We start from the raw sequence: 57,066 nt of genomic DNA, 5'->3' as shown, positions 1-57,066 counted from the left end.
AGGCAGGTGCGGGCCTCCGGGACCTCGCCCGCCGGCAGGAAACACCGAGGTCGCGTTGTCGGACCGGCGGATGACCTCGGTGGGATAGGCCCCGGCCCCCGTCGCAGCGGCTGCGCCCGCGGTCGAGATGACTTCGGTGGCACCGGCCGGGGGCCGCGGAAGGGCGGTCGTGGTGTCGGCCTGCGGGGCTTCGGTGACACCGGATGCGGAGGGAAACTGCTCTCCGGCGGGGTCGGCACAGCGGAAATCCAGCTGTTCATCGGTGAGGGACGTCCGAATGTGGCGCAGCTCGCCCAGCAGCGCCTTGCCGTCCACGGGACGGTTGTCAGGGTCAGGCGCAGTGCACCACTGCACCAGCTCATCCAGATCGGGGGCCAGGCCGGGGCAGGCGTCGGACGGCGCCGGCACGGTGGAGTGCACATGCTGAAAGGCGATCTGGATGGGCGCCGTGCCGGTGAAAGGCTGGCGGCCGGTCAGCATTTCATACAGCATGATGCCGGCGGAATACACGTCGCTGCGCTCATCGGCACCGGCGCCGGTGACCAGCTCGGGCGCCAGATAGGCAACGGTTCCCACCAGCGTGCCGGTGTTGGTGCTGGTGGACACCGCACGGGCCAGGCCGAAGTCGGCAATCTTGATGCTGCCGCTGTCGGCCAGCAACACATTCTCGGGTTTGACGTCCCGGTGAATCAGTCCGGCGTTGTGGGCTGCGGCCAGGCCGTCGACGACGGCGTCCAGCAGCGCCAGGGCGAGCCGCGGAGTCAGGCGGGTCCGGGATTCCAGCAGTTCACGCAGCGTTTTGCCCGGAACATACTCCATCACCAGATACGCCAGGTTGTTTTCGGCGAGCCCCTGGTCCAAGACTCCGACGACGTGCGGATGGGACAGCCGGGCGGCGGACTTGGCCTCCCGCTCGAAGCGGTCGAGGAAGCCGCGGTCGGCAGCCAGGTGGGGGTAGAGGACCTTGAGGGCGACGTCCCGGTCCAGGCGCAGGTCAGTGGCCAGATAGACCGTGGACATACCGCCGCGGGCAATACGGGAGAGCACCCGGTAGCGCTCGTCCACCACGGTGCCTACTATGGGGTCATTTCCTCTGGGGTCAGTTCCGGAATCATGCACCCTACGATCCTACGTGCGCGAAAGGGCAGGGACCGGATCGACACCCGATCCGGGCCCTGCCCTCCTGCGTCAAGCAGCTGCGCGTCCTAGGAGAAGGACTCGCGGTGCGCCAGCACCGAGGCCACATAGCCGCGGGTGTCCTCGAACATGCCATGGGTCGTCACTGAGTACTGGCCCTGGTAGTAGGAGGCAACGGCGTTTTCCAAGCTGTCGCTGGTCTGCATGAGCGAGCTGATGATCGCAACTCCGGCGGTGGCGTTGTCATAGGGATCCAGCAGGTTCAGCTGGCGTCCCACGAGGTCCGATGCCCAATCTCCGGAACTGGGGATGACCTGCATGGCGCCGATGGCGTTGGCGGGGGAGACTGCCCGCTGGTCAAAGCCGGACTCCTGGAAGGAGAAGGCCATCGCCAGGGCCGGGTCGACACCCATCTGCGCCGCCGTCTGGGCCACGATCTGCTGCATCTCGGCCTGCCCGGGCACTGCCGCGCCGTTCAACGCCTGCTTGTTGACGTTGGCGTCGGCGACCACGTCGTCCGGGTACGTGTAGTGCAGGAAGGTGTTGGGAACCAGGTCCGCGGGGGCGGCTTCGGCCGGAGCCGCGGCAAGGGTGGTGACGCCTGCGCCGCCGGAAAGGACGACGACGTCGCCCGGGAACAGGACGGTGCTCTCATCCATGCCGTTGGCCGACATGAGCGCGGCCACGCTGACGCCGTGGCGGGCGGCGATCCCGGTCAGGGTGTCACCGGCCTCGACGGTGTGGTTCGCTGCGGCTGCAGATGCCGGAGCTGCGGCGGAGGCCGAACCGCCGGACAGGGCGATTTCCTGGCCGGGCATGATCACTGACGTCATGGTCAGGCCATTCACCGCCAGGACGCTCTCCAGGCCGACTCCGTTCGAGGAGGCAATCCCGCTCAGCGTGTCGCCTGCTTCCACGGTGTAAGTGCCGGCAGCTGCGCCGGACGTCGAAGACGCTGCTGACGAGCCGCCGGCAGGCAGGCGCAGTTCCTCGCCGGCGAAGATCAGCGAACTGCTCTGCAGGTTGTTCACCCGAAGTACTTCATCCAGCGACACGCCGTAGCGCACGGCAATGGAACTGGCGGTATCGCCGGCCTCAATGCGGTGAGTGGCGGGCACGCTGGATTCCGTCGCAATGGTAAACGGAATCTGGGCGGCCAGCTGCGAGGGCGCCGCAACGTTCGCGGTTCCGGCGGTCAGGTTCTTGATGGCCTGGAGCGGAACCTGCGGGGAAAGCGCAGCGTTCGGGCCAACGGGAGCTGCCTGAGCCGGTTCGGCAAGCACGAGTGCTGACATCATGACGGCGGGAATGGCCGCGGTGGTAACGGCAACACTGAGTTTGCGGGGCATTCCCCTGAAGCTGGAACGCGGGGAATTGCTTCCCTGAATCGACTGAGCAGTCATAAAGGGTTGTTTCCTCATCTGTAGACGGCGCGGCCTTTACCGCAACTCGTTTTAAACCAGTGGCAATAATGGTGCGGGTGTGACAGAAGTGATTTCTGTAACGTAAGCGAATTTACACTACCGCGGGTCTCCGGCCTACCTGAGTAGACACTGCGTCTCGATTTCCATTGAGTAACGAGTGAGGGAAGTGGCTCCGAACGGGGTTCTCATGGGAACCTAGGAAGGTGACTGAACTTGAGGAACTTGTTTCCGACTGGCTGACCCTGCCCGATGTGGCTGAAAAACTAAACGTTTCCATTACCAAGGTGCACAGCATGCTCGAAGAGCGTGCGCTGGTGGCCGTACGGCTGGGGGAGCGCAAAATCCGCAGCATCCCGGCCGCCTTTATCGCCGACGGCGCTGTCCTGGACAGCTTGAAAGGCACCATTTCCGTGCTGATCGATGCCGGCTACAACGACCGCGAAATGATTCGCTGGCTCTTTACCGCGGATGACTCGCTGCCCGGACGTCCGGTGGATGCCCTGCGCGAGGGGCGGAAGACCGAAATTCGCCGCCGCGCCCAGGCCCTGGGCTGGTAGCGCACAAACACGGATAGATAGTAAGACATTGAAATATAAAGCAGGACGCAAATAACACAGCAGCGGCTCCCAATGGGAGCCGCTGCTGTTGTATTACTGCGCCGCTTGTATTACTGCTGTTTTGCTTCGCCGTTGTATTACCTGCTGCCTATTGTTGCCTCGCCGGCGCAGGGACGTACCGTCAGGCCGAGCGGGTGACTGCGGCGTGGGCCAGGGAGGTCAGGGCAGCCCGGGCCACGTCGTCGACCGGCATCTGCTCCAGTGCGTCAAAGGCGGCGCGGGTGTGTCCCTCTATGAGGGTTTCCGTTGCCGCCAGCGCCCCGGAGTCCTCGATCAGGGCGCGCAGCGCGGCTACGCCGTCGTCGTCCAGATCGGTCCGACCGAGCGCGGAGCCGATCACGTCGCGGGCGGAGGGTCCGCCCAGTGCCAGCGCGTAGGCGATCAGCACCGTGCGCTTGCCTTCGCGCAGGTCATCGCCGGCGGGCTTTCCGGTCTGCGCCGGATCGCCGAAAACGCCCAGGACGTCGTCGCGCAGCTGGAATGCCTCTCCGAGCGGCAGCGCAAACCGGGAGTACCAGTCGAGCAGCTCCTCTGAAGCTCCGGCCAGGGCTCCGCCCAGGGTCAGCGGGTGCTCAGTGGTGTACTTCGCTGACTTGAAACGCAGGATGTTCCGGGCCCGGACGACGGCCCGCTCGGGCTCGTGCGTGGGTCCCACCACCTCTTCGAGGATGTCCAGGTACTGCCCGGCCATGACCTCGGTGCGCATGCGGTTGAAGATCCGCCGGGCCGGTGTGCCGTGCGCGGCCTGGGCGCCGACTGCTGAAAACATTTCCTCGCTCAGGGACAGGCACAGGTCGCCGGCGAGGATGGCGGCTGACGAACCGAAGTGGGTGCCGTCCAAGTGCCAGGCGGCCTCAGTGTGCGCGGTGCTGAACCGACGGTGGACGCTGGGCCCGCCGCGGCGGGTGTCGGAGCGGTCAATGATGTCGTCATGGATCAGGGCAGCGCTCTGGAACAGTTCCAGTGCGACGCCCGCCCGGACCGCTGGTCCGCCCAGCTCGGCCCCGCCGGCGCCGCGCCAGCCCCAGTAATTCAGCAGTGCCCGCAGCCGCTTTCCGCCCTGAGCCAGGGAGGAGACGGCGTCGAGCAGCGGAAGCGCCTCCATTGAAACCTCTTGGAGCACTGCCTGCTGCTCGGTGAGGAAGGCGTCCAGCTCGCTGCCGAGAAGCTTCCGGTACTCCGCCTGTTCACGAACTGCCACCTCGGGGGCAGGAAGGACATTCCCCATGCCGGCCTACTTGGCTGACTCTGGGAGCAGATTAATGCTGGCCGTATAGGTGAAGCTGCCGTCGCGGGGAACAACTGTCACGTTGGCCAGGTCGTCACCACCGGCGCGCACGAACTGCCGGAGCGTGGCGGTTCCCTCGTTTTTGGCGTCATTGGGCGTGAAGCCCTGCGCCTCGAATTCCCCGGCGTAGTAGGCCAGGATTTCCTCGGTGGAAGCGCTGGTTGTGGCCGTCAGCGAGGCGGTGAACAGTTCGGGGGTTTCCTCGAAGCTGGTGGAGACCGGAGTGGACTTCGGCATCACCGAAATGACGTCAGTGGGAAATCCTTCAGCGATGGCGGAGTTTGTGGATTTTTCAGTCGGCGTGGCCGAGCTGCTGGGGAAGGCAGAACCGCTGGGCGACGCCGAGCCGGAGGCGGACGCCGAGCCGGACGCGGACGCCGTACCGGAGGGGGAGGCAGAGGCGGACGGCGAAGCCGACGGAGACGCGCTCGACGCCGGCGTTTCAGCCGTACCGGAATTCGTCGATTCGGTGTCCTGGGTGCAGCCGGAGGCAACCAATAACAGGGCAGCGGCGGTAAGGGCAATCAGGGGCTTATTCATTGGTGTCCGCTTCTGGTGGGGGTCAGGATCTGGTCCCCAGTCTAGGCGAAACGAAAACGTCGGACCCGTTGTCTACCATGAAGGGGTGAGCAATGGCCCCAGCGAAAACCGCGACTGCACCATCATGCACGTGGACATGGATGCCTTCTACGTTTCGGTGGAATTGCTGAAACGACCCGAGCTGACGGGCCGCCCGATCATCGTGGGCGGCCTCGGGGGCAGATCGGTGGTCCTGTCGGCCTCCTACGAGGCACGGCGCTACGGCGTCCATTCCGCGATGCCGATGTCCGTCGCCTACCGGCAGTGTCCGCAGGCGGTCATTCTGGAGCCGCACCAGGAGGACTATCGGGAGGTATCGGGGCGGCTCATGGCGATCTTCGAGTCCATCACGCCGCTGGTGGAGCCCCTCAGCGTTGACGAAGCTTTTCTGGACATCGCCGGTGCCATGCGGCTGCTGGGGCCGCCCCGGGTCATCGGCGAGCTGATCCGCAGCCGGGTGGCTGCGGAGCTCGGCATCACGGCCAGCGTGGGCATCGCCGCCACTAAGTTCGTGGCAAAGATTGCGTCCACCCGGTCCAAACCGGACGGCCTGCTGCTGATTCCGCGCAGCGAAACCGTCGCGTATCTCCATACCCTGGACGTTTCGGCCCTGTGGGGAGTGGGGGCCAAGACGAGGGAAACCCTTGCCCGGGTGGGCATTTCAACGGTTGAAGACGTGGCACGCACTCCGGTCAGTGTCCTCAAGCGCCTGCTGGGCGCCACCGGTGAGCACGTTTACGAACTGGCCTGGGGGCGCGACCCGCGGAGCGTCACTCCGGTGCGGCGGGAAAAGAGCATCGGCGCAGAGGAGACATTCGCCCGGGACGTGTCCGACGACGAGACCCTGCACACGGAGCTGCTGCGCCTGGCGCACAAAACTGCTGCCCGGCTCCGGGCCGCAGGGTTGCAGTGCCGCGCGGTGTCGCTGAAGCTGCGCTACGCGGACTTTTCCACACTCACCCGGACCCGCACGCTTCGCGAGCCGGTGGACAGCGCCCAGCTCATCTACGAGGAAACGCGGGCGCTGCTCGCCGCGCTGGGACCCCGGCGGATGAGCGTCCGGCTGATCGGGCTCCGCACGGAGCGGCTGGAGGCGGCGGAGGGCGCGGCGGTCCAGTTGACCCTTGACGGCCGCGACGACAACTGGCGGTCGGCCGAAGACGCCCTGGACAAGATCAACGCCCGGTTCGGCGAGCTCGGCGTCATGCCGGCCCGTCTGCTGGACCCCACCCGCAGGGGCCGGCCGGGCCGCACTCCGGGACCGGCTGTTCCGCCGCCTGCGGGCGCAGACTAAGCCCTAGGCGGAATGGATCCCCGCTGTGCCTCCCACCGCTTTCCCCCGACCAGAATGCCACCTATCCTAAGACGTAAGCACAACACGCGTTCTGCCCGGGTTGTCGGTCTGGCGGTGCCCCGATTTCCCGGGGCGTCTCCGCAGCCAGCCGGGGTGTCGGGAGCGGGAACCGTCCCGGTACCGGGATCGTTGGTTGGGTTACAGAGAATTTCGGACCGCAAGGAGGCAGTAATGGCACTCTCGGAACACGAGCAGCGCTTGCTGGACCAGTTGGAGCAGCAATTACACGCCGAGGACCCCAAATTCGCAAATTCGATGGCGACTCCGGCCGGCGCCGGTATTTCGACCCGGCGGATAGTGATCGGATCCCTGGTCGCAGTGGCGGGCATCGCGCTGCTCCTCCGAGGGGTTTCATTGGAAATGCCGATCAGCCTCATCCTGGGAATTCTCGGCTTCCTGGTGATGGGATCGGGCGTGTACTACGCGACGACGCGCGGCAGGCGCGGCGCGCAGGCGAATTCGCCGGCACGCAAGAAGGAACGCGAGGCCACGTCATCGAAGAATTTCATGAGCAATCTGGAAAATAAATGGGATGAGCGAAAGCGGGACCAGTAACCTCCGGAGGCCCGCACCACCTTCCTCCACCGGTCATCCACGATTCGAAAAAGACCCGCTGCGGCGGGTCTTTTTGGGTTTAAGAGCCGAGGCCAACAACGCCCCGCGACGGCTTTTTGCGCTCCGAGCCCTCCACCTGCCCTTCTCCGCGCCGATCCGCGGAAGAAAAGGCGCGGCGCGCCGCAGTTCGGCTGCCCAATCGTTGACTGTGGAGTGAAGTGGAGTAAAGTGGAGGCTATAAGAGTGTAGGGGCAGCGCAGGAGGAACTTCTTCCAATCAGACAGGTGGTGACTGATGTTCCTCGGAACACATTCACCGCGCCTGGACGAGAAGGGGCGGCTCATTCTGCCGGCAAAGTTCCGCGAGGAGCTGGCTGAGGGACTGGTGCTCACAAGAGGCCAGGAGCGCTGCATTTACGTTTTCAGTTCGAAAGAATTCGAGCGGGTCCACGAACAGATGCGGGAAGCTCCGCTCTCCTCGCGTCAGGCACGGGACTACATTCGGGTTTTTCTCTCGGGAGCATCCGATGAAGTCCCGGACAAGCAGGGCCGGATCACCATTCCGCCGGCGCTGCGGGCCTACGCCGGACTCGGCCGTGAACTGGCAGTGATTGGTGCCGGGACCAGGGCTGAAATCTGGGATGCATCAGCATGGCAGACCTACCTCGAAGAGCAGGAAACGGCGTTCTCGGAAACCGACGAGGAAACCATGCCGGGCATTTTCTAGGCCGGCACTTCCGACCAGCAGTACCCGCACCACCCCCACGAATATCCACCAAACAAACAGAGACCGGACCGCAGCGGTTTCTTGCATGAGATCTCCAGCCGCCCCGCAAGGCCGGCACCTGACTCACTTCCCCGGAGCCAGGCGCCGGCAGCGTGAGGCGCGGATGGGGGTCTGATATAAGAACTACGCCGCCGTCCCAGGACGCGGAAGGACAGCAGATGAGCGAAGAACGCCCTACCGAAGAACGGCATGTTCCGGTGCTGCGTGACCGCTGCATTAATCTGCTGGCACCGGCCATCGAAAAAGCAGTGGCCGAGCGCGGCTCAGCCGTCGTCGTCGATGCCACGCTGGGCATGGGCGGGCACACCGAGGCCATGCTGGCCCGGTTCCCGCAGCTGCACGTGATCGGCATCGACCGCGACCGCCAGGCCCTGGCCCTGGCCGGCGAACGGCTGGCACCTTTCGAGGACCGCATCGACCTGGTGCATGCCATCTACGACGAGATCGCCGACGTCGTCGCCGACTTGGGCTTCGACGGCATCGACGGCGCACTCTTCGATCTGGGCGTCTCCTCGCTGCAGCTCGATGAGCGGGACCGCGGATTCGCCTACTCCTATGACGCACCGTTGGACATGCGGATGGACACGAGCCGCGGACGCACCGCGGCCGACATTGTTAACACGTACGGTGAAGCGGACCTCGTCCGCATCATCCGCAAATGGGGCGAGGAGAAGTTCGCCGGCCGCATTGCCTCCGCCATCGTGGCCACCCGGACTGCCAAGCCGTTCACCACCACCGGTGAATTGGTGGACGCGATCCGCACAGTGGTGCCGGCCGGGGCCGCCCGCACCGGGGGACACCCCGCCAAGCGGACCTTCCAGGCGCTGCGGATTGAAGTCAATGAGGAACTCGACGTTCTGGAGCGCGCGATTCCGGCCTCCCTGTCCGTCCTGAACCTCGGCGGCAGAGTAGTTGTCATGTCCTACCACTCGCTGGAGGACAAGATCGTCAAGGGCGTCTTTGCGGCGGGGGCAAGCTCCTCCGCTCCCAAGGGCTTCCCGGTGGAACTTGAACAGCACAAGGCCCAGCTGCTGCGGCTGACCAAGGGAACCGAAGTTCCCACCGACGAAGAAATTGCCGAGAATCCGCGTGCCGCCTCCGCAAAGCTGCGGGCCGTTGAACGGATCCGCATCCCGACCGACAGGGCAGGATCATGACGCAGGTACAGACACGGCCGCACACGGCCGCCGGTGCCGCCCGCCGGGCAACCCACGGCAATACGGTCCGGGCCCTGGACTGGAATCCGGGAACACTGCCGCCGGCATCCCCGGCATCCCCGGCATCCCCGGCATCCCCGGCATCCCCGGCATCCCCGGCGCCCCGCCGCCGGACCCCGCTCTCCGTGGTGCCCGCTTCCAAGCGGCGCCGCCGCGCTCCGCTCGTCGTCTTCTGCTTTATCGCCCTGATCCTGGGTCTGGGCGCTGTCCTGCTGCTCAACATCTCGGTTTCCAGCGGCCAGTACCGCCTGGTCGAACTGCATACCGAGCGGACCGAGCTGGCCCAGCGCAACGAAGCCCTGACCCAGCAGTTGGAAAACCACGAAGCGCCGCAGGTCCTGGCCGCGGCGGCCGCGGATCTGGGCATGGTTGCCGCCTCGACCTTCGGGAGCATTGACCTGCAGACCCTTGCCGTCACGGGTAATCCCGTTCCGGCAGAGGAAGGCACTCCGCCGCCGGTCCTGATCAGTGCCCCCAACGTGCTGACCCAGCCGATAGCCCCGGCCGGAGTGGAACCTGCTCCGGCCGCCGACGAATCAGTCCGGGCAGCCGAGGCGAGGGAAGCCGAGGCCGCCGACGAAGCAGCCGCCGTGCCGGCGGCACCCGGTGAAGCTGCCGGCGCAGAACCGGCTCCGGCCGAACAGGAAGCAGATCTGAACGGCGGAACCATTCCGGCTCCGGTCCAGAGAAGCGGATACTAATTTTTACTGAGCAGTGACGAGGATACGTTGTGGCAAAAGAGCGGGGTTCCGGAAGGGACAACCACAGGGTTGCCATCGTTACCGGCAGGCTGCGGACCGGCCTGATCCTGGCACTGGTGCTGTTGACAGTGCTGGGGGTGCGGCTTTTCCAAGTGCAGGCGGTGGATCCCGAGGGCATGGCCGAGGCGGCCGTGGAAAAGCGGCTGACCACGCAGACCATCCCGCCGCTGCGCGGCAGCATCCTTGACTCCGAGGGCAAGTATCTCGCCCGCAGTGTTGAGCGGTTCGACCTGGTCGTGGACCAGACGTTGTCCCACGACTACACCGAAGAGCAGGAGTACCCCCGCCGCAACGCGGAGGGACTGCTGGAGGACATCAGCTTCGACCAGGCCTTCGAGGAACTCTCCGCCATCCTCGGGCAGGATCCGGACACGCTCCGCAATGCGGTGCTGGGGGACAACTCCTTCAACTTCGTCGCCAAGACCGTCACCCCGGAGATCAAGGACAAGGTCCTGGCCGTCAAGTTCCCCGGCATCTACGCCGACCGGACGACGCTGCGCACCTATCCTTCCGGAGCGGTGGCCGGCTCCATTGTGGGGTTCCTGGGAACCGACGGACCGCAGGAAGGCCTGGAACTCACCCAAGACGACATCCTGGCCGGCGAGGCCGGCAGCAAGACCTACGAAATCGGCGGAGACGGCATCCGGATTCCCTATGCCACCAACGAGGACTCTCCGGTGGTGGACGGTGAGTCGGTCAAACTCAGCATCGACCAGGACCTGCAGTGGTTTGCCCAGCAAACCATTGCCAGCCAGGTGGAGGATTACAACGCCGAGTGGGGCAACGTGGTGGTTGTCGAGGTTGAGACCGGCCGCATCATCACCATGGCCGAATCGACCACCGTGGACCCGAACAATCCGGGCCTGACCCCGGCGGAATCCCGGCAGCCGCTGTCCGTGACGGTTCCCTTCGAACCCGGTTCCACCACCAAGGTCATCACCATGGCAGCGGCCCTGGAAGAGGGCATCATTGACCCGCTGACCGAGTTTGAAATTCCGTCCACCTACACGGTGGAGGGCCAGACCTTCAAGGACGCCTTCGATCACGGCACGGTGCACATGACGGCCGCGGGCATCCTGACGAAGTCGATGAATACGGGCACCGTCATGATCGGCCAGCAGCTGACGCGGCAGGAGCGCTACGACTGGCTTCGCAAGTTCGGCTTCGGCGAACCGCTGAACGTGGGCCTCAACGGCGAAACAGTGGGCATCCTGGCCGAACCCGACGAATGGGACACCCGCCAGCAGTACACGGTGCTTTTCGGCCAGGGCCTGGCCCAGACAGCGCTGCACACCGCGATGGTCTACCAGACCATCGGCAACGACGGCGTACGGCTGGCGCCAAGCCTGATTGACAGCTACGTGGCGGCCGACGGCACTGAGACTCCGGCCGAGGAGGGGAAATCCACCCGTGTGGTCTCGGAGGAGACGGCCAGTGAAGTCCAGCACATGCTCGAGACCGTTACGGCCGAAGGATCGGGTGCCGGCGGGAAATTGGAGCAGTACCGAGTCGGTTCCAAGACCGGTACGGCCGAGGCGCCGGCGAATGGGGGCTATGACGGCTACACACTCTCCTATGCTGGTATTGCACCCATGGACGATCCCAAGTACGTGGTGGTGGTGACGCTGCAGCGCCCCGAGGGGTCACTGCAGGTCCTGGATCCGGGGAAGACCTTCAAGAAGGTCATGGAACAGGCGTTGACCTCTCAAAACGTGCCGCCGTCCGACTCGGAACCGGAGCTGTACCCCGTGGAGTACTGACTCCGTTATCCCAGGCACCGGCCCGCGCCGGCGCCTGACCACCGCAAGTACCGGGCCTCCCCTTGCCGAGTACCACGTCAATTTTCTGGAGTAATGCAGTGCCTACAAGTGATCAGCGCAATCCGCCCCAGCCGGGAAGCGGAATGCGGCCATCCGCGCAAGATCCCGTCTCCCTCCGGGCGGCAGCCGACGCCCTGGCCGCCAACGGGCTGCCGGGGATCGCACCTGCCCGGGACACCGACGATGACCGCGGCATTCTGCTGACCGGCCTCACCATCAGCTCCCTCGAGGTCCGGCCGGGAGACCTGTACGTGGCGCTGCCCGGCGCCCGCCACCACGGTGCCCGCTTCGCCGCTGCCGCTGCTGCCGCCGGGGCCGCCGCCGTGCTGACCGACCCCGACGGCGCCGCGCAGCTGCAGTCGCTGCCGGTCCCCGTCTTCGTCACGGCCGATCCCCGGCGCATTGTGGGACCGCTCGCCGCAGCCGTCTTCCGCAGCCAGCCCCGGGACGCCGGCACGCCCACCCTGTTCGGCGTCACGGGCACCAACGGCAAAACCACCACCACCTACTTCATCAATTCGCTGCTCGGAGCCCTGGGCAAGACCACCGGGCTCATCGGCACCATTGAAATCCTCGCCGGGGGAGAACCCATCGCGAGCACACTCACGACTCCCGAGTCGCCCCAGGTTCACGGGCTGCTGGCCCTGATGCGGGAAAAGGGCCTGGACGCCGCGGCCATGGAAGTGTCCTCGCACGCCATCTCCTATCGGCGCGTGGACGGCGTGGTCTTCGACGTCGCCGGCTTCACGAACCTCACCCAGGACCACCTGGACCTCCACGGCTCCATGGAAGAGTACTTCGCGGCCAAGGCAGCCCTCTTCACGCCCGAGCGCGCCAAGCGCGCCGTCATCACCGTTGACGATGAATGGGGTGCGCGCATGGCCGCCGCCTCCCCGGTCCCGGTCTGGACGCTGACCACGCGCGACGGCGGCCCCGGGTCGGACTGGCGGGTCACCGACGTCGTCCGCGCCGGGCTGGGCCACCGCTTCGTGCTGCGCGGCCCTGCCGGAGCCGTCCTGCGGGCCGGCACCGGGCTGCCCGGCACCTTCAACGTCTCCAACGCGGCGCTGGCGGCCCTCATGGTCCTGGCCTCGGGCGTCGACGCGGCTGAGCTGCAGGACGCCCTGGACCGCAGCGACCCCTTCACCGTCGAAGTTCCGGGCCGGATGCAGCTGGTCGGCGAGGCGCCCGCAGCAATCGTGGACTTTGCCCACAACCCCGACGCGCTGGCCCGGACCCTGGAATCCGTGCGCCGGGAAGCTCCCGCCGCCGGTGACGCAGCAGGCAGCGACGACGCCGCTCCCGCCGCGGAACCGAAACCGCGCGTGATCATCGTTTTTGGTGCCACCGGTGAGCGCGACCAGACCAAGCGCCCCCTGATGGGGGCCATCGCAGCCCGGCTCGCCGACGTGGTGATCGTCACCGACGATGATCCCCACGACGAGGACGAAGCGGCCATCCGCGCCGACGTTCTCGGCGGAGCGCAGGCCGCCCGCGAGCAGGAAGCCCTGCCCTGCGAGATCCTTGAGGTGGCACCGCGTGCAGCGGCCATAGACCGTGCCGTGGCACTGGCGCGCCCGCAGGACACAGTGCTTGTCGCGGGCCGGGGACACGAGATTTTCCAAGAGGTTAAAGGAGTGAATGTGGCCCTCGACGACCGCGTTGAACTGAGGCAGGCTTTGACAAGGTACGGATTCCCTGTGCTGTCCGGCGACGGGGTAGAGTCCTAGATCGTCATGATTGAACTTAGTGCAGCAGACATAGCGGAAATTACCGGCGGCGAACTGATTGGCGGGGCCGCGCAGGCGCCGAACGCGATCGTGAACTCGGCCACAACCGACTCCCGGGAAGCCTCCCCGGGGTCCCTGTTCATCGCCAAACCCGGCGAGGCTTCCGACGGACACCTCTTCGTCGAAGCGGCCTTCGCCCGCGGCGCGGTCCTGGCCCTGGTCGAGCGTCCGGTCCAGGATCCCTCCGGCGGCGTGTACCCGGCCATCCTGGTTCCCGACGCCGTCCTGGCCATGGGTGTGCTGGCCGGCGACATTGTCCGGCGGCTGCGGGCCGATGCGCCGCTGACCGTCATCGGCATCACCGGATCGGCGGGCAAGACCACCACCAAGGACCTGCTGGCCGGCATCCTGCGCGCCGAAGGCGAAACAGTGGCTCCCATGGGGTCCTACAACGGCGAGGTCGGCGTTCCGCTGACCATTTTCGGCGCCGGTTACGGCACGCGCTACCTCGTGGTTGAAATGGGCGCCACCGGCATCGGCCACATCGAGTACCTGGCGTCGATGGTGAAGCCCGACATCGGTGTCGTCCTCGGCGTGGGCAGCGCGCATGCCGGGGAGTTCGGCGGCGTGGAAAACATCGCCAAGGCCAAGGGCGAACTCGTTGAGGCACTGGCACCGGGCGGCACCGCCGTCCTGAACGCCGACGACATCCGGGTTTCCGCCATGGCGGCACGGGCAGGTTCGGACGTCGGGGTCCTGTACTTCACGTCGTCGCCGGAGGCAGCGCACGGAGCAAAATCGGCGCTGCGCGCCGTGGATGCCCGCACTGACGCCCTCGGCCGGCCCGTCTTCACCCTCCGGTTCCCGGACGGCAGCGAACACCCGGTGGAATCCGGGCTGATCGGCGCCCACCACACGGCAAACCTCCTGGCCGCCGCCGCTGCCGCCTTTGCCGCCGGCATTCCGGGCGACCGGATCGCGGCCGGGCTCTCCGGACAGAAAGCTGCCAGCCGCTGGCGCATGGAACGCACCGACCGCGCTGACGGCGTCACCGTCATCAACGATGCCTACAACGCCAACCCCGAATCCATGCGGGCAGCCCTGCGCACCCTGGCCGAACTGGGCCAGGGGCGGCGCACCTGGGCCGTGCTGGGCGAAATGCTCGAACTCGGCGACTCAGCAGTCACCGAGCACGACGCCGTCGGCCGCTACGTGGTCCGCCTGAACATCTCCCAGCTCATTGTGGTCGGCACCGGTGCACGCGCCATGCACACCGGTGCGGTCATGGAAGGGTCCTGGGGCGACGAATCCATTTTCGTGGAAACAGCCGAGGACGCCGAACGCATCCTCAACGCTTCACTGGAACCCGGCGACCTGGTTCTTTTCAAATCCTCAAACGGCGCTGCCCTGCGCTACCTCGGTGATCGGATAGCTTTGAACGCCCCATCTTCAACCTCCGCCCTGCCGCCGGAATCCCGGCCGCAGCACACCAGCCCGGAACCTGCCGGGGAAGCCGGAGGCGTCCAGTAGTGGTTTCCCTGCTTATCGGCTCTTCGCTGGCCCTGGTCTTTGCCTTCATCGGCACCCCGCTCTTCATCCGGTTCCTGGTGCGGAAAAGTTACGGGCAGTTTGTCCGCGACGACGGACCGACCTCGCACCACACCAAGCGCGGCACGCCCACCATGGGCGGCACCGTCATCGTCGCGTCAGTCGTGGCGTCCTACTTCATCACTCACCTGATCAGTTACGCCATCAATCCCAGCAGTTTCGGACCGTCAGTCTCCGGGCTGCTGGTGCTGTTCCTGATGGTCGGCATGGGAATGGTGGGGTTCATTGACGACTACACCAAGATCTCCCGCCAGCGCAGCCTGGGCCTGAACGCCAAGGCCAAGCTGATCCTGCAGACCCTGGTGGGCGTCACCTTCGCGATCCTGGCCCTGAACTTCCCGAACGACCAGGGCCGGACTCCGGCCTCGACCAGAATCTCCTTCATCCGCGACACCGGAGTCGACCTGGCCTTCGCCGGAACGCTGATTGGCGCGATCCTGTTCATCCTGTGGGCCATCGTGATCATCACCGGCACCACCAACGGCGTGAACCTGGCCGACGGCCTGGACGGCCTGGCCGCCGGCGCCTCGATCCTGGTCTTCGGCGCCTACTTCCTGATCGGCATCTGGCAGTCGAACCAGAGCTGCGGAGCCCCCGGCTCCGGGGCCGTCTGTTACGAGGTCCGCGACCCGATGGACCTGGCCCTGCTCGCCGGCGCGATCGCCGGCTCCCTGGTGGGCTTCCTCTGGTGGAACACCTCACCGGCCAAGATCTTCATGGGCGACACCGGATCCCTGGCCATCGGCGGTGCCATCGCGGCGTTCGCCATCCTCTCCCGCACCGAACTGCTGCTGGTGATCCTTGCCGGGCTCTTCGTGATCATCACCCTTTCGGTGATCATCCAGGTGGGGTACTTCAAGATCAGCGGCGGAAAGCGCGTGTTCAAAATGGCACCGCTGCAGCATCACTTCGAGCTCAAGGGCTGGGCTGAGGTCACTGTCGTGGTCCGGTTCTGGATCGTGGCAGGTCTCTGCGTCGCCGTCGCCCTGGGCCTCTTCTACGCGGAATGGGTGGTCGGAAATTGAGCGACTCAGCAGACACCGGGTCCGGCAACACTGAGGCCGGAACATCGCGGCTGGACGGACTGACCACCTGGGACGCGCCCTGGCGCGGACTGCGCGTGGTCGTCACCGGGATCGGCCTGTCCGGATTCTCGGCAGCCGACACCCTGATCGAGCTCGGCGCCCGCGTGGTGGTCGTGGATGCGAAGGACACCGAAGAGAACCGCGCCAAGGCCGACACCCTGCAGATCGTGGGTGCCGCCGACGTCCTGCTGGGCGCTGACTCCGCCAAGGAGCTGCCGCTGGTGGACGGCGAGCCGGCTGAACTGGTGGTCACCTCGCCCGGATTCAGCCCATCCCACCCCCTGATGACCGCCGCTTCCGATGCCGGCATCCCGGTGTGGGGAGATGTGGAACTGGCGTGGCGGGTCCGCGTCCGCGAAGGCCGCAAGACGGCCGAGTGGCTGACGATCACCGGAACCAACGGCAAGACCACCACCGTGTCAATGACCGAGAGCATGCTCCGCGCCGCCGGCCTGCGCGCCATCGCCGCGGGCAACGTGGGCACTCCCATCCTGGACGCCATCCGCGATCCGCAGGGCTACGACGTTATTGCGGTGGAACTCTCCAGCTTCCAGCTGCACTGGTCCTCCTCGATCTCGCCCCTGGCGAGCGTGTGCCTGAACATCGCCGAGGACCACGTGGACTGGCACGGATCCTACGAGGCGTACCTGGCCGACAAGGCAAAGATCTACGAAAACACCCGCGTCGCCTGCATCTACAACGCTGAGCAGTCCGAGACCGAGCACATGGTCGAAGAAGCCGACGTCGTGGAAGGCTGCCGCGCCGTGGGCTTCACCACCGGCATGCCCGCCGTCTCCATGGTGGGCATGGTGGAAAACCTGCTGGTGGACCGCGCCTTCATCGAACAGCGCAAGGATTCCGCCGCGGAACTGGCCTCCCTGGCCGACGTCGGCGAACCGGCGCCGCGGCACATGGTGGCCAACGCCCTGGCGGCTGCAGCCCTGGTGCGGGCTTTCGGCGTCGAGCCGGTTGCCGTCCGGGACGGGCTTCGGGCCTATGCCCCCGGTGCACACCGCATCCAGCCGGTGGCCCGCCTCAATGACATCCTCTGGGTCGACGATTCCAAGGCCACCAACCCGCATGCGGCCGCCGCTTCGCTTTCGGCGTTCGACCCGGTGGTCTGGATTGCCGGCGGACTGTCCAAGGGAGTGGACTACGACGACCTCGTCCGGACCCAGGCTCCGCGGCTGCGTGCGGTCATCCTGATCGGCGCCGATTCCTCCCGGCTTCGCGAGGCCCTGGCACGACACGCCCCGGGCATCCGGGTGATTGACGCCGTTCCGCCCCACACTGGTGGAAGGCCCGCCTCCGTACCAGTAGTCAGCGGGGAGGAAGTGATGGCCCTGGCTGTCGCCGCCGCAGCCGCTGAGGCCCGTTCCGGAGACACGGTCCTCATGGCGCCGGCAGCGGCATCCATGGATCAGTTCGCGTCCTACGCACACCGCGGCGACGCTTTCATCGAGGCTGTCCGCGGGTACGTGGAAGGACAGGCGCAGACCACCAAGGAGTCCTAGATGGTCACTACGTCCTCAGGAAACCCCCGCAAGCCTGTGCTTCGCTCCAAGCGGCCGGCCGCCGGCACCTCACCGGCGGCCTCGGGCCGGGGAACCGGCACGCCGTCGTCGGGCCGGCCCGCGTCCGCAGGCTCCCGGCCTGCGTCCCGCGCGCCCGCCGCGCCGGGCAAGAAACCGTCGATGTTCGAACGCGGCATCGTCCTCATCGATGGCAGCCGCCGCACAGCCACCGGATCGGCCTATTACACGATTCTGGGCGCCTCGCTGGCGCTGACGGCCATCGGACTGATGATGGTGCTTTCGGCATCCTCGGTGGAGTCCATCGCCGCCTCGGCCGGTGAATCGGTGGGCAGTACCTTCAACTTCTTCGTGAAACAGGCCATGTTCGCCGGGCTCGGCGTGGCCGCCATGCTGGGCTTGTCGCGGCTCGGTCCCAAAACGTTCAAAAAGATGGCATGGGGCCTGATGGCCCTGGCCGCCGTGCTGCTGATCCTGGTACTCATTCCGGGGATCGGCAAGGAAGTGAACGGCAACCGGAACTGGATCGAAATTGGTCCGATCACCGGGCAGCCCTCCGAGGCGGCGAAGCTGGCCATGGCCATCTGGTTCGCCTCCATGCTGTCCCTGAAGCAGAAGCTCATCACCCAGTGGAAGCACGCCCTGGTTCCCGTGGTCTTCCCCGGCGGGCTGCTGCTGATCGGGCTGGTCATGCTCGGCAGCGACCTGGGCACCGTGATCATCATGGGCATGATCATGATTGCCGCCCTCTTCTTTGCCGGGGCGCCGCTGCGCTTCCTCACCGCGCTGGTGGGACTGGGCGCGGGCGCCGCGGTGCTGATGTCGGCGCTCAGCGGCAACCGCTCCAGCCGAATCAGCGCGTGGCTGAAGCTGGACTGCGGGGGAGGCGTGTGCGACCAGGCCAATGCCGGCATGTACGCCCTGGCCTCCGGCGGCTGGTTCGGTGTGGGCATCGGGCAGAGCCGGCAGAAGTGGAGCTGGATCCCCGAAGCCCACAACGACTTCATCTTCGCGATCATCGGTGAGGAGTTCGGCCTGCTGGGCACGCTCCTGATCGTGCTGCTCTTCGGCGTCCTGGCCGTGGCCACGATCCGGATGACGATGCGACACACGGATCCGTTCATCCGGATCCTCTGCGGCTCCATCCTGGTCTGGATCATCGGGCAGGCCTTCGTGAACATCGCCATGGTGACCGGGCTCCTTCCGGTGATCGGCGTACCGCTGCCCTTCATCTCCTACGGCGGGTCCTCCCTGACCTTCACCCTGGCCGCCATCGGTGTCCTGCTCTCCTTCGCCCGCAAAGTCCCCGAACACAAACTTCCCGAAAGTGAACCATCAGCTCCATGACGCAACGTCCCCTTTCCCTCGTCCTCGCCGGAGGCGGCACCGCCGGGCACATCAGCCCGCTCCTTGCGGTGGCCGGAGCCGTGCGGGACTCCGCGCCGGAGTCCCGCATCAAGGTTGTGGGCACCGCCGCCGGGATGGAAACGCGGCTCGTTCCGGCAGCCGGCTTTGAGCTGGCCGTCATCGACCGCGTGCCAATGCCGCGCCGGCCCGGCGCCGATCTGGTCCGCCTGCCCGGCCGGCTGCTGCGCGCCGTAACGCAGGCCGGCGACATCCTCGACGAAGCCGCCGCCGACGTCGTCGTGGGCGTGGGCGGCTACGTCTCCACCCCGGTCTATCTTGCCGCCCGCCGCCGGAAGCTGCCGATCATCGTGCACGAGGCCAACGCCCGCCCCGGGCTGGCCAACCGCGTCGGCGCACGCTTTGCCGACGTCGTTGCCACGGCCTTCGCCGAGACCCGGCTGCCCGGCGCCCGGCTGGTGGGAATGCCGATGCGGCGGGAAATCTCCGGCCTGGACCGGCACGCCGCCCGGTCCGGAGCACGCGCCGCCCTCGGCCTGGATCCGTCGCTGCCCACCCTGGTGGTCACCGGTGGCTCCTCCGGTGCGGCCTCCATCAACCGGGCCGTGGAAGCATCGCTCCCGGCCCTTGCCGCCGCGGGCATCCAGACCCTGCACATCACCGGCCGCGGCAAGCAACTGTTCACCGCCGACGGCGCACTGCTGAGCGCCCCGCGCTACCACCAGGTCGAATACGTCGACGGCATGGAACAGGCCTACGCTGCCGCCGACCTGCTGCTGGCCCGCTCCGGTGCCGGCACCGTCTGCGAAATCAGCGCCGTCGGCCTGCCCGCCGTGCTGGTGCCGCTGCCGCACGGCAACGGTGAGCAGGCGCTGAACGCTGCCGGCCTCGTCGCCGCCGGCGGAGCGCTTCTCGTTTCGGACAGCCTCTTCACAGCGGAGTGGATATCGGACAAGCTGATACCTTTGCTGGCCGATCCCGCAGCGCTGGAGTCGATGTCCGCGGCCGCGGCCGCCCAGGGCATCCGGGACGCCGACCGGCAGATGGCGACATTCATTCTCGAAGCAAACGTAAGGTTCCGCGCATGAGCAGGCTGAAGCTGTCGGACCTCGGACGGGTGCATTTCATTGGGCTTGGGGGAGCGGGCATGTCAGCCGTTGCCCGGGTAATGATGGGCCAAGGCGTTTCCGTCTCCGGCTCCGACTCCCGTGATTCACCGGGGCTCCGCGCCCTGGAAGCCCTGGGCGCCACCGTATTTGTCGGGCAGGATGCCGCGAATGTGCAGGGCGCGGACACAGTGGTGATCTCCACTGCCATCCGATCGGAGAATCCTGAACTTGCCGCGGCCCGGGCCGCGGGGCTGAGGATCATTCACCGGTCCGTTGCCCTGGCCGCGGCCATGGGCAACCAGGAGGTGGTGGCCGTCGCCGGAACACACGGAAAGACCACCACCACCGCGATGGTGACCGTCCTGCTGCGCGAAGCCGGACTGGATCCGTCCTTCGCCATCGGCGGCGATGTCGCTGCGCTGGGGGTCAACGCCGCGCACGGCAGCGGCAACGTGTTCGTTGCCGAGGCCGACGAATCCGACGGTTCGTTCCTGAACTACCTGCCCCGGATCACCGTCATCACCAACGTCGAGGCCGACCACCTGGACCACTACGGCACCGAGGAAGCCGTCTTCGCCTCCTTTGACCGTTTTGTCCGGCTGCTGCCCGCTGACGGCCTGCTGGTGGCCTGCGCCGATGATCCCGGTGCCGTCGACGTGGTGAGCCGCTCCGGCGCTGCGCAGGTCCGCACCTACGGCTACAGCGAGACGGCCGACATCCGCATCACCAAGACCCGGCCGGTGGCCAGCGGTTCGGTCTCCGTGCTCCGCTTCAGCCTCGACGGCCTGGAATGCGAGCAGGAACTGCGCCTCCTGGTTCCCGGGGCGCACAACATCCGCAACGCTGCTGCGGCCTTCGCCGTCGGACTCGGACTGGGCGTGGATCCGGCCCGAGCCGCGGCAGGGCTGGCAGTGTTCTCCGGTGCGGCCCGGAGGTTTGAAGCCAAGGGCGCCGTGCGCGGCGTCCGGGTCTTCGATGACTACGCCCACCATCCCACCGAACTGGTGGCCGCACTGGAGGCCGCCCGCACGGTTGCCGGGGAGCACCGCGTCCACGTCCTGTTCCAGCCGCACCTGTTCAGCCGGACGCTGGCCTTTGCCGCGGAGTTCGCCTCCGCCCTGGAGCTGGCGGACAGCGCGACAGTGCTGGACATTTACGCCGCGCGGGAAGACCCGGTGGAAGGCGTCACCAGCGAGCTGATCACCGCCCGCGTGAACCGTCCCGGCGGCTACGCGCCCGATCCGGCCCGAGCCGTGCAGGACATCTGCCGCCGCGCAGCGGCCGGCGACATCATCCTGACCGTGGGTGCCGGCGACGTCACCGCGTTCGGTGCCGTCCTGGTGCGGGAACTCGCCCGGACCGCTGAAACCGGCCCCGCCGGAGATTCCGCCGCAGCGGCGGTTCCGCCCGCGTCCCGTGAGGGACACCGTGGGTAGCCGGAAGCCGCGCCGGCCAGCGGTGGACCAGGGACGCCCCGGACCGTCCGCCCGAAGCGGGGACGGCCTGCGCCGTTCCGGGCACGGCGAACCGCGCCGGACCGCCGGTCCGCGCCGCGGAGCCGACCGGGCATCCCACCATTCCGGGGCCGGCGCGGACCCGCGGCTCCGCGCCGGGGAAGGAACATCCTGGGGAGCTGGTTCCGCCGGCGAGGCGACTGTCTCCGCCACGGTCCTGTCCTTTCCCCAACCGCCGGTCCGCCGGCGTCGGCGGTGGCTGCTCATCTCGGCGGTGTCCGGTGTTGTCCTGTTCGGCGCGTTTCTGGCCGTCCTGTTTTTCTCGCCGGCTTTGGCGCTGAAGACGGTGACGGTGCAGGGCAACTCGCTGCTGTCCACCGAAGAGGTGCAGAGCGCCCTGCAGCCGCTGATGGGACAGCCGCTGACCACGATTGCCGACGACGACGTCGCGGTGCTGCTGGCGGACCGGCCGGAGGTCGCCGGCGTGGACGTGGTGGCGCAGCCGCCGTCCGAGATTGTGGTGACCATAGCCGAGCGGGTCCCGGTGGCCGTCCTGCAGAGCGGCGACGCCTTCCTGCTGATTGACGACGATGGCCTGGCCATCGGCACGGCGGCCAACCGGGCCGAGGCCCGGCTGCCGCTGATCGACGGCGGAACCGAGGCGGTGAACACGGAGGTGTTCAGCACTGTCACGTCCGTCCTGTCCGTTTTGCCCGAAGATGTCCTGGCGCAGCTTGACCACGCCTCGGCATCGTCGGTCGACTCCGTGGAGCTGCAGCTCCTCAACGGACAGAAGGTATTCTGGGGGAGCGCCGAATCCAATGTGGCCAAGGCCCGCACCCTGGAAGCGCTGATGAAGATGCCGCCCAAGGATCCGCCGATCAAGGTATTTGATGTCAGCACTCCGAGCGCACCGGTAACACGGTGATATTTACCTCTTGGGGCAAAGAAAAATCCGACACGCGGCAGAGGTAATTGCAGAACCAGTTTTCGCCCCATAGCGTCACAGGTAGAGGATTACTTGACATAACTATAACCTTCAACTTGAGCCTTAGGGTCTTAAGCTGAAGGTTGGACGTAAGGTTCAAGGTTTTTCGGCCGGGGGATGATCCCCGGCCACCAATGATCAGTTGCACAGATTCGAACAAGGGACACAGGACGTGGCAGCACCGCAGAATTACTTGGCCGTCATCAAGGTCGTCGGCATCGGCGGCGGTGGCGTGAACGCCGTAAACCGGATGATTGACGTAGGACTCCGAGGCGTGGAGTTCATCGCCATCAACACCGATGCACAGGCACTGCTGATGAGCGACGCCGACGTCAAGCTTGACGTCGGCCGTGAGCTGACCCGCGGCCTGGGCGCCGGTGCGGATCCCGAGGTTGGCCGCAAGGCAGCCGAAGATCACGCCGAGGAGATCGAGGAAGTCCTGCGCGGGGCTGACATGGTCTTCGTCACCGCAGGCGAGGGTGGCGGCACCGGTACCGGCGGCGCTCCCGTCGTGGCCCGGATCGCCCGTTCCCTGGGTGCCCTGACCATTGGCGTGGTTACGCGCCCCTTCACTTTCGAAGGCCGCCGCCGCTCCAACCAGGCCGAGTCGGGCATCGACACGCTGCGCGAGGAAGTCGACACGCTGATCGTGATTCCGAACGACCGCCTGCTGTCCATCAGCGACCGCAACGTGTCCATGCTGGACGCTTTCCGTTCCGCTGACCAGGTGCTGCTCTCCGGCGTTCAGGGCATCACCGACCTGATCACCACCCCGGGCCTGATCAACCTCGACTTCGCGGATGTGAAGTCGGTGATGCAGGGTGCAGGTTCGGCCCTCATGGGCATCGGTTCCGCACGAGGGGAGGACCGGGCCGTCAAGGCCGCCGAGCTGGCAATAGCTTCTCCTCTGCTGGAAGCCTCCATCGACGGCGCCCACGGCGTCCTGCTCTCCATTCAGGGTGGCTCCGACCTCGGCCTGTTCGAGATCAACGAAGCTGCGCGCCTGGTGCAGGAAGTGGCCCACCCCGAGGCCAACATCATCTTCGGTGCCGTCATTGACGACGCCCTTGGTGATGAAGCACGCGTGACGGTCATCGCCGCCGGCTTCGACCAGGTCGACGTGACCTCGCAGCCGATTTCGCACAAGCCGGCCGAGCCCGCAGCACCGCCGGTCAACGCACCGGCAGGCGGCAGCTACGCCGGCGCCGCACCCGCTTCCGCGGGCCTGTCGGCGTGGTCGCAGCGCTCGACCCAGCACAGCGACGTTCCCGCCGACGCCGGTTTCGACGTCGACCTGCCGGCCGTCGTGGAATCGGACCTGTCCACGGGCCGGAACGACGACCTGGACGTTCCTGATTTCCTGAAGTAACACCCCCCGGTCCGGACACGAGTCCGGAACGCCCGGCAGCAGCGAGGTTGTTCGACAATGTTTTGGTGGCAGACACAGACCGGTGACGGGCTGACCGTCGGCTTCACCAATACGGCGGCGGGCAACCTCGCTTTGCATGTCGGGGATGATCCCGCACAGGTTCGGCTGCGCCGCGGCGCCCTGGAAAAAGCCATGACCGTTGCCGCGGGATCGCTGCGGTTCATGAACCAGGTCCATTCCGCCGACGTCGCACTCGTTTCCGGCGGAACGGACGCCGCTTCCGCCGCCCCGACCGCTGATGCCCTCGTCAGTCCCGACGGAAGCGCGCCCCTGGCCGTCATGGTGGCGGACTGCGTACCCGTGGTGCTAGTTGGCCGGAAACCCGGCGGCGGCGTCGTGACCGCTGCGGCCCACGCCGGACGCAAGGGGCTGCTGGACGGCGTCCTGCCCAACACCGTGCGGGCGATGCGTGCAGCCGGTGCCGCCGGCATCACGGCCTGGATCGGCCCGAGCGTGTGCGGTGAATGCTACGAGGTTCCCGAAGCCATGCTCGAGGAAGCGGCAGACCTGCTGCCGGTGCTGCGGTCGCGCACCCGGCGGGGCACGCCGGCCCTGGACCTCCCGGCCGGCGCCGAGGCCCAGCTGGCCGCCCTGGACGTGGAAGTGATCCGCGTGCCCGGCTGCACGCTGGAATCCGATGAGCTGTACTCGCACCGGCGCACCAGCAGTGCCGGGCGCTTTGCCGGTGTCGTCTGGCTGAGCTGAGCCACCAGAGCTGAGCCGCCGGACCCCACCGGACCACGGCCCTTTTTCCGGCGGGCAACGCCCGCGTTCGACCCAAGGAACGAACCCCCATGACATCGAGCATTTCCCCGGCTGTCCGCGCAGCCGAACTCGCCGAACGGCTTGGCCGGGTCCAAGCCCGCATCCGGGCAGCGGCACCTCCGGGAACCGCTCCAACGCTGATCGTGGTCACGAAATACTTTCCCGCGGCCGACGTCGAACTGCTGGCCGGTCTGGGCGTCACCGACGTCGGGGAAAACAAGGACCAGGAGGCGGCTGCGAAAGCTGCCGACACGGCGTCCCTGGGGCTGTCCTGGCACTTCATCGGCCAGCTGCAAAGCAACAAGGCCAAGTCGGTGGTGCGCTATGCCGAAGCCGTCCATTCCGTTGACCGGGCCTCGCTCGTTCGGGCCCTGGCCAAGGCGATGGAGGCCGAGCAGCAGCGCCGAACCGGCGCCGGGCTGCCGCCGCGGGCGGACCTGGAGTGCTTTCTCCAGGTCGACCTGCGCGACCCCGCCGCCGGCGCGGGCACGACACCTTCCGGCCCGGCCCGCGGGGGAACGCTGCCCGCCGATGTACCGGCCCTCGCTGACGCCGTGGCTGCGGCGCCCGGTCTCCGGTTGGCCGGCCTGATGGCGGTGGCGCCGCTGGGCGGGGACCCGCGCGAGGCCTTCGGTCGGCTCCGCGCCCTGTCCGGGCAGCTGCAGGAAACCCACCCCGGCGCCGCAGGGATATCGGCCGGAATGAGCGGGGACCTGGAAGCAGCACTGGAATACGGGGCGACACACCTGCGCATCGGCTCCGATATTCTCGGGCCGCGCCCCCCGGTGCGGTAGCGTCTAATGGAGGAAAGTTCCTCATTTGGCGAGGAACGGGTGCTACGGCGCTGAAGTTCTAGAAGGAGCAACCATGGCTGGCGCAATGCGCAGGACAATGATTTACCTTGGCCTCGCCGACGGTGACGAGCACTACGAGTCCGAGCCGAAGACCCAGCGGGATGCCCCGGCACGCAGCGAGGAATACACGCCCGATTTCGAGCGTGCCGAGCGTCCGGACCGGGAAGCCGAGCCGACACCGGCACCTGCCCCCGTGACCCGCACCGCAGTCGAGGAGTACCGGGCACCGGTAACGCCGATCAAACGAGCTCCGTCATCCCGAGAGGAAGTGGCTGGCTTGCGCCAGATCACCACCGTCCACCCCCGTTCGTACAACGACGCCAAGATCATCGGCGAGAGTTTCCGTGACGGCATTCCCGTGATCATGAACGTGACCGACATGGGCGAAGCCGACGCCAAGCGGCTCGTCGATTTCTCCGCTGGCCTCGTCTTCGGACTGCGCGGTAGCATTGAGCGCGTGACCAACAAGGTCTTCCTGCTGTCGCCCTCCTACGTGGAGGTGCTGGGGGATGACAAAAAGGTCAGCGAGTCCCAGTCGGCATTCTTCAACCAGAGCTGACCGCATCCCCGCCGCGGCGGGGGCAGTGCGGGCGGCTGAGGCTTACCCGGAAACGAAACCACACGCGTGAGTATTATTTTTTCCCTGCTGTATCTGCTGCTGGTCCTCTTTTATTTTGCCCTGCTGCTGCGGATTGTTTATGACGCGGTCCAAATCTTTGCCCGCCAATGGCGCCCCAAGGGGCCCGCACTGGTGCTCGCATCAGTGATCTACGGCGCAACGGATCCGCCCATCCGGCTCCTGCGGAGATTCATCCCTCCGCTGAGGCTTGGCGGCATCTCCCTGGACCTGGCGTTCATCGTGCTGTTCATCGTGGTCGCCATTGCCAGGTCGATCGTGGCCAGCCTCATCCGCTAGCTGCGGCCCCTCCGGGACCGGTTAGTCTTCCGCACCCGGAAGATATACTGTGAAAAAGAATTAGACTTCCCAGTTTCTTATGTTCGTTATTCTGTACGTAGAACCGTCTGCTTGACTCGCAGGCGAATCTTATAATGTGAGGTGACCAGATGGCTCTGACGCCAGAAGATGTTGTCAATAAGCGGTTCCAGCCGACTAAGTTCCGTGAAGGCTACGACCAGGATGAGGTTGACGATTTCCTCGACGAGATCGTCGTCGAGCTTCGCCGCCTGACCGCGGAGAATGAAGACCTGCGCCGCCAGCTCGCTGATTGCGTTGCCGGCACCAGCACCAGCACCGGCACCAGCACCGAAGCCTCAGTTCCGGCCCCGGTCTCCGCCGCGGCGAAGACCGAGCAGGTCACCGAGCCGGTGAAGGAAGCGAAGAAGCCCGAGGCCGTCAAGGCCGTGGAGCCCAAGGCTCCGGCCGCGAAGGCTGAAGAGCCCAAGGTCGAGGCTCCGGCCCCGGCCGCAGCAGCGGCACCCGCCGCCGCAGTGAGCAACACCGAGACCGCCGCCGGCATCCTGGCCATGGCCCAGAAGATGCACGACGACTACGTTGGTGCCGGTGTTGAGCAGCGCGACAAGATCATTGCGGACGCACAGATCGAAGCCACCGGCCTCGTCACCGAAGCCCAGGACAAGAGCCGCAAGATCCTCAGCAACCTGGAACAGCAGAAGGCTGTCCTGGAGCGCAAGGTCGAGCAGCTGCGCGGCTTCGAGCGCGACTACCGCTCACGCCTGAAGACCTACATCGAAGGCCAGCTGCGGGATCTTGACGCCCGCGGTTCCGTTGCCTCGGAGACCGCTGACGCGTAACCCGAACGGCCCCGTGGCGACACGGGTGGACTAAACTGAGATAAAGCACGGGCCGGCTGGCCGGGACGCCCCGGCCAGCCGGCCCGTTGTTTTGGATGCGGCGTCCTGCGACGCCGCCCACCAACGAAAGCACCGGGACGAAGAAACCTACATGACGAAATCTTCTGAGGAATCAGCGGCAGCCAAAGGCCACGCCGGCGCACACGTGCGTCCGGCCTGGACCGGTTACGCCCTGATCATGCTGGCCTGCGCTGTCCTGGCGCTCGGTTTTGACCAGCTCACCAAATGGTGGGTGGAGAGCACCATGACCCTGGGCCAGGTCACCGACGTGCTGCCGCCGGTGCTGCGCTGGCATTACATCCTCAACCCCGGGGCGGCGTTCTCCATCGGCACCGACCACACCTGGGTGTTCACCATCATCATGGTGGCCGTCAGCGGGTTCCTGGTGTACCTCATGCTGAAGGTGCGCTCCCTGTCCTGGGCCATCGCGCTCGGGCTGGTTCTGGGCGGCGCACTGGGGAACCTCACGGACCGGCTGTTCCGGGCCCCCTCGTTCGGACAGGGCCACGTGGTGGACTTCATTGCCCTGCCGAACTTCGCCATTTTCAACATTGCGGACTCCTGCGTGGTCAGTGGCGTCATCCTGGTCTGCCTGCTGACCCTGCGCGGCACGGGCCTGGACGGGAAGCGGGATGAACCCCGGAACTCCGTTGCCGTCCACGACGGCGAACAGGGAAGCAACGCCCGGGAAACCGGCACACAAGATACGAAGAACGGCGAAGACTAACCATGAACGAGATCCATACCGTCCTGCAGATTCCGGACGAGGCCGACGGCGGCCGCGCCGATGCGGTCCTGGCCAAACTCCTTGATGTCTCGCGCTCCACGGTGGCCCCCTGGTTCACCGACGGCTACTTCAGCATGGCGGGGCGCCCGCTGGGCAAATCGGACCGGCTGGCTGCCGGCGACAAGGTCACCGTGGACATTCCCGAACTCCGGGACCCGCTCGCCGTCGTCGTCGAGCCGGTCGAAGGCCTGAACATCCTTCTCGACGACGAACACTTTGTTGTCATCGACAAGCCGGTGGGCGTGGCAGCGCATCCGTCCCCGGGCTGGGTTGGCCCCACCGTCGTCGGCGGCCTGGCTGCCGCCGGCTACCGCATCTCCACCTCCGGAGCTCCGGAGCGGCAGGGCATCGTCCACCGGCTGGACGTGGGCACCTCCGGAGCCATGGTGGTGGCCAAAACCGAGCACGCCTACAACGTGCTGAAGCAGGCTTTCAAGGACCGCACCGTGGACAAGATGTACCACGCCGTGGTCCAGGGCCTGCCGGATCCGCTGCGCGGCACCATTGACGCGCCGATCGGCCGGCACCCCTCCTACGACTGGCGCTTCGCAGTGCTGGAGGGCGGGCGCCCGTCGGTCACCCGCTACGAGGTGCTGGAGGCCTTCGGCAAGGCGTCCCTGGTGGAGGTGCAGCTGGAAACGGGCCGGACGCACCAGATCCGGGTGCATTTCTCCGCCCTCAAGCACCCCTGTGCCGGAGATCTCACCTACGGCGCCGAGGCCAAACTCGCGGCCGAGCTGGGCCTGACCCGGCAGTGGCTGCATGCCCGCCAACTGGCCTTTTCCCACCCCGGCACCGGTGAACGCGTGGAAGTTGTCAGTGAATATCCGCAGGATCTGCAGTACGCCCTGGACGCCCTCCGGCGCGGCGACGTCTAGCCGGCTGCCCGCGCCGGAGCCGCGGACCGGCTCCGGTCGCGGCGTGCCGTCCGGAGCCCGCCGCGACCGGGCCTAGAATGGTTCGGTGGCTTCAGCAACTAGTTCTTCGAAATCGTTTGTCCATCTTCACAACCACACCGAATACTCCATGCTGGACGGTGCGGCCCGTCTGACGGACCTCTTCAGCCACGCTGACGAGCTGGGAATGAACGCCGTGGCGACCACTGACCACGGGTTCGTGTTCGGTGCGTTCGACTTCTGGAACAAGGCCCGCAACGCCGGGATCAAGCCGATCATCGGCGTCGAGGCCTATCTGACCCCGGGCACCGCCCGAGCGGACAAGACCCGCGTCAAGTGGGGCGACGGCGGCCGGAACGACGTGTCCGGTGCCGGTGCCTACACGCACATGACCATGTGGTCCGAGACCACCGAGGGCATGCACAACCTCTTCCGGATGTCCTCCCTGGCCTCGCTGGAGGGCTTCCTCTACAAGCCGCGCATGGACCGGGACCTGCTGCAGACCTACGGCAAGGGACTCATCGCCACCACCGGCTGCCCGTCGGGGGAAGTGCAGACGAAGCTGCGCCTGGGGCTGTACCGCGAGGCGGTTCAGGCGGCCTCGGACTTCCGCGACATCTTCGGTGCTGATAACTTCTTCTGCGAAATCATGGACCACGGCCTGGACATTGAGCGCAACGTGCAGGCGGACCTGTTCAAGCTCGCCCGGGAACTGAAGCTGCCGCTGGTGGCCACCAACGACCTGCACTACACACACGCGGAGGACGCGTCGGCGCACGCGGCCCTGCTGTGCGTGCAGTCCGGTTCCTCACTCGCCGACCCCAAGCGCTTCAAGTTCGACGCCGACGAGTTCTACCTGAAGTCCCCGGCCGAAATGCGGGCCATCTTCCGCGACTACCCCGAAGCCTGCGACAACACGCTGCTCATCGCCGAGCGCTGCGACGTCGAGTTCAACACCAACGCCAACTACATGCCGCGGTTCCCCACTCCGGAGGGGGAAAACGAGGAGTCCTGGTTCGTCAAGGAAGTGGAGGCGGGCCTGCACCGCCGCTATCCGAACGGCATCAGCGACGCCGTCCGCAAGCGCGCCGACTACGAAGTGGGCATCATTGCCCAGATGGGCTTCCCGGGGTACTTCCTGGTGGTGGCCGACTTCATCAACTGGGCCAAGGCCAACGGCATCCGCGTGGGTCCCGGCCGCGGCTCCGGCGCCGGCTCCATGGCCGCCTACGCCATGGGCATCACCGACCTGGACCCGCTGCAGCACGGCCTGATCTTCGAACGGTTCCTGAACCCGGACCGCGTTTCCATGCCTGACTTCGACGTCGACTTCGATGATCGGCGCCGTTCCGAGGTGATCCACTACGTCACCGAGAAATACGGCGACGAGCGCGTGGCCATGATCGTCACCTACGGCACCATCAAGGCCAAGCAGGCGCTGAAGGACTCCTCCCGCGTCATGGGCTACCCCTTCTCCGTGGGGGAGCGGCTGACCAAGGCCATGCCGCCGGACGTAATGGGCAAAGGCCTGTCCCTGGCCGACGTGCACAACAAGGAAGCCAAGCGGTACGGCGAGGCCGAGGAGCTGCGCGAACTGCTCCGCACCGACCCCGATTCCCAGCGGGTGTTTGACACGGCGCTCGGCCTGGAAGGCCTGAAACGGCAGTGGGGCGTGCATGCGGCCGGCGTGATCATGTCCTCGGATCCGCTGATCGACATCATTCCGATCATGCGCCGTGACCAGGACGGGCAGGTCATCACGCAGTTCGACTACCCCACCTGCGAAGGCCTGGGGCTGATCAAGATGGACTTCCTCGGCCTGCGCAACCTGACGATCGTCTCCGACGCCGTCGAGAACATCAAGAACAACCGCGGCGAGGACCTGGTCCTCGAAGACCTGCCGCTGGACCTGAAGCCCGCCTACGACCTCCTGGCCAGCGGCGACACGCTGGGCGTGTTCCAGCTCGACGGCGGACCCATGCGGTCGCTGCTCAAGAGCATGCGTCCTGACAACTTTGAAGACATCTCCGCGGTCATTGCGCTGTACCGGCCCGGTCCCATGGGTGCGAACTCGCACACCAACTATGCGCTGCGCAAGACCGGCCAGCAGGAAATCACTCCCATCCATCCGGAGCTCGAGGAACCGCTGGCGGAAATCCTGGGCACCACCTACGGCCTGATCGTGTATCAGGAGCAGGTTATGGCCATCGCGCAGAAGGTGGCAGGCTTCAGCCTCGGCCAGGCAGACATCCTGCGCCGGGCCATGGGTAAGAAAAAGAAGTCCGAACTGGACAAGCAGTACGCCGGCTTCCATCAGGGCATGGTGGACCGCGGCTACTCGGAGGCCGCGATCAAGGCACTCTGGGACATCCTGCTGCCGTTCTCCGACTACGCCTTCAACAAGGCGCACTCCGCGGCGTACGGCGTCGTCTCCTACTGGACCGCGTACCTGAAGGCGCAGTATCCGGCCGAGTACATGGCAGCCCTGCTCACCTCGGTCGGTGATGACAAGGACAAGCTGGCCATGTACCTGAACGAGTGCCGCAAGATGGGCATCACCGTGCTGCCGCCGGACGTGAACGAGTCCAGCGTGAACTTCACCCCGGTCGGCACCGACATCCGCTTCGGCATGGGTGCCATCCGCAACGTGGGCGCGAACGTGGTGCAGTCGATGGTCGCCGCCCGCGAGGAAAAGGGCGCGTTCACCAACTTCAAGGACTTCCTGATGAAGGTACCGGCGGTGGTCTGCAACAAGCGCACCATCGAATCCCTCATCAAGGCCGGGGCCTTCGACTCCATGGGTCATGCCCGGCGGCCGCTGGCCATGATCCACGAAGAGGCGATCGACTCCGTCGTCGTGCTCAAGCGCAACGAGGCGGTGGGCCAGTTCGACCTGTTCGCCGCGATCGCCGACCAGGAGCCGGAGGACTCGATCAGCATCGAGATTCCGGACCTGCCGGAGTGGGAAAAGAAGGACAAGCTCTCCTTCGAGCGCGACATGCTCGGCCTGTACGTCTCGGATCATCCGCTGCAGGGGCTCGAGGGCATCCTCAGCCAGCACGCAGATTCCTCCATCACCAACATTGTGGGGGAGGAAGGCCCGGCCGACGGCGCGATCGTCACCATCGCGGGCATGATCACCTCGCTGCAGCGCCGGATCGCGAAAAACAGCGGCAACGCCTATGCCCGCTGCGAGATCGAGGACCTGGCCGGTTCCATGGAGGTCATGTTCTTCGGCCAGGTCTACGGTCCGATCGCCGCGGTGCTGGCCGAGGACCTGATCGTGGTGGTCCGCGGCCGGCTGCAGCGCCGCGACGACGGCGCCGTGACGCTGAATGCGCAGGAACTGACCGTGCCGGACCTCAGCGAGGGGCACTCCGGGCCGGTGGTTATTTCGATGGCCACCTACAAGGCCACGGAGACCGTGGTGACCCAGCTCGGCGACGTGCTGCGCACCCATCCCGGAACCTCCGAGGTGCAGATCCGGCTCAACGGCTCACGCACGGTGGAAGTGATGAAACTGGGCGTTGACATGCGCGTGAACCCCACGCCGTCGTTGTTCGGCGACCTGAAGGTGCTGCTGGGCCCGGCCTGCCTCGACGCCTGAGGCGCCGGGGTTCGGCCCCCTGCAACCGTCCGCGGCCCCCTCGGGGGCGATCCCTCGGGATGCGCTATCGCAGAGCGAGTCCGTGTTCCTTCAGGGCTTCTTCGATGATGCGGAGGGCCTTGGGGCCGACCCCGTGCAGCCGGGAAAGCTCAGCGCGGTCGGCGTCCGCCAAGTCCTTCAGGGACGAATAGCCGGCAGCGCTGAGGCCGCGCGCTGCCGGCGTTCCTACCCCGGGCAGGGAGTCGAGTTCCGTTGTCATCACTCGACCCTAAGGCCGGCGCAGGGCACGCGTGAAGGTACCGGGGAAGGCAAGCGGAGGATCCGGGGGAGGGCAGGGGGACAAGCACGGGCCCAGGGCCGCAGCCTGGCCACATTCGGCGCGGTCAGCACCGGACGCCGTGGGCCGTGCGGACCGAACGTCGGGATCTATCGTGCAGATAACGGGGTTCGGGGTTCGCGGGATCTATCGTGCAGATAACGGTGCTTCGGGAAATCTATCGTGCAGATAAGGGGCTGAAAATGCCCGAAAACCGGCCTTTGAGCGCGTTATCTGCACTATGAATTCTCCGTTGTCCCGTTATCTGCCCGAAGGATGCCTGTCGGATGCGAAAGCCCCGCAACCAGGAGCAGCCCCGCCACCAGGAGCAGCCCTGCGGACAGCGGCTTAGGCCGCAGCCGGCCCGGCGGCCGTTGTTCCGCGCCGGCCGAACATCCGGTCGTAGAGCGTGCTGACTAGGAAGCCGATCAACAGCGCGGCCGCCAGGATCAGGGCAAGAGCCACAACATCGGCACCCAGACCGGTGTCGGTGCCTGAACCGAAGTAGAGGACGCTGCGGACGGCGTTGGCGATGTGGTGCAGGGGTTCCCAGGGCGCGATGGCCCGGAAGAAGCCGGGCAGCGCCTCGAGCGGCACCACGGCTCCGGATGAGGGCAGCCCCATGAGCACCAGGTAGATCATCGAGACCAGCAAGCCGGCGTTGCCGAAGACGGTCAGCAGGGCAAAAACCACGGCCGACACCGCTGACATTGCGAGCCAGCTGGTGAGGAACAGGGTTCCGCCGTTCGGCAGGGGAACGGCCGCGGCGGAGGCCACCCACATCACGACACCGGCTGCGGGTGCCGCCGCAGTGACGAAAATTCCCCACTTGAGCAGCATGGACAGCCACCGGGACGGTGTGGTCCGCCGGGCCACGAGGAACTGCGGTCCGATTTCCAGCGGAGTAATTCCCAGCCGGCCGTCCACCAGGACGTTCACGCCGATGGATCCGGTGAGCCCCAGCACGAGCAGCAGGATCGCGTAGTAGAAGGAACCCATGCCCAGGGCCGTGCCGTCTTCGACCGGATGGTAATTCTCGGTAATCACCTGGACGGGATCCTGAAGCAGAACCGCTGACGCCGCGCTGACGGTGGGGGCCAGCTGCTCCGCCAGCTGGGAGGGGGTGCCGGCCTGCTGCGCGGTGAGCTGCCGGGCGAAGGCCACGGTGGCCGGACCGCCCTTTGCTGCGGCTTCCAGGGTTCGGCGCGCCTGCTCATTCTGGGACTCCGTCAGCTGCTGTTCGACGGCGCTGCGGGCCTGGGCCTCCGCATCTTGTGCTGCGGCGGCGAGTTGCTCACCCAGGGACGCGCTGGCCTCGGCCAGACCCGGTTCAACGACGCCGGCCGCAAGGCGAGCGGCCAGGGCGCCGGCTTTCGGATCGGTGTAGACGCTGACAGCGGGGCGGGCCGACTGCTCCTGCGTCAGTGAACCGGTGACAAGTCCGGTTGCATCGGCGGAGAAGGAGGCAGGGATGACGACGGCGGCATAGACCTCTCCGTTCTCGAGCTGCTCCCGCGCGTCCGCCCAAGAGAGGACCTGAAGGTCCAGTTCCTCTCCCTCGGCGGCGCGGTCGGCGAATCCGTTCACGATCTCCCGTCCCAGATTCTGCGGAGCCGCTCCGTCGGCGCTCCCTTCAAGGCCGGTGTCCTCGTTCACCACTGCCACGGGGAAGTCCTTCAGATGCGCCGTCGGGTTGGCCAGCCCGCCCATGTAAAGGCCCGTGCCGACCGCTGCCAGCAGGACCACCACGAGCATGGGAAGCAGCCAGAACATCGGCGACCGGTAGGGGGAGGCGGGCCGCCGATCCTCCGGCCGGGCGGCGTGGCGGGGGCGGGCTGAAACGGGCGTGGACATGCGGGCATTCCTTCTCGAAGCTCACTGGATACACGAGTGTATTGACTGCCTCCGACGATACACCGATGTATCGTGGAAGGATGAACCCCGCAGGAAAGAGGACCGCCTTGGACGCAGCCGAACCGGCCAAACGGTCCCGAACCGCCACCCGCAACCGCCTGCTGGCAACTTCCGCCGACGTCTTTGCCGAGCGGGGCCTGGAGGGCGCCAGTGTGGAGGAGCTGTGTGCCGCTGCCGGATTTACCCGGGGCGCCTTCTACAGCAACTTCGCCACCAAGACCGATCTGGCGCTGGCCATGTATGAGGACCATGTCAGCCAGTTGGCCGCCCGGCTGCAGGACCAGCTCGACCATTGGCTGCAGCGCGGCGCGCAGGATCCGACCGCCGTCATCGAGCGCATCCTGGAAGGAATGGCTGACTTCACCTCGGACACCGTGTGGCACGCCGTTCGCCTGGAACTGCTGCTGGCCGCCCGGCGATCCGACCGAGTGCGGGTCTTCGTTGCAGGCCAGCGCAACATTCTGGCCGAAGCGGTGACCGCAGCGCTGCTCCGGGTGGCCGATGCCCAGGAAGCGGAGTTCACTGTCGACCCGGCGGAGCTGGCGCGGCTGCTGCTGGCGGTGTACGACGGCCGGCTGAACGAGCAGATCGCCGGCAGCGGCAATTCTGCCGCCAAAGTGAACCTCGTTTCCATCACCTGGTCGAACCTGACCCGGCCCAAAGCCCGTCCGGAGCCGTAACGAAGTCACCGGCTGCCGGCGGGCGGGGGTGCTTGGGTAGAATGGGAAGCGTGAATTCCTCAACCTCCGGACCTGCCTTCGAATCCTTCCGCACCATCGATCTGCGCGGGCAGCATTTGAGCCCGGCTGGTTTGAAGCACGCGATGCCGCGCGCCGAAACCACCACCGATGTGGCTTCCGACGCCGTCGCCGCCATCATCGCGGACGTCAGAACGCGCGGATATGACGCGCTCAGCGAGCTGGCCTCCCGCTTCGACGGCGTGGAGCAGCATCATCCGCTGGTGCCCCGCGAGGCGCTGCGCGAGGCGTTGGCGCAGCTCGATCCGCCCGTCCGGGCCGCCCTGGAAGAGTCCATCCGGCGGGCCCGGCTCTTTGCCGAGGCCCAGCGCCCGCAGAACACCGATCTGCAGATCGGGCCCGGCGCCAACGTTTCGCAGAACTGGCTCCCGGTGGGCCGCGTGGGTCTGTACGTTCCGGGCGGGCTGGCCGTGTATCCGTCGTCAGTGGTGATGAACGTGGTGCCCGCCCAGGCCGCCGGCGTCCCTTCGCTCGCCCTGGCGTCCCCGCCGCAGCGGGAGTTCGGCGGGCTGCCGCACCCCACCATTCTGGCTGCCGCGGAGCTGCTGGGCATCGAAGAGGTGTACGCCATGGGCGGCGCCCAGGCCATTGCAGCCTTCGCCTACGGCATTCCCGCGGCCGGAGTTAACCCGGAACTGGCGCCGGTCGACGTCGTCACGGGGCCGGGCAACGTTTACGTGGCGACCGCCAAGCGGCTGGTGAAGGGCGTCGTGGGGATCGATGCCGAAGCCGGTCCCACCGAAATCGCCATCCTGGCCGACGCCGGAGCGGATCCGCGCCTTGTTGCCGCTGACCTGATCAGCCAGGCCGAGCACGATCCCAATGCCGCCTCGGTCCTCGTCACCGATTCCCCGGACCTGGCGGGCCGGGTCCGGCATGAACTGGGCCGGCAGGTTCAGGCCACCCGGCACCGTGCCCGGGTGGAAACCGCGCTGTCAGGTCCCCAGTCCGGCACCATCCTGGTGGATGACCTGGACCAGGGGATCGCCGTCTGCAATGCCTACGGGGCCGAACACCTGGAAATCCAGACCGCCGGTGCCGCCGCAGACGCAGCCCGCATCACCAGCGCCGGGGCCATCTTTGTCGGAAACTACAGCCCCGTCAGCCTGGGCGACTACTGCTCCGGATCCAACCACGTGCTCCCCACGGCCGGGACTTCAGCCTTCTCCTCCGGCTTGAACGTGACCACCTTCATGCACGCCATCCAGGTCATCAACTATGACCGGGCTGCCCTGCAGGAAGTCAGCACCCATGTCGTGGCGCTGTCCCGGGCCGAGGACCTGCCCGCTCACGGCGACGCCGTGTCCGTCCGGTTCGAAGCCTGACCACCATATGTAGTAGCGGGTGCTACTACATATGGTGAGAGGCAGTTGGTGATGTCGGGGTTGCGGCTCTAGAATGAGTGCGCAGCTCAGCTCTGCTGCACCGGGACTGGTTCCCCGGTGCGGTCGGGTCCGGGATGCAGCCCGCTTCCGACCTCCAGCGAAAGGACTCCGGATGTACTGTCCGTTCTGCCGCAACGCTGATTCCCGAGTCGTTGACAGCCGTCTGGCCGACGACGGTTCGGCGATCCGCCGCCGCCGCCAGTGCCCCGAGTGCGGGCGCAGGTTCAGCACGGTGGAGACCACGAGCCTGAGCGTCATCAAGCGGTCGGGCGTGGGAGAGCCGTTCAGCCGCGGCAAGGTGATCAACGGTGTGCGCAAAGCCTGCCAGGGCCGGCCCGTCAGCGAGGACGACCTGGCCATGCTGGCCCAGGAGGTCGAGGAATCGATCCGTGCCAGCGGAGTAGCCGAAATTGATGCCCACGAGGTGGGACTGGCCATCCTGAAGCCGCTGCAGAAGCTCGACCAGGTGGCATACCTGCGGTTTGCCAGCGTCTACCAGGCCTTCGAATCGCTGGAGGACTTCGAGGCTGCCATAGCTGAACTGCGCGAAGAATCCCCGCGTGCTTCCACCGTCCCCGCCGGAGCCCAGCGGCCGCTGACCGCCCGCTGAGCTTCCCCGGAGCGGAGCCCCGAACCCTTCCCCGGAGCGGAGCCCCGAACCCTGAGACTCGAACCCTGAGACCCGAACAAAACCGGGCCCGGACGCAGCGGAAGCGGCGGCAGGTCTCCCCGCCGCCGCTTCCGAGCCGGCCCCCGCGTGGTGCGGGTCCTACTTGATGTAGTTGAAGTGCATGGCCGCCTGCAGGGCAGCGCCGACAATGCCGGCATTGTTCTTGAGGTTGGCGGTGACCAGCGGCGTGCGCAGGTTCAGCAGCGGCAGGAAGTCCTCGCTGCGCTTGGAGATGCCGCCGCCGACGACAAAGAGGTCCGGCGAGAACAGGAACTCCACATGGGAGAAGTACCGCTGGAGCCGCGTGGCGTATTCCTCCCAGGTGATCCCGTCGCGTTCCCGGGCGGAGGCGGAGGCCCGGGTCTCGGCGTCGTGCCCGTCAATCTCCAGATGGCCCAGTTCCGCATTGGGGACCAGCATGCCCCTGTAGATCAGCGCCGAGCCAATGCCCGTGCCCAGGGTGATCACCAGGACGGTGCCGTCCACCTCGCGGCCGGCGCCGTAGCGGGCCTCCGCCAGGCCGGCGGCATCGGCGTCATTCATGACCTGAACATCGCGGCCCAGCGCCTTGGTGAGCAGCGTGTCAACGTCCGTGTCAATCCAGCTCTTATCCACATTGGCTGCGGAGCGGGCAATGCCGTGCTGGATGATGGCCGGGAACGTGACGCCCACCGGAACCTCGGGGCCGGGGCCGTCCGGGCGGGAGGAGAGCTCCGCCACGATCTGGCCGACGACGCCGGCCACTGCTTCGGGTGTCGCGGGCTGCGGGGTGGGAATGCGGAACCGCTCGCCAACCAGCTTGCCCTTGGTCAGGTCGACGATGCCGCCCTTGATGCCGGTGCCACCGATATCAATGCCAATGACCGCGTTGGCGTCGCCGTGCTTACTCTTGTGTTTCTTGGCCATGGTTCTCCAGAAGTAGGTCTGTCTCGGCTGCGTGAACGCTGCTAAGGGAGGGTCAGGATTTCGGCGCCGGTGTCCGTCACGAGCAGGGTGTGCTCAAACTGGGCGGTGCGTTTGCGGTCCTTGGTCAGGACGGTCCAATTGTCGTCCCACATGTCCCACTCGATGGTGCCGAGTGTGAGCATAGGCTCAATGGTAAACACCATTCCCGGTTCAATGAGACGGCTGTAGGCCGGCGCGGCGTCGTAGTGCGGAATGATGAGCCCGGTGTGGAACGCCTCGCCCACACCGTGGCCGGTGAAATCGCGGACCACGCCGTAGCCGAAGCGCTTTGCGTAGGACTCGATGGTGCGGCCGATGACGTTGATCTCGCGGCCCGGCATGACTGCCTTGATGGCCCGGCGCAGGGATTCGGAGGTGCGCTCGACCAGGAGGCGGGACTCTTCGTCCACGTCGCCCACCAGGAACGTCCAGTTCGTGTCGCCGTGCACGCCGTTGAGGTAGGCGGTGATGTCGATGTTGATGATGTCGCCGTCGTTCAGCACCGTGGTGTCGGGAATGCCGTGACAGATGACCTCATTGACCGAGGAGCACAGGGACTTGGGAAAGCCGCGGTAGCCCAGGGTTGACGGGTAGGCGTGGTGGTCGAGCAGGAATTCGTGGCCCACACGGTCCAGTTCATCGGTGGTGACGCCGGGAACGATGTGCTTGCCGACCTCCACGATGGCCTGGGCGGCGATCTTGCTGGCGACCCGGATTTTCTCGATGGTCTCGGCGGACTTGACCTCGGAACCGGTGAACGGGGTGGGAGCTTCCTTGCCCACGTATTCCGGACGCGGGATTGACGCGGGAACCGGCAGGCGCGGGCTCACGGTTCCCGGAGCGAGACGGCCAAGGGGTGCAGTGGCAACAGTTTGGGGCATACCATCGATCTTATCGCCGGACGGCCCATGCCGTGGCACGGGGGTGCCCCACCCGGGGTTCGGAAGCATTTTTTGAAGGAGAGCACACCATGGCTGAGTACTGGTTCAATGTCGTCACCCACGAGGTCGAAAAGGGCCCCCAGTCCGACTGGACCAAGCTGCTGGGCCCGTACTCGACTCCCGAGGAAGCAGAACTGGCCCTGCAGAAGGTCCAGCAGCGCAATGAGGCCTGGGACAAGGAAGACGAAGAAAACCGCAACTGGTAGGCAGCGGCACCTGGACGCCTTCGGGGCGCCGAGATGGCAGTAAGTGCATGTCCCAGGGCTGGGACGAGCACTTACTGCCATCTCGCGGAACTGCTGAGCCGCGTGCGGTACCGGAACGCATTACGCGTATAGGGCGCCCACCATTGAGCCGAGCCCGCCGGCCAGGACGTGAGCCTGGGACAGCGGCATCCACCAACACTCCCAGCGTTTCGGCCCGCCGCCGTGTTCGGGATCGTCTTCACCGGCTTGCCAGCGTTCACTGAGGGGACGTGCAGCGGTGGTGAGGAGGAAAAAATGGCGGGTGGCTATTTCGAACCGGGCCGGGGAATAGTCGTACGCCGCGGTCCCCAGGTTCCGCACCACTGTCGCACCCAGACCGGTTTCCTCCCGCACTTCCCGAACCGCCGCTGCTGCCGGAGCCTCCCCAGGGCGCACCGTTCCCGCCGGCACCTGGACGCCGGCCACTTCCAACGGAACATCGAGATGGGTGAAAACCAGCAGGTGTTCCTGGCAGACCACATAGCAGACGGCTTTGGTGCTGGTGCTCTTCTCCATCGGATGAGCCTACATTCCGGCTGCGTTCGGCGGCCCGGGGCTGCGCGGGCAGCAACGGTTCAGGTTTCTTGGCCTTTTGCGGCGCCTGAGCGCGTGCCGGCGGGGATACGGCGGGTTCGCGCACCAGTTCCCACCCTTTGTGACGCCTGTTACTGGTGGGACCACATTAGTAACAGGAATGCACAGACAGTGGGAACCAGCGCGGCTGAGGCCGAGCAAGGCCCCGCCAGGCGGACCTGCCCGCCGGGAGGCGGCCTTGGAGCGGGAGGCGGAACGCCGATCCGCTCCTAGAAGCTGTGCTCCGGCCCCGGGAACGTGCCGCTGCGCACTTCATCGGCGTAGGCGCGTGCCGCGGAGGACAGGACCGAGCGGACATCCGCAAACTGCTTGACGAAACGCGGCAGCTTGTCCCCGCGCATTCCGGCCATGTCCTGCCAGACCAGGACCTGCCCGGTGGTGGCGTTGCCGGCGCCGATGCCGATGGTGGGAACGGCAACGGCGGCATCCACCTCGGCGGCGACGTCGGCCGGCACCATTTCCATCAGGACACAGAAGGCTCCCGCCTCGGCCAGGGCGGCGGCGTCGTCGAGCACTGTCCGGCGCGCGTCGCCGCGGCCCTGCACCCGATAGCCGCCCAGGGCATGCTCACTCTGCGGCGTGAAGCCCACATGCGCCATCACCGGAATCCCCGCGGCCACCAGAGCGCTGACGTGCGGCGCGTAAAACGCACCGCCCTCCATCTTGACCGCGTGCACCAGCCCCTCCTTGAGGAGGCGGATGGAGGACTCGACGGCCTGCGCGGGGGAGATCTCGTAGGAGCCGAAGGGCAGGTCGCAGACCACCAGGGCGCGGCTCGCTCCGGACGTCACCGAACGTGCGAACACGATCATCTCGTCGAGCGTGATCGGCAGCGTGGTGGCGTGGCCCATGACGTTGTTCGCCGCCGAATCACCCACCAGCAGCACCTCGATGCCGGCCTCGTCGAAGATGGCGGCGGTGTACTGGTCATAGGCGGTGAGCATCGCGAAATGCTGTCCTGAATCCTTGATCTGCTGCAGGTGCGGGATGCGGATCCGGCGCGGTCCGGCGGGTTTCCCGGGGGCAGCGGAGCTGGCAGGTCCGGCAGTGTAGGGGGCGGGGTGTTCGGCGTCGGTCATGCGCCGAGCCTACTAAACAAGCGCGGCGTTGCGGCCCCGGTCCCGCAAGCCGGTACCGCTGACTGCGGCAGCCGGCGGCGGCACGCAGGCACAAGCCGGCGGCGCGTGCAGTGCCGGCCGGCGTAATGCGGTGCCGCGCCAGCCTGCGACGGCGGTAATCCGCCGCGGGATAGGTAGAGTGAAGGAAGGCTTGAAACGCAGGGGCTGCCCGGAAGGATCCGGGTGCGGTCCCACAGTCCAGAAAGAGGGTAGGGATGAACCGCCAGCAGGAATTCGTTTTGCGCACCATCGAAGAGCGAGACGTCCGGTTTGTGCGGTTGTGGTTTACCGATGTTGTGGGCACGCTGAAGTCGGTGGCGCTGGCCCCCGCCGAGGTGGAAGGCGCCTTCGAGGAGGGCCTGGGCTTCGACGGTTCCTCGATCGAGGGCCTGGCCCGCGTCTTCGAGTCCGACATGCTGGCCCAGCCGGACCCCTCCACGTTCCAGATTCTGCCCTGGCGCGGTGACTCCGAGCAGACCTCCCGGATGTTCTGCGACATCCTCACCCCGGACGGCCAGCCCTCCGCGGCCGATCCCCGCAACGTCCTCAAGCGCCAGCTGGCCAAGGCCGCTGACATGGGCTTCACTTGCTACACCCACCCCGAGATCGAGTTCTACCTGCTGAAGTCCGATGAGCTCGGTCCCGACGGCGAGCCCGTCCCCGTGGACCGGGCCGGCTACTTCGACCACGTTCCCGGCGGCGTGGCCCAGGACTTCCGCCGCACGGCTGTCTCCATGCTCGAAGCCGTGGGCATCTCGGTGGAGTTCAGCCACCACGAGGCCGGCCCCGGCCAGAACGAAATTGACCTGCGCTACGCTGATGCGCTGCAGACGGCCGACAACATCATGACGTTCCGCACCGTGGTCAAGGAAGTGGCACTGACCACCAGCTGCTACGCCACGTTCATGCCCAAGCCGTTCTCCGACCACCCCGGTTCCGGCATGCACACGCACCTGTCCCTGTTCGAGGGCGACACCAACGCGTTCTTCGAAGCCGGAGCCGAGTTCCAGCTCTCCCGCACCGCCCGCCAGTTCATCGCCGGCGTGCTGCGCCACGCGCCGGAGTTCACCGCGGTGACGAACCAGTTCGTCAATTCCTACAAGCGGCTCTGGGGCGGCGGCGAAGCCCCGAGCTACGTGTCCTGGGGCCACAACAACCGCTCCGCCCTGGTCCGGGTTCCGCTGTACAAGCCGGGGAAGGGCCAGTCGGCGCGCATCGAATACCGCGGCATTGACTCAGCAGCCAACCCGTACCTGTCCTACGCCGTCCTGCTCGGCGCCGGGCTCAAGGGCATTGAAGAGGGCTACGAGCTGCCCGCCGGCGCAGAGGACGACGTCGAGAGCCTCTCGGCGGCCGAACGCCGCGCCATGGGCCTGGATCCGCTGCCGGCCTCGCTGCACGACGCCGTCCGGGCCATGGAAGAGTCCGAACTGGTGGCCGACATCCTGGGCGAGCAGGTCTTCGAGAACTTCCTGCGCAACAAGCGCGCCGAGTGGAACGAGTACCGCCAGCACGTCACGCAGTTTGAGCTGAAGAAAAACCTGGGCATTCTCTAGCCACCCGCCGGTACTGAGCGTTACGGAGGAATGAAGGATATGGAGGACCTCCTATGAGTCTCACCCGCCGGCTGATTGCCGCAGGCTTCACGGACCTGGAAAAAAGCAGCCGCTTCCTGCAGGCGCCCGAACTCGAGGGGCTGGACGAAGCGGTGCTGTTCACCGGGTTCCTGCAGGCCGCGGACCCGGACCTGGCCCTGCAGTCACTGGTGCGGCTGCTGGACCGGGTGCCCGAGCTGCGCGAGCTGGTCGAAGGCGGCGAAGAGGCAAGCGAAGCCCTCTTCCGGCTGCTGGGCGCCTCCGAGGCGCTGGCCGAATTCCTCATGCGCCACCCCGAGGCCGCCGACAGCCTGCGGGTGCCGCTGCGCGCTGAACCGGCGGAGGTACCGGGAGACATCCTCCGCGCGTCGCTGCTGGAATCGGTCAAGGCCGGCACCGGGGACGCTCCGGTGGCGGGCCTGACGGGGACCGAGGCGTACGTGGCCCTGCGTGCGCGGTACCGCAAGCACCTGCTGGACCTGGCCGTGCGCGACCTGGGGGCGGCGTCGCCCGCCGATGTCCTGCCCGCCGTCGGGCGCGAGCTCGCTGACCTGGCCGGCGCCGCCCTGGAGGCCGCGCTGGCGGTCTCCCGCGCGGAACTCGCCGCCAGCTATTCGGCGGAGGACATTTCCCGGGTGCGCCTTGCCGTGATTGCCATGGGCAAGTGCGGAGCCCGGGAGCTGAACTACATTTCCGACGTCGATGTCATCTACGTGATGGAATCCGCCGGGCTCGACGAGACCCTGGCCGCGAAAATCGGCACCGCTCTCGCCGCCGGCATCTCCCGTGCGATCAACGCCTCGGCGCCCGAGCCGGCGCTGTGGGAGGTGGACACCAACCTGCGGCCCGAGGGCAAGGACGGCCCGCTGGTGCGCACCCTGGACTCCCACCTGAGCTACTACACCCGCTGGGCGCACACCTGGGAGTTCCAGGCGCTGCTCAAGGCCCGCGCCGCCGCCGGGGATCCCGACCTGGGCCGGCGCTACGAGGAAGCCGTGGCCCCGCTGATCTGGTCCAGCACCGAACGCGAGGGTTTCGTGGAGTCGGTCCAGGCCATGCGCCGCAGGGTGACCGACAACATTCCCGGCCACGAGGAGGCCCGCCAGCTGAAGCTGGGCAGCGGCGGCCTGCGCGACGTCGAATTCACCGTCCAGCTGCTGCAGCTGGTGCACGGCCGGACCGATGAAACGCTGCGGGTGCGCGCCACGACGGCTGCCATCGCGGCCCTGAGTGAGGGCGGCTACATCGGGCGCAGCGACGCCGTCGACCTCGACGCCGCCTACCGCTACCTGCGCGTCCTGGAGCACCGCATCCAGCTGGTGCATATGCGCCGCACGCACCTGATGCCGGACACCGAACCGGCCCTGCGCGCCCTGGCCAAGGCCGCCAGCGGTTCGCTCGCCGTAGGCCGGCCCACCGCCGAACGGCTGACCGACACCTGGCAGCGCACCAAGCGCCTCGTCCGCCGGCTGCACGAAAGCATCTTCTATCGCCCGCTGCTGAACACCGCCTCCAACCTCAGCGTGGACGAGGTCAAGCTCTCTCCGGCCGCCGCACAGGCCCGGCTCGCAGCGCTGGGTTATGCGGATCCGAAGGGGGCCATGCGGCACATCGAGGCCCTCACCGTCGGGATCAGCCGCCGCGCCGCCCTCCAGCGCCAGCTGCTGCCGGTGCTGCTGGGCTGGCTGGCCGACGGCGTGGACCCCGACGCCGGGCTGCTGGGCTTCCGGCGGCTGAGCGAGTCGCTGGGGGAGACGCACTGGTACCTGGGGATGCTGCGTGATTCCTCGGCCGCGGGGGAGCGGCTGTGCTCCATCCTGTCGTCCAGCCGGTTCATCACGGACCTGCTCGAGGTCTCGCCCGAAGCCACCGCCTGGCTGGCCACCGACAAGGACCTGACCCCGCTGTCGTTTGACGCGCAGTGGCAGGAAATCCGGTCCAAAATGTCCCGCCACCCCGATCCGCGGGCGGCCATGCGGCTGGTCCGCCTGATCCGGCGCCGGGAAATGCTGCGCATCGCGCTCGCCGACAGCGCCGGGCTGCTGACGCAGGAGGAAGTTGGCCGGGCGCTCGCCGACGCCGACCGGGCAGCGGTCCTGGGGGCGCTGCACGTCGCCGAGGGCGAGGTGTTCGCCGGCGAGGAGAAACTCACGGACATGCTGGTGGTGGCCATGGGCCGCCAGGGCGGCCGCGAAATCGGCTACGGGTCCGACGCCGACGTCCTGTACGTCCACCGTGCCGTGCCCGGGGCCGACCCGGGCGCTGCCCAGTCCCAGGCCGAACGCATTGTCGGCCAGCTCTCGGCCCTGCTGCAGCAACCGTGCACGCCGGCGATCCTGGCGGAAAAAGTGCTGGTCCTGGATGCCGGCCTGCGCCCGGAAGGGCGCAACGGTCCGCTGGTGCGCAGCCTGGGGTCCTACCGCGAGTACTACAGCCGCTGGTCGCTGATCTGGGAGGCGCAGGCACTGGTCCGCGCCCGCCCGATGGCCGGCAGCGACGACCTGGCCGAGGACTTCATCGACCTCATCGATCCCATCCGCTACTCAGCCGGCGTGAGCGAAAACGACATCCGCGAGATCCGCCGCATCAAGGCGCGGGTGGAAAATGAACGACTGCCCCGCGGGGCGGATTCCTCCCGGCAGCTGAAGCTCGGCCGCGGCGCCCTCAGCGACGTCGAGTGGCTGGTGCAGCTGCTGCAGCTCGAGTACGCCGGCACACATCCGGAGCTCCGGACCACCGCCACGCTGCCGGCGCTGGACGCAATCGCGGCTGCCGGCCTGCTGCCCGAGGCGGATACGGCCATCCTGCGGGAGGCTTGGCTGCTCGCCAGCCGGATCCGAAGCGCCAACGTCATCCGCGGCGGACGGAACCCCGACGTGTTGCCTTCCTCACGTCGGGAGCTCGAGGCAGTGGCCCGCTGGTGCGGCTACGGCGCCGGCCAGGGAGGCGTTTTGGAGGAAAACTACCTACGAATCACGCGCCGATCGCGGGCAGTCTTCGAACGCTGGTTCTACGGCTACAACTCCCACTGACCCCGGAGCCGCCAGTCTCCCGGTTAGTTCCTGCGCCGTGCGCTCGGTAGTCTCTATGAGGCATTATCGGCATTTCTGTGCCGTTTCGGAACATCTAGGAGACGTTTTCACCTTGCATACTGGCAAACGGGCCCTCCGGGGCCGGGCTAAGTTCGCCGCGCCCTTCATAGCGGTGACCGCGGCCATCGCACTGCTCCTTGGCGTCCCCGCAACCGGGGCCTTCGCAGCAGATACCACCGGCGGCGTCTCGGGCCAGAGCTTCGCCGTCGGCACCGACACCACGTTCGCCCCCTTCGAATTCCGCCAGGACGGCGAACTCGTGGGCATCGACATGGACCTCATCAACGCGATTGCCGAGGAGGAGGGATTCAGCGTCGACATCCGCTCCCTCGGTTTTGACGCGGCCCTGCAGTCCCTGCAATCCAACCAGGTGGACGGCGTCATCGCGGGCATGTCCATCACCGAGGAACGCCAGAAGGTCTTCGACTTCTCGGACCCCTACTTCGAATCCGGCATCCAGATGGCTGTCGCGGAGACGAACGACGAGGTTTCCAGCTACGAGGACCTGGCCGGCAAGCGCGTGGCGGTCAAGACCGGCACCGAGGGCCAGACCTTCGCAGAATCCATCAAGGACGAGTACGGCTTCAGCGTGGTGGCGTTCGCGCAGTCCGCGCAGATGTACGACGACGTGAAGTCCGGCGGTTCCGTGGCAGTCTTCGACGACTACCCGGTGCTGGCCTACGGCGTCGCTTCCGGCAACGGGCTGAAGACCGTCACGGAGAAGGAAGCCGGTTCCTCCTACGGCTTCGCCGTGAACAAGGGGACCAACCCCGAACTGCTGGAGGCCTTCAATGCCGGCCTGGCCGAGCTGAAGGCCAGCGGTGAATACGACGAGATCATCGACCGCTACCTGGACGCCGGTGCCAAGGATTCCAGCTTCTGGTCGCTGGTCACCGACAACGCCCCGGCCTTCGCCAAGGGCATGGGCCTGACCCTGCTGGCAACCGCCCTGTCGCTGGTCTTCGCCCTGGTGCTAGGTGTGCTCTTCGGCTTCTTCAAGGTTGGCAACAACGTCATCCTGCGCGGCATCGCGACCACCTACGTGGCGATCTTCCGCGGCACTCCGGTGCTGGTCCAGGCGTTCTTCTTCTACTTCGGGCTGCCGCAGCTGATCGGCCAGCCGGTGGACGTGCTGACCGCCGGCGTGCTGACCCTGTCGCTGAACGCGGGCGCCTACATGACCGAAATCGTGCGCGGCGGCATCCAGTCGGTGGATCCGGGCCAGATGGAAGCCTCCCGCAGCCTGGGCTTGGGCTACGGCAAGACCATGCAGAAGGTCATTATTCCGCAGGCCGTGAAGATCATGACGCCGTCCTTCATCAACCAGTTCGTCATCACCCTGAAGGACACCTCACTGCTGGCCGTGATCGGTTTCGCCGAACTCACCTACCAGGCCCAGCAGATCTACGCCGTGAACTTCCGGACCGCCGAGGTGCTGCTGATCGTTGCGGCCCTGTACTTCATCGTCATCACGCTGCTGACCAAGCTGGCGGATGTTCTGGATAAGAGGTTTAACAAGTGAGCAAGATCGTAACCCGCGGACTGCGCAAGTCCTACGGATCCAACGAGGTCCTCAAGGGCCTGGACGTCTCCGTCGCCGAGGGCGAGGTGGTGTGCGTGATCGGCCCGTCCGGTTCGGGCAAGTCCACCTTCCTGCGCTGCCTGAACAAGCTCGAGGACATCACGGCCGGCGAGGTCGAGGTCAACGGCTACAGCCTGACCGACCCGAAGGTGGACCTGAACAAGGTCCGCCAGAACATCGGCATGGTCTTCCAGCACTTCAACCTGTTCCCGCACATGAGCGTGCTGCAGAACGTCATGCTCGCGCCGCTGGAACTGAAGAAGGGTTCCAAGGCAGAGGTCCGCGCGAACGCCCTGCGCCTCCTGGAACAGGTGGGACTGGCCGACAAGGCCGACGCCCGCCCGGCGCAGCTTTCGGGCGGCCAGAAGCAGCGTGTGGCCATTGCGCGGGCGCTGGCCATGGCTCCGGACATCATGCTCTTCGACGAAGCCACCTCCGCGCTTGATCCGGAAATGGTCGGCGAGGTCCTGCAGGTCATCCGCGACCTGGCCAAGGCCGGCATGACCATGGTCGTCGTGACCCACGAGATGGGCTTTGCCCGCGAAGTGGCAGACCGCGTGATCTTCATGGCTGACGGCGTCATCGTGGAAGAGGGCGTGCCGGAGGACCTCTTCTCCCGGCCCGAGCAGCCCCGGCTGCAGGACTTCCTGGCCAAGGTGCTCTAGCTCCGCTTGTGGCAGCGCCGGGATGTCCGGCGCCACCGCGACGACGGCGGCCGTTCCCTCCGGGGGCGGCCGCCGTCGTCGTACTCCGGCCGGTTCGGTGGGTTCCCGCGTGACCAGACCCACGTTGAAGCGGCCAGACCGGGCTCCTAGACTTAATGGTGGCCGGGATTTGTTGGCGGCGCGGCGAAATTCATCCGCCCGCCAGTCCCCGCCTTGGAGCGGACGAGCCGTTGCGCCGTCCGGTACCTCATCTTCCGGCAATGACGGCGTTCTGCCTCCCGGAAATCTCCACCACAACGATAGGAGTCCCATCCATGCCGAAGCATGCTGCGCAAACCCGGAACCGTACCGGATCTTCCCTGACCGCCCAGATCACCGCTATCGCTGTTGGCTGCGTCCTCGTGGCCGGCGGGGTGTCGGCCGCCGAAATCAGCATTTTGAACAACGCGCGTGTTGATGCTTCCGTCAGCGCTGAGCTGGTGTCCTAACGAAGCAACCGGACTGCCCGCCGTTCCTGGCCGGGTTTCTGCCAGGAATCGGCTACCGTAAGAAATGTGGGCCGTACGAGCCCGGCGCCGCTATCCAATCCAGGAGAACCCCATGACATCGCCACTGCCCGGCTGGTACCAGGATCCGCTGAACCCGGACCAGCTGAAATGGTGGGATGGCCAGCAGTGGAGTGCTCACACCATGCCGCTGCCGGCGGCCGACACTGCCGACTCCTTCAGCCCGGTGCAGCCCGCAGCGCCCACGGCCCGGGAGGACCAATCCCCGGAGGCATTCGACGTCCCGGCCGCCGCCGAGGACGTGCCGTCTTATCCCGGCAGCCAGGGATATCCCGGCGGCCAGCAGCAGGCTTTTCCGCCCTATTCCGGCTATCCGGGGCAGCAGTCGGGCCATCCGGGGCAGGCCCAGGGCTATACGGACCAGGCCGGGCATGTTGGCTACCAGAACTACCAGCAGGGGTACGCCGGCTCCCGGCCCGCATACTCCGGCTACCCCGGATATCAGGGCTTTCCCGGCTATCCTGCGCGGACCCGCAGCAATCCTGTCGCCCTGACCGGCTTCATCCTGGGAATCGTATCCCTCTTCCTGTTCTTCATTCCGTTCGTGGGCACCGCCGTGGGTCTTGCCGCGGGAGCCTTTTCCGCCATCGGGCTGTCGAACCAGAGCGACCGGGCACCGATGTACAAGGTCTTCGGGGTCATCGGCCTGGTGCTGGGCATCATCTTCACGCTTTTGTCGGTCCTGGTCCTTTTCGTGTTCCTCTCCAGTTCCCTTTATTACTAGGGATTCCTGGCCGACAGTCCGCGGCAATCCGTTTGGTGAGCATCTGCTTGCCACCTGTGGTTTCATGGCCTTGGGTCCGGGCGAAACGGGACAGCTCATCTTTTAGCCAGTACCGCCGGAGAGATTCAGCTCCGGTGGCGCAGTCGGTTAAGGGCGGCCGTTCGGTCCCCGGACTCTTTCCGCAGCGATAATATTCCCACCCTCCACCTCTTGTGCCCGCAGTAGCTAGTGTTACTATTTAGCAGTAGTCAGTATCGCCAAGTAGTACGGAGGGGCCTTAGTGGCCAAGCAGATGACCGAGATGCTCAAGGGCACTCTTGAGGGCATCGTCCTGGCGATCCTGGCCGTGCGGCCGGCGTACGGCTACGAGATCACGGCCCGGCTGCGCGAGCAGGGTTTCTCGGACATCGTCGAGGGCACGGTCTACGCACTGCTGGTTCGAATCGAGAGACGCGGCCTCGTGGATGTCGAAAAGGTCCCCTCGGAAAAGGGCCCGCCCCGCAAGGTTTATTCGCTCAACGCCCTGGGCGGAGAGTACCTCGAGGAGTTTTGGGGTTCATGGGGATTCCTCGCAGAACGGATCGAACAGCTCCGCCGCCGGATCAACAACCCGCAGCAAGGAGAGTAGCCATGGCCGCAAAATGGATCGAGCAGGTGACCGGCTCGTTCGAGGACAAGAAGCGCTGGCGACAGTACAAGGCCCGCAAGGAAGAGCTCCCCGCCAACTACCGCACGGCGGTCGAGGGACTTGAACGGTATTTCATGTACGCCCGGCCGATCGCCAACGGCAGGATCCTGGTCCAGATGCACGATGACCTCGCGGACCTGTTTGAACGAGCCGCTGCCGATGAGACACCAATCCGCGACATCGTCGGGAATGATCCGGTGGAATTTGCTGACACCTTTATCCAGAACTACGCGGACGGCCAGTGGATCAACAAGGAGCGAAAGCGCCTGAACGACGCGATAGAGCAGGCCGCCCGCGAGCCGTAACCGAGCACAACCCGAGCCGGAACCGGAGAACCGGACATGACCACCTACCAATCACCTGGCACCGCCATACGGGTCCAGGGAATCCAGAAGTCATTCAAGGACCTGCACGTACTGCGGGGGGTCACCTTCGATGTGGGCCGGGGGAGCATCTTTGCGCTGCTCGGCTCGAACGGTGCAGGCAAGACCACGCTGGTGCGGATACTGGCGACAACATTGACGGCCGACGCCGGCAGTGCCACGGTCTGCGGCTTCGACGTCGCCGCCAAACCCGGCGGCGTCCGCGGGTCGATCAGCCTGACCGGCCAGTTCGCGGCAATCGATGACGTGCTGACAGGCAGGGAGAACCTTGTCCTTATCGCCAAGCTGCGCCAGCTGAAGAAACCCGGCAAGATTGCCGACGACCTGCTCGCCCGGTTCTCGCTGAGCGATGCCGGAAATCGCAGGGCTTCGACCTACTCGGGCGGCATGCGCCGGCGGCTGGACATTGCGATGAGCCTCATCGGCCATCCGCCGGTCGTCTTCTTGGACGAGCCGACCACCGGCCTCGACCCCCAGGCACGCATCGAGGTGTGGCAGACCATCAGGCAACTCGCCGACAACGGCACCACGGTGCTGCTCACGACACAGCATCTCGACGAGGCGGAGCATCTCGCCGACCGGATCGCGATCCTCCACAGGGGCACGATCATTCAGAACGGCACCCTCGCTGAACTCAAGCAGCTCCTTCCACCCGCCAAGGTCGAGTACATCGAGAAGAGGCCCTCCCTGGAGGACGTCTTCCTCAGCCTTGTTGGGGGCAGCGACGGCCCGGTTTCTTCGGGAGAGGACCTGAGATGACCACGCACACGCTCGGCAACACACGTGTCCTGACCGGACGGTCGCTGCGCCACATCCAGCGCAGCCCCGACACGATCATCACCACCGCCGTTACGCCCGTCGCCCTGATGCTCCTGTTTGTCTACGTCTTCGGCGGCGCGATAAACACCGGATCCGACGAGTCCTACGTGAACTACATGCTTCCCGGCATCCTGCTGATTACCATCGCGTCCGGCGTCGCCTACACTGCCTACCGGCTTTTCCTTGACCTGCAGGGCGGCATCTTCGAACGCTTTCAGTCAATGCCCATCGCGAGGTCGAGCGTGCTCTGGGCGCACGTCTTCACCTCCCTGGCGGCGAACCTGATCTCCATCGCGGCGGTCACCGGCGTCGCGCTGATCCTGGGGTTCCGCAGCGGAGCCTCAGCGGCTGCGTGGCTCGCCGTCCTGGGAATCCTGCTCCTGTTTACCCTGGCGCTGACGTGGATCGCTGTGCTTGCCGGGCTCTCGGCCAAGACTGTCGACGGCGCGAGCGCGTTCAGCTACCCGCTGATCTTCCTGCCGTTCATCAGCTCGGCCTTCGTTCCCACCGGCACCATGCCCGGCCCGGTGGCCTGGTTTGCCGAGAACCAGCCCGTGACATCCATCGTGGACACCATCCGGGCCCTGTTCGCGCAGCAGCCCGTCGGCAGCGACATCTGGATAGCCCTCGGCTGGCTCGCCGGTATCCTCGCTCTGGGCTACGCCTTGGCGACTGCCAAGTACCGCAGCAAAATCACCTGACCCCGAACCCAGCCCCGAAATGGCACAAAGTGCTCGTCTGAGCGCTGAGAAGAGCACTTTCTGCCATCTCGGGGGGTGGGGGCGAAACAAAAAAAGAGTCCGCACGTGCAGCCGTCACCGAAGTGCCGGCCGCTCGTGCGGACTCCCTGCGGACTGAACCCGGTTCAGCCGCGGATGCTAATTAGCAGCCGTAGTACAGCTCGAACTCGTACGGGTTCGGGCGCAGCAGGAGCGGCTTGATCTCGTATTCGCGCTTGTACTCGATCCAGGTGTCAATCAGGTCCTGGGTGAAGACACCGCCGGCCTGGAGGAACTCGTTGTCGTTCTCCAGGGCCTCCAGTGCTTCTTCCAGGGAGCCCGGTGCCAGCTGGATGCCGCGGGCCTCTTCCGGCGGAAGCTCGTAGAGGTCCTTGTCGATCGGGTCCGCCGGCTCGATGCGGTTCTTGATGCCGTCCAGGCCGGCCATCAGCTGGGCCGAGAACGCCAGGTACGGGTTCGAGGAGGCATCCGGGGCGCGGAACTCAATGCGCTTGGCCTTCGGGTTCGAGCCCGTGATCGGGATGCGGATACCGGCCGAGCGGTTGCCCTGCGAGTAGACCATGTTCACGGGAGCTTCAAAGCCCTTGACCAGGCGGCGGTAGGAGTTCACCGTCGGGTTGGTGAAGGCCAGGACGGCGGAAGCGTGCTTGAGCAGGCCGCCGATGTACCAGCGTGCGACGTCGGACAGGCCGGCGTAGCCCTTCTCGTCGTAGAACAGGGGAGTGCCGCCGTTCCAGAGCGACTGGTGGCAGTGCATGCCCGAACCGTTGTCGCCGAAGATGGGCTTGGGCATGAAGGTTGCGGACTTGCCCCAGGCATCCGAGGTGTTCTTGACGATGTACTTGAACTTCAGCAGATCATCGGCAGCATGCGTCAGGGTGGTGAACTTGTAGTTGATCTCTGCCTGGCCGGCGCCGCCGACCTCGTGGTGGGCGCGCTCAACCTCAAGGCCGGCGTTGTCCAGCTCGACGCAGATGGCGTCGCGGAGGTCGGCCTGCTTGTCCACGGGAGCTACGGGGAAGTAGCCGCCCTTGAACGGCGTCTTGTTGCCGAGGTTTCCGCCTTCTTCTTCGCGGCCGCTGTTCCAGGGCGCCTCAATCGAGTCGACCTTGTAGAAGCTGCCCTGCGGGGAAGACTCGTACTGGACGTTGTCGAAGATGAAGAACTCGGCCTCGGACGCGAAGTACGCGGTGTCGGCAATGCCGGTGGAGGAGAGGTAAGCCTCGGCACGCTCGGCCACGCCGCGCGGGTCGCGGTGGTACGGCTCGCCCGTGCGGGGGTTGACGATGGAGAAGTTCAGCGCCAGGGTCTTTTCGATGCGGAACGGATCCAGGAACGCCGTGGTGACGTCCGGGATCAGCTGCATGTCGGATTCGGCGATGCCCTGGAATCCGCGGATGGAAGAACCGTCGAAGAGCTGGCCATTGATGAAGAACTCTGCATCGACGGATTTTGCCGGCACGTTGAAGTGCTGCTGCACTCCGGGGAGGTCGGTGAATCGGACGTCGACGAACTTGATATCTTCGTCAGCGATGAACTTGAGGACTTCGTCCGCAGTTTTGAACATCGGTATTTTGCTCCTTTTACACATTTGGGTGGATGACTCCGGGCTGCCCGGCCTGCCCACGGACGGAACTTGCTTCCCTGTCAACTTCTTAGAACTGTAGGGGGAGCAAATTTCTCGGCCGTGACGGCCGTGTTTCAGGCAAGTAACGCTAGCCGAAGTCTCCTTACTACCCTAGCGTGAACCGGCCTCAGGGAGCATTCGCGGGGGCCGGGCGCTTCACCGGGGCCGGGTAGTCTTAAGTCGTGGTTGATAGAAGAGACATAGGTTCGTGGCTGGAAGGCCCTCCCTCCGACGAAAGCTCCTGGCCCGGCAAGCGCCTCGGCAGGCCCAAGACGGGACCCGGCAGCATCGGCCGGGTCGGCCCGCGGCTCGGGGCAATCCTCATTGACTGGGCCATCGCCTCGGTGATCTCCTACGCCTTCTTCGGCGGCTCCTCGACAGCAACGCTCGTCATCTTCGCCGTGGAACAGCTGGTCCTCGTGGCGTTGCTGGGCTACGGCATCGGGCACCGCGTGTTCAGCCTGCAGGTCCAGAAGCTCGACGGCACACCGGCAGGCCCGTTGGCGGCCCTGGTCCGGACCCTGCTGCTCTGCGTCGTGATTCCCGCCGTCGTGTTCGACGCCGACCAGCGAGGCCTCCACGACCGCGCGATGGGCACGGTCCTCGTCAAGGTCCAGCACAAGCGCTAAGGACGACGACGGCGGCCGCTCCACTCCGAGCGCCGCCGCGCACTGGTTCCCACCGTGTGTTGCCTGCTGGGGCTGGTGGAACCCCTTGGGCCCCATGCGCCACAGAGGGTGGGATCCTGTGCAGCCGAAAGCCTCCCGCCCGTCCGATGTACAGCTAACGGGCCTATCCCGCACTGAAAAGCCCATCATCCGTACTACGAACGGACGTACGCCGGACGACGACGGCGGCCGCTCCACTCCGAGCGCCGCCGCGCACTGGTTCCCACCGTGTGTTGCCTGCTGGGGCTGGTGGAACCCCTTGGGCCCCATGCGCCACAGAGGGTGGGATCCTGTGCAGCCGAAAGCCTCCCGCCCGTCCGACGTACAGCTAACGGGCTTATACCGGCCTCCGCCCCGTCCGTTGTACAGCAAACGGGCCTATCCCGAGCTGAAAAGCCCGTCATCCGTACTACGAACGCACGAACGTACGCCGGACGCACCACCCTTGCTCGAAGCAATCCCGTCGAGCCCGCAACGCAAAAAGGGGCCCTTCCGAAGAAGATCCCCTCTTTGCGTTGTGAGGTATCTGTCCATGCTTAGCGTCCGCGCGAAGCCTTGCGGTCCGGGCGGGCCTTGTACGGGTCGATGCCCTTGGGAATCGGCAGCCGGGTGCCCAGGGCGGCCAGGCGCTTGTTGACTGCCTGCACCTCCTGCTTGGTCAGCGACTTGGGCAGCTTCTTGGCTTTCTTGGCCACCTGGGAGAGCGGGGTCAGGTTCTCGCCGCGTCCGGTCTGGATGATGTGTACCGGAACGTTCGGCGCGATGCGGTTCATGCGGCGGCGTTCGCCGTCGGCCAGGGCCTTGGCGCGGCCGGGGGCCCCCTCGGTCACCAGGACAATGCCCGGGCGTCCGATGGCGCGGAACACGGCTTCCTGGCTGCGCGGGTTGATGGCGACCGGCTGCTCTTCCAGGATCCAGCCGCGGCGCAGGATGCTCAGCGCGGCGCCGGAGGCACCGGCCTGGCCCTCGATCTGGGTGAAGGCGGCGCGTTCGGCGCGGCGGGACAGGATGAAGACGGCAGCAAGCAGTCCCAGCGGAACCGCGATGATGAGCATCGTGATCCAGTTGTCGATCAGCAGGCCGATGATCAGCCCGACGGCGATGATGCCCAGGAACGCGCCCAGCATCACCCAAATCAGGTTCGGATCGTTGCGCCGCGTCATCTTGAAGACGTCGGCGATCTGCTTCATGCGGCCCGGGCCTTTTTTCTTCTTCTCCGCCTTGGGCTTGCGGGAGAAGAGGCCGCTGCGGGCGCTCTTGGGTGCGTCGGAATCTGTGCTTTTGGCCATAGTGGTTCAATTCTACGTGATCGGAGCGCGGTATCCGTGCGGCCCGGACGTCGGCAAACCGGAAGTTCCGGCTTTCCGTGCGCCGGGTTCGCGACAGGCGTACATCTGTCCGCCCGCCCCGTCTGCAGCGGGCCGGGCGGGAGCGAGTCAGCGGCGGGCGAGAATGGAGGACGCCTCCTGGAGCGTGGTGCCCGAATCCTCGATGTGTGCCAGCCGGGGCGGGAGCTCCAGGCCCTTCTTGCGCATCGCTCCCGCCCAGAGCCGGCCGGCCCGGTAGGAGGAGCGCACCAGCGGCCCGCTCATCACGCCGAGGAAACCCAAGGCGGTGGCCTCTTCGCTCAGCTCCACGAACTCCTGCGGCTTGACCCAGCGGTCCACCGGCAGGTGCCGGTCGCTGGGACGCAGGTACTGGGTGATGGTAAGCAGGTCGCAGCCGGCGTCGTGCAGGTCCCGCAGCGCACCCGAGATCTCCTCACGGGTCTCGCCCATGCCCAGAATCAGGTTGGACTTGGTGACCATGCCCAGTTTTTGTCCCTGCGTGATGACGTCCAGGGACCGTTCGTAGCGGAAGGCCGGCCGGATCCGCTTGAACAGCCGCGGAACGGTCTCGACGTTGTGCGCAAAGACTTCCGGCCGGGCCTCGCAGATCGCCTCGATGTACGCGGGGTTGCCGGAGAAGTCGGGGATCAGGATTTCGACGCCGGTGCCCGGGTTCAGCTCGTGGATCTTGCGGATGGTCTCGGCGTAGAGCCAGACGCCTTCGTCCTCCAGGTCGTCGCGGGCGACGCCGGTGACCGTGGCGTAGCGCAGGTTCATCTTCTGGACCGAGCGGGCCACCTTCGTCGGTTCGAAGATGTCGACGGCGGAGGGCTTGCCGGTGTCGATCTGGCAGAAGTCGCAGCGGCGGGTGCAGGCGGAGCCGCCAATCAGGAAGGTGGCCTCCTTGTCTTCCCAGCATTCGAAAATGTTCGGACAGCCGGCCTCCTCGCAGACGGTGTGCAGCCCCTCCTTCTGCACCTGGTCCTTCAACTGGACGTATTCGGGGCCGATGGACACCTTCGCCCGAATCCAGTCAGGCTTGCGTTCCACGGGAACGGCCACATTCCGCTGTTCAATGCGCAGCAGGCGGCGGCCTTCGGGTGCAAGGGTCATAGCATGGCTC

53 protein-coding genes (2 of these 53 running past the window's edge) are annotated in these 57,066 nt (G+C 66.4%); 39 read left to right on the top strand and 14 right to left on the bottom strand.

Translation table 11 applies throughout. From position 1 onward, the window contains the following. Positions 1-1,119, bottom strand: partial view of a Stk1 family PASTA domain-containing Ser/Thr kinase gene (locus tag QNN99_RS13600; protein ID WP_284015985.1) — the 5' portion only. 1,074 nt of this gene lie to the left of the window's left edge; the window shows 1,119 of its 2,193 coding nt (coding positions 1-1,119); the start codon lies at positions 1,117-1,119; its stop codon lies off the left edge, out of view. A gap of 86 nt (positions 1,120-1,205) precedes the next feature. Further along, positions 1,206-2,486, bottom strand: coding sequence for a LysM peptidoglycan-binding domain-containing protein (locus tag QNN99_RS13595; RefSeq protein ID WP_229966988.1), 1,281 nt, complete (start codon positions 2,484-2,486; stop codon positions 1,206-1,208). A gap of 278 nt (positions 2,487-2,764) precedes the next feature. Between QNN99_RS13595 and QNN99_RS13590 the strand changes: the two genes are divergently transcribed. Further along, the gene (locus tag QNN99_RS13590; RefSeq protein ID WP_229966987.1) at positions 2,765-3,118 is read left to right on the top strand and encodes an Rv2175c family DNA-binding protein; all 354 of its coding nucleotides are present in this window, start codon (positions 2,765-2,767) and stop codon (positions 3,116-3,118) included. Positions 3,119-3,299: 181 nt separating this feature from the next. On the opposite strand, the gene QNN99_RS13585 is transcribed toward QNN99_RS13590, so the two are convergent. Next, on the bottom strand, positions 3,300-4,406 hold the full coding sequence (locus tag QNN99_RS13585; RefSeq protein WP_229966986.1) for a polyprenyl synthetase family protein: 1,107 nt from the start codon (positions 4,404-4,406) through the stop codon (positions 3,300-3,302). Between the two features lie 6 nt (positions 4,407-4,412). Beyond that, positions 4,413-4,703 (bottom strand): hypothetical protein, encoded by a 291-nt coding sequence (locus QNN99_RS13580; protein ID WP_229966985.1) that lies wholly within the window; start codon positions 4,701-4,703, stop codon positions 4,413-4,415. A 388-nt stretch (positions 4,704-5,091) separates the two neighbouring features. On the opposite strand from QNN99_RS13580, the gene dinB reads away from it, so the two are divergent. From dinB to dnaE, 23 genes are all read left to right on the top strand, one after another. Then, a complete protein-coding gene (gene dinB, locus QNN99_RS13575; protein WP_284015988.1) occupies positions 5,092-6,339 on the top strand; it encodes a DNA polymerase IV in 1,248 nt (415 codons plus the stop codon). 231 nt (positions 6,340-6,570) lie between these two features. Further along, entirely contained in the window at positions 6,571-6,954 is a 384-nt protein-coding gene (locus QNN99_RS13570; protein WP_229966984.1) for an SCO2097 family morphological protein, read from the top strand. A 294-nt stretch (positions 6,955-7,248) separates the two neighbouring features. Next, complete coding sequence (mraZ, locus tag QNN99_RS13565; protein WP_229966983.1) at positions 7,249-7,680, top strand: division/cell wall cluster transcriptional repressor MraZ; 432 nt, start codon at positions 7,249-7,251, stop codon at positions 7,678-7,680. Between the two features lie 218 nt (positions 7,681-7,898). Next, positions 7,899-8,897, top strand: coding sequence for a 16S rRNA (cytosine(1402)-N(4))-methyltransferase RsmH (gene rsmH / locus QNN99_RS13560; RefSeq protein WP_229966982.1), 999 nt, complete (start codon positions 7,899-7,901; stop codon positions 8,895-8,897). Next, positions 8,894-9,658, top strand: a complete 765-nt coding sequence (gene ftsL / locus QNN99_RS13555) for a cell division protein FtsL (RefSeq protein ID WP_229966981.1) — start codon at positions 8,894-8,896, stop codon at positions 9,656-9,658. The genes rsmH and ftsL overlap by 4 nt, the downstream gene beginning before the upstream one ends. A 29-nt stretch (positions 9,659-9,687) precedes the next feature. Next, entirely contained in the window at positions 9,688-11,478 is a 1,791-nt protein-coding gene (locus tag QNN99_RS13550) for a peptidoglycan D,D-transpeptidase FtsI family protein (protein ID WP_229966980.1), read from the top strand. Between the two features lie 143 nt (positions 11,479-11,621). Beyond that, entirely contained in the window at positions 11,622-13,268 is a 1,647-nt protein-coding gene (locus tag QNN99_RS13545; RefSeq protein ID WP_229966979.1) for a UDP-N-acetylmuramoyl-L-alanyl-D-glutamate--2,6-diaminopimelate ligase, read from the top strand. Between the two features lie 6 nt (positions 13,269-13,274). Beyond that, entirely contained in the window at positions 13,275-14,798 is a 1,524-nt protein-coding gene (locus QNN99_RS13540) for a UDP-N-acetylmuramoyl-tripeptide--D-alanyl-D-alanine ligase (RefSeq protein ID WP_229966978.1), read from the top strand. Then, the gene (gene mraY, locus QNN99_RS13535) at positions 14,798-15,901 is read left to right on the top strand and encodes a phospho-N-acetylmuramoyl-pentapeptide-transferase (protein WP_229966977.1); all 1,104 of its coding nucleotides are present in this window, start codon (positions 14,798-14,800) and stop codon (positions 15,899-15,901) included. The genes QNN99_RS13540 and mraY overlap by 1 nt, the downstream gene beginning before the upstream one ends. Then, positions 15,883-17,475, top strand: coding sequence for a UDP-N-acetylmuramoyl-L-alanine--D-glutamate ligase (gene murD / locus QNN99_RS13530; RefSeq protein WP_229966976.1), 1,593 nt, complete (start codon positions 15,883-15,885; stop codon positions 17,473-17,475). Before mraY ends, murD begins: the two co-directional genes overlap by 19 nt. Beyond that, complete coding sequence (gene ftsW / locus QNN99_RS13525) at positions 17,476-18,840, top strand: putative lipid II flippase FtsW (RefSeq protein ID WP_229966975.1); 1,365 nt, start codon at positions 17,476-17,478, stop codon at positions 18,838-18,840. It begins immediately after the preceding gene. After that, a complete protein-coding gene (gene murG, locus QNN99_RS13520) occupies positions 18,837-19,946 on the top strand; it encodes an undecaprenyldiphospho-muramoylpentapeptide beta-N-acetylglucosaminyltransferase (protein ID WP_229966974.1) in 1,110 nt (369 codons plus the stop codon). The genes ftsW and murG overlap by 4 nt, the downstream gene beginning before the upstream one ends. Further along, entirely contained in the window at positions 19,943-21,403 is a 1,461-nt protein-coding gene (gene murC, locus QNN99_RS13515; RefSeq protein ID WP_229966973.1) for a UDP-N-acetylmuramate--L-alanine ligase, read from the top strand. Before murG ends, murC begins: the two co-directional genes overlap by 4 nt. After that, positions 21,396-22,349 carry a cell division protein FtsQ/DivIB gene (locus tag QNN99_RS13510; protein WP_229966972.1) on the top strand — a complete coding sequence of 318 codons (954 nt, stop codon included), beginning with the start codon at positions 21,396-21,398 and terminating at the stop codon, positions 22,347-22,349. The genes murC and QNN99_RS13510 overlap by 8 nt, the downstream gene beginning before the upstream one ends. A 232-nt stretch (positions 22,350-22,581) precedes the next feature. Next, the gene (gene ftsZ, locus QNN99_RS13505; protein WP_229966971.1) at positions 22,582-23,778 is read left to right on the top strand and encodes a cell division protein FtsZ; all 1,197 of its coding nucleotides are present in this window, start codon (positions 22,582-22,584) and stop codon (positions 23,776-23,778) included. A gap of 57 nt (positions 23,779-23,835) precedes the next feature. Continuing rightward, complete coding sequence (locus QNN99_RS13500) at positions 23,836-24,543, top strand: purine nucleoside phosphorylase YfiH/LACC1 family protein (RefSeq protein ID WP_229966970.1); 708 nt, start codon at positions 23,836-23,838, stop codon at positions 24,541-24,543. An 89-nt stretch (positions 24,544-24,632) separates the two neighbouring features. Next, on the top strand, positions 24,633-25,397 hold the full coding sequence (locus QNN99_RS13495; protein WP_229966969.1) for a YggS family pyridoxal phosphate enzyme: 765 nt from the start codon (positions 24,633-24,635) through the stop codon (positions 25,395-25,397). 73 nt (positions 25,398-25,470) lie between these two features. After that, on the top strand, positions 25,471-26,016 hold the full coding sequence (locus QNN99_RS13490; protein WP_229966968.1) for a cell division protein SepF: 546 nt from the start codon (positions 25,471-25,473) through the stop codon (positions 26,014-26,016). Positions 26,017-26,082: 66 nt separating this feature from the next. Continuing rightward, entirely contained in the window at positions 26,083-26,373 is a 291-nt protein-coding gene (locus QNN99_RS13485; protein WP_229966967.1) for a YggT family protein, read from the top strand. A 149-nt stretch (positions 26,374-26,522) separates the two neighbouring features. Continuing rightward, a complete protein-coding gene (locus tag QNN99_RS13480; RefSeq protein ID WP_229966966.1) occupies positions 26,523-27,230 on the top strand; it encodes a DivIVA domain-containing protein in 708 nt (235 codons plus the stop codon). A 151-nt stretch (positions 27,231-27,381) separates the two neighbouring features. Continuing rightward, positions 27,382-28,017 carry a signal peptidase II gene (lspA, locus tag QNN99_RS13475; RefSeq protein WP_442860528.1) on the top strand — a complete coding sequence of 212 codons (636 nt, stop codon included), beginning with the start codon at positions 27,382-27,384 and terminating at the stop codon, positions 28,015-28,017. 2 nt (positions 28,018-28,019) lie between these two features. Then, positions 28,020-28,955 (top strand): RluA family pseudouridine synthase, encoded by a 936-nt coding sequence (locus QNN99_RS13470; protein WP_231712867.1) that lies wholly within the window; start codon positions 28,020-28,022, stop codon positions 28,953-28,955. 85 nt (positions 28,956-29,040) lie between these two features. Next, positions 29,041-32,580 carry a DNA polymerase III subunit alpha gene (dnaE, locus tag QNN99_RS13465; RefSeq protein ID WP_284015980.1) on the top strand — a complete coding sequence of 1,180 codons (3,540 nt, stop codon included), beginning with the start codon at positions 29,041-29,043 and terminating at the stop codon, positions 32,578-32,580. A gap of 64 nt (positions 32,581-32,644) precedes the next feature. Here dnaE and QNN99_RS13460 read toward each other — a convergent pair whose 3' ends face one another. Both QNN99_RS13460 and QNN99_RS13455 read right to left on the bottom strand, forming a co-directional pair. After that, positions 32,645-32,839, bottom strand: a complete 195-nt coding sequence (locus QNN99_RS13460) for a helix-hairpin-helix domain-containing protein (protein WP_229966965.1) — start codon at positions 32,837-32,839, stop codon at positions 32,645-32,647. A 405-nt stretch (positions 32,840-33,244) separates the two neighbouring features. Further along, on the bottom strand, positions 33,245-34,750 hold the full coding sequence (locus tag QNN99_RS13455) for a YhgE/Pip domain-containing protein (protein WP_229966964.1): 1,506 nt from the start codon (positions 34,748-34,750) through the stop codon (positions 33,245-33,247). Positions 34,751-34,830: 80 nt separating this feature from the next. Between QNN99_RS13455 and QNN99_RS13450 the strand changes: the two genes are divergently transcribed. From QNN99_RS13450 to nrdR, 3 genes are all read left to right on the top strand, one after another. Beyond that, on the top strand, positions 34,831-35,490 hold the full coding sequence (locus QNN99_RS13450) for a TetR/AcrR family transcriptional regulator (protein WP_229966963.1): 660 nt from the start codon (positions 34,831-34,833) through the stop codon (positions 35,488-35,490). A 41-nt stretch (positions 35,491-35,531) separates the two neighbouring features. Next, positions 35,532-36,893 carry a histidinol dehydrogenase gene (gene hisD, locus QNN99_RS13445; protein ID WP_229966962.1) on the top strand — a complete coding sequence of 454 codons (1,362 nt, stop codon included), beginning with the start codon at positions 35,532-35,534 and terminating at the stop codon, positions 36,891-36,893. A 172-nt stretch (positions 36,894-37,065) separates the two neighbouring features. Further along, the gene (nrdR, locus tag QNN99_RS13440; RefSeq protein WP_229966961.1) at positions 37,066-37,563 is read left to right on the top strand and encodes a transcriptional regulator NrdR; all 498 of its coding nucleotides are present in this window, start codon (positions 37,066-37,068) and stop codon (positions 37,561-37,563) included. A 159-nt stretch (positions 37,564-37,722) separates the two neighbouring features. Here nrdR and ppgK read toward each other — a convergent pair whose 3' ends face one another. Both ppgK and map read right to left on the bottom strand, forming a co-directional pair. Next, positions 37,723-38,529, bottom strand: coding sequence for a polyphosphate--glucose phosphotransferase (gene ppgK, locus QNN99_RS13435; RefSeq protein WP_229966960.1), 807 nt, complete (start codon positions 38,527-38,529; stop codon positions 37,723-37,725). A 41-nt stretch (positions 38,530-38,570) separates the two neighbouring features. Continuing rightward, complete coding sequence (map, locus tag QNN99_RS13430) at positions 38,571-39,449, bottom strand: type I methionyl aminopeptidase (protein ID WP_229966959.1); 879 nt, start codon at positions 39,447-39,449, stop codon at positions 38,571-38,573. Positions 39,450-39,538: 89 nt separating this feature from the next. On the opposite strand from map, the gene QNN99_RS13425 reads away from it, so the two are divergent. Further along, positions 39,539-39,715, top strand: a complete 177-nt coding sequence (locus tag QNN99_RS13425) for an SPOR domain-containing protein (RefSeq protein WP_229966958.1) — start codon at positions 39,539-39,541, stop codon at positions 39,713-39,715. A 120-nt stretch (positions 39,716-39,835) separates the two neighbouring features. On the opposite strand, the gene QNN99_RS13420 is transcribed toward QNN99_RS13425, so the two are convergent. Together QNN99_RS13420 and panB are read right to left on the bottom strand one after the other, a co-directional pair. Continuing rightward, entirely contained in the window at positions 39,836-40,270 is a 435-nt protein-coding gene (locus tag QNN99_RS13420; protein WP_229966957.1) for an NUDIX hydrolase, read from the bottom strand. 287 nt (positions 40,271-40,557) lie between these two features. Next, positions 40,558-41,427: a 3-methyl-2-oxobutanoate hydroxymethyltransferase gene (gene panB / locus QNN99_RS13415; protein WP_229966956.1), complete on the bottom strand. Its 870-nt coding sequence runs from the start codon at positions 41,425-41,427 to the stop codon at positions 40,558-40,560. A gap of 254 nt (positions 41,428-41,681) precedes the next feature. Between panB and glnA (QNN99_RS13410) the strand changes: the two genes are divergently transcribed. The 10 genes from glnA (QNN99_RS13410) (at position 41,682) to QNN99_RS13360 (ending at position 52,281) form a co-directional block, all read left to right on the top strand. Then, positions 41,682-43,022 (top strand): type I glutamate--ammonia ligase, encoded by a 1,341-nt coding sequence (glnA, locus tag QNN99_RS13410; protein ID WP_229966955.1) that lies wholly within the window; start codon positions 41,682-41,684, stop codon positions 43,020-43,022. 53 nt (positions 43,023-43,075) lie between these two features. Then, positions 43,076-46,093: a bifunctional [glutamine synthetase] adenylyltransferase/[glutamine synthetase]-adenylyl-L-tyrosine phosphorylase gene (locus QNN99_RS13405; protein WP_229966954.1), complete on the top strand. Its 3,018-nt coding sequence runs from the start codon at positions 43,076-43,078 to the stop codon at positions 46,091-46,093. 112 nt (positions 46,094-46,205) lie between these two features. Continuing rightward, positions 46,206-47,675, top strand: coding sequence for an amino acid ABC transporter substrate-binding protein/permease (locus tag QNN99_RS13400; RefSeq protein ID WP_442860527.1), 1,470 nt, complete (start codon positions 46,206-46,208; stop codon positions 47,673-47,675). Beyond that, on the top strand, positions 47,672-48,400 hold the full coding sequence (locus QNN99_RS13395; RefSeq protein ID WP_229966953.1) for an amino acid ABC transporter ATP-binding protein: 729 nt from the start codon (positions 47,672-47,674) through the stop codon (positions 48,398-48,400). Before QNN99_RS13400 ends, QNN99_RS13395 begins: the two co-directional genes overlap by 4 nt. A gap of 314 nt (positions 48,401-48,714) precedes the next feature. After that, positions 48,715-48,888 (top strand): hypothetical protein, encoded by a 174-nt coding sequence (locus QNN99_RS13390; protein ID WP_229966952.1) that lies wholly within the window; start codon positions 48,715-48,717, stop codon positions 48,886-48,888. Positions 48,889-49,000: 112 nt separating this feature from the next. After that, a complete protein-coding gene (locus QNN99_RS13385; RefSeq protein WP_229966951.1) occupies positions 49,001-49,690 on the top strand; it encodes a DUF2510 domain-containing protein in 690 nt (229 codons plus the stop codon). A 280-nt stretch (positions 49,691-49,970) separates the two neighbouring features. Next, on the top strand, positions 49,971-50,318 hold the full coding sequence (locus QNN99_RS13375; RefSeq protein WP_284015969.1) for a PadR family transcriptional regulator: 348 nt from the start codon (positions 49,971-49,973) through the stop codon (positions 50,316-50,318). A 2-nt stretch (positions 50,319-50,320) separates the two neighbouring features. Next, positions 50,321-50,683, top strand: a complete 363-nt coding sequence (locus QNN99_RS13370) for a DUF1048 domain-containing protein (protein ID WP_229966950.1) — start codon at positions 50,321-50,323, stop codon at positions 50,681-50,683. Between the two features lie 36 nt (positions 50,684-50,719). Continuing rightward, complete coding sequence (locus QNN99_RS13365) at positions 50,720-51,520, top strand: ABC transporter ATP-binding protein (protein ID WP_229966949.1); 801 nt, start codon at positions 50,720-50,722, stop codon at positions 51,518-51,520. Next, a complete protein-coding gene (locus QNN99_RS13360) occupies positions 51,517-52,281 on the top strand; it encodes an ABC transporter permease (protein ID WP_229966948.1) in 765 nt (254 codons plus the stop codon). Before QNN99_RS13365 ends, QNN99_RS13360 begins: the two co-directional genes overlap by 4 nt. Before the next feature lie 181 nt (positions 52,282-52,462). Here QNN99_RS13360 and glnA (QNN99_RS13355) read toward each other — a convergent pair whose 3' ends face one another. Continuing rightward, positions 52,463-53,887 carry a type I glutamate--ammonia ligase gene (glnA, locus tag QNN99_RS13355; protein ID WP_229966947.1) on the bottom strand — a complete coding sequence of 475 codons (1,425 nt, stop codon included), beginning with the start codon at positions 53,885-53,887 and terminating at the stop codon, positions 52,463-52,465. Between the two features lie 242 nt (positions 53,888-54,129). On the opposite strand from glnA (QNN99_RS13355), the gene QNN99_RS13350 reads away from it, so the two are divergent. Continuing rightward, positions 54,130-54,576 (top strand): RDD family protein, encoded by a 447-nt coding sequence (locus tag QNN99_RS13350; protein ID WP_229966946.1) that lies wholly within the window; start codon positions 54,130-54,132, stop codon positions 54,574-54,576. A gap of 575 nt (positions 54,577-55,151) precedes the next feature. Here the strand turns inward: QNN99_RS13350 and QNN99_RS13345 are convergent. The 3 genes from QNN99_RS13345 to lipB all read right to left on the bottom strand — a co-directional run. Next, positions 55,152-55,904 (bottom strand): DUF4191 domain-containing protein, encoded by a 753-nt coding sequence (locus tag QNN99_RS13345; protein ID WP_229966945.1) that lies wholly within the window; start codon positions 55,902-55,904, stop codon positions 55,152-55,154. A gap of 147 nt (positions 55,905-56,051) precedes the next feature. Then, positions 56,052-57,056 carry a lipoyl synthase gene (gene lipA, locus QNN99_RS13340; RefSeq protein WP_229966944.1) on the bottom strand — a complete coding sequence of 335 codons (1,005 nt, stop codon included), beginning with the start codon at positions 57,054-57,056 and terminating at the stop codon, positions 56,052-56,054. Continuing rightward, positions 57,053-57,066, bottom strand: the 3' end of a protein-coding gene (lipB, locus tag QNN99_RS13335) for a lipoyl(octanoyl) transferase LipB (protein ID WP_229966943.1). 709 nt of this gene lie beyond the right edge of the window; only the last 14 of its 723 coding nucleotides appear in the window; its start codon lies off the right edge, out of view — the gene reads right to left on this strand; its stop codon occupies positions 57,053-57,055. Before lipB ends, lipA begins: the two co-directional genes overlap by 4 nt.

This window comes from Arthrobacter sp. zg.Y820, assembly GCF_030125555.1.
Taxonomy (GTDB): domain Bacteria; phylum Actinomycetota; class Actinomycetes; order Actinomycetales; family Micrococcaceae; genus Arthrobacter_B.
This window is presented reverse-complemented; position numbering and strand designations above follow the sequence as displayed.

What these genes read in the sequence shown, in the direction of transcription:
- QNN99_RS13345 (WP_229966945.1), bottom strand. Translation starts at nt 55,904, where the DNA reads ATGGCCAAAAGCACAGATTCCGACGCACCCAAGAGCGCCCGCAGCGGC.
- QNN99_RS13585 (WP_229966986.1), bottom strand. Translation starts at nt 4,406, where the DNA reads ATGGGGAATGTCCTTCCTGCCCCCGAGGTGGCAGTTCGTGAACAGGCG.
- QNN99_RS13540 (WP_229966978.1), top strand. Translation starts at nt 13,275, where the DNA reads ATGATTGAACTTAGTGCAGCAGACATAGCGGAAATTACCGGCGGCGAA.
- lipA (WP_229966944.1), bottom strand. Translation starts at nt 57,056, where the DNA reads ATGACCCTTGCACCCGAAGGCCGCCGCCTGCTGCGCATTGAACAGCGG.
- ftsL (WP_229966981.1), top strand. Translation starts at nt 8,894, where the DNA reads ATGACGCAGGTACAGACACGGCCGCACACGGCCGCCGGTGCCGCCCGC.
- map (WP_229966959.1), bottom strand. Translation starts at nt 39,449, where the DNA reads ATGCCCCAAACTGTTGCCACTGCACCCCTTGGCCGTCTCGCTCCGGGA.
- QNN99_RS13500 (WP_229966970.1), top strand. Translation starts at nt 23,836, where the DNA reads ATGTTTTGGTGGCAGACACAGACCGGTGACGGGCTGACCGTCGGCTTC.
- murC (WP_229966973.1), top strand. Translation starts at nt 19,943, where the DNA reads ATGAGCAGGCTGAAGCTGTCGGACCTCGGACGGGTGCATTTCATTGGG.
- QNN99_RS13480 (WP_229966966.1), top strand. Translation starts at nt 26,523, where the DNA reads ATGGCTCTGACGCCAGAAGATGTTGTCAATAAGCGGTTCCAGCCGACT.
- QNN99_RS13450 (WP_229966963.1), top strand. Translation starts at nt 34,831, where the DNA reads ATGAACCCCGCAGGAAAGAGGACCGCCTTGGACGCAGCCGAACCGGCC.
- QNN99_RS13545 (WP_229966979.1), top strand. Translation starts at nt 11,622, where the DNA reads ATGCGGCCATCCGCGCAAGATCCCGTCTCCCTCCGGGCGGCAGCCGAC.
- QNN99_RS13470 (WP_231712867.1), top strand. Translation starts at nt 28,020, where the DNA reads ATGAACGAGATCCATACCGTCCTGCAGATTCCGGACGAGGCCGACGGC.
- murG (WP_229966974.1), top strand. Translation starts at nt 18,837, where the DNA reads ATGACGCAACGTCCCCTTTCCCTCGTCCTCGCCGGAGGCGGCACCGCC.
- mraZ (WP_229966983.1), top strand. Translation starts at nt 7,249, where the DNA reads ATGTTCCTCGGAACACATTCACCGCGCCTGGACGAGAAGGGGCGGCTC.
- QNN99_RS13425 (WP_229966958.1), top strand. Translation starts at nt 39,539, where the DNA reads ATGGCTGAGTACTGGTTCAATGTCGTCACCCACGAGGTCGAAAAGGGC.
- QNN99_RS13495 (WP_229966969.1), top strand. Translation starts at nt 24,633, where the DNA reads ATGACATCGAGCATTTCCCCGGCTGTCCGCGCAGCCGAACTCGCCGAA.
- murD (WP_229966976.1), top strand. Translation starts at nt 15,883, where the DNA reads ATGGGTGGTCGGAAATTGAGCGACTCAGCAGACACCGGGTCCGGCAAC.
- QNN99_RS13365 (WP_229966949.1), top strand. Translation starts at nt 50,720, where the DNA reads ATGACCACCTACCAATCACCTGGCACCGCCATACGGGTCCAGGGAATC.
- QNN99_RS13570 (WP_229966984.1), top strand. Translation starts at nt 6,571, where the DNA reads ATGGCACTCTCGGAACACGAGCAGCGCTTGCTGGACCAGTTGGAGCAG.
- QNN99_RS13385 (WP_229966951.1), top strand. Translation starts at nt 49,001, where the DNA reads ATGACATCGCCACTGCCCGGCTGGTACCAGGATCCGCTGAACCCGGAC.
- QNN99_RS13460 (WP_229966965.1), bottom strand. Translation starts at nt 32,839, where the DNA reads ATGACAACGGAACTCGACTCCCTGCCCGGGGTAGGAACGCCGGCAGCG.
- panB (WP_229966956.1), bottom strand. Translation starts at nt 41,427, where the DNA reads ATGACCGACGCCGAACACCCCGCCCCCTACACTGCCGGACCTGCCAGC.
- ppgK (WP_229966960.1), bottom strand. Translation starts at nt 38,529, where the DNA reads ATGGCCAAGAAACACAAGAGTAAGCACGGCGACGCCAACGCGGTCATT.
- QNN99_RS13360 (WP_229966948.1), top strand. Translation starts at nt 51,517, where the DNA reads ATGACCACGCACACGCTCGGCAACACACGTGTCCTGACCGGACGGTCG.
- rsmH (WP_229966982.1), top strand. Translation starts at nt 7,899, where the DNA reads ATGAGCGAAGAACGCCCTACCGAAGAACGGCATGTTCCGGTGCTGCGT.
- hisD (WP_229966962.1), top strand. Translation starts at nt 35,532, where the DNA reads ATGGGAAGCGTGAATTCCTCAACCTCCGGACCTGCCTTCGAATCCTTC.
- QNN99_RS13490 (WP_229966968.1), top strand. Translation starts at nt 25,471, where the DNA reads ATGGCTGGCGCAATGCGCAGGACAATGATTTACCTTGGCCTCGCCGAC.
- QNN99_RS13390 (WP_229966952.1), top strand. Translation starts at nt 48,715, where the DNA reads ATGCCGAAGCATGCTGCGCAAACCCGGAACCGTACCGGATCTTCCCTG.
- QNN99_RS13405 (WP_229966954.1), top strand. Translation starts at nt 43,076, where the DNA reads ATGAGTCTCACCCGCCGGCTGATTGCCGCAGGCTTCACGGACCTGGAA.
- nrdR (WP_229966961.1), top strand. Translation starts at nt 37,066, where the DNA reads ATGTACTGTCCGTTCTGCCGCAACGCTGATTCCCGAGTCGTTGACAGC.
- lspA (WP_442860528.1), top strand. Translation starts at nt 27,382, where the DNA reads ATGACGAAATCTTCTGAGGAATCAGCGGCAGCCAAAGGCCACGCCGGC.
- ftsW (WP_229966975.1), top strand. Translation starts at nt 17,476, where the DNA reads ATGGTCACTACGTCCTCAGGAAACCCCCGCAAGCCTGTGCTTCGCTCC.
- QNN99_RS13580 (WP_229966985.1), bottom strand. Translation starts at nt 4,703, where the DNA reads ATGCCGAAGTCCACTCCGGTCTCCACCAGCTTCGAGGAAACCCCCGAA.
- QNN99_RS13370 (WP_229966950.1), top strand. Translation starts at nt 50,321, where the DNA reads ATGGCCGCAAAATGGATCGAGCAGGTGACCGGCTCGTTCGAGGACAAG.
- glnA (WP_229966947.1), bottom strand. Translation starts at nt 53,887, where the DNA reads ATGTTCAAAACTGCGGACGAAGTCCTCAAGTTCATCGCTGACGAAGAT.
- QNN99_RS13595 (WP_229966988.1), bottom strand. Translation starts at nt 2,486, where the DNA reads ATGCCCCGCAAACTCAGTGTTGCCGTTACCACCGCGGCCATTCCCGCC.
- glnA (WP_229966955.1), top strand. Translation starts at nt 41,682, where the DNA reads ATGAACCGCCAGCAGGAATTCGTTTTGCGCACCATCGAAGAGCGAGAC.
- QNN99_RS13455 (WP_229966964.1), bottom strand. Translation starts at nt 34,750, where the DNA reads ATGTCCACGCCCGTTTCAGCCCGCCCCCGCCACGCCGCCCGGCCGGAG.
- QNN99_RS13420 (WP_229966957.1), bottom strand. Translation starts at nt 40,270, where the DNA reads ATGGAGAAGAGCACCAGCACCAAAGCCGTCTGCTATGTGGTCTGCCAG.